The organism is Streptomyces clavuligerus (assembly GCF_005519465.1).
Classification (GTDB): domain Bacteria; phylum Actinomycetota; class Actinomycetes; order Streptomycetales; family Streptomycetaceae; genus Streptomyces; species Streptomyces clavuligerus.
The window spans coordinates 2754246-2811081 of sequence record NZ_CP027858.1 but is presented as its reverse complement, the minus strand read 5'-3'; the positions used below and the strand labels follow the sequence as shown (position 1 = coordinate 2811081).

The window sequence follows — 56836 nt, the reverse complement described above, 5'->3', positions numbered from 1 at the left end:
CGCGTGCAGCCGACGGCGGTGTCGAGCCGGGTGAGGGGGCGGCGCAGGTCCTCGTACACCCACCAGTCGCCGAGCGGGCCCTCGTCGCCGGGGGCGCCCATCACGGGGGCGAAACGGCCGCCGAGGAAGGTCAGGTCCTTGAGGGGGGCGCGGACGATCCGGGGGGCCGTGTCCCGGTACTTCGACGGGAGCCGGTCCCGCCAGACCTGAGGGGGCTCCACCGTGTGATCGTCCACCGAGATGATCCTGGGGAAGGTCTCCATGCGTTCACGGTAGCGCCGATCTGACAGGCCGTCAGCTCGTGCGGGGGCGCATCGGGCCCCGCGTGTGATCCATGTCAATGAACCCGGACCGCCCCCGTCCCCTCTTCCTCCATGGAGTCCGCGGGTGCCCCACGCGCGGACCCCGGGCCGTGACGGGCCCCGCCGGGCCGCCCGAAAGGGCAGGTATACACCCTATGTATAGTGCGGACCCCCGCCCCGGCGCCGGGCGGGACCACCGATCGCCCACCACCCACACAGGGGGAGTCTCCGCATGCCCGCCCACCCCAGGAAGGCCACCACCGCCCGGACGGGTGCCCGTCCCCGCCGGCTGGCCGCCGCCCTCGCGGGCGCCACCGCGCTCACGCTCGCCCTCGGCGCCTGCTCCATGGACACCACCGCGCCCGCCGACGCCCGCGCCGACGCGCTCGCCGAGGGCAGGACCGTCTCGCCGAGCGGCGCCACCGAGCCCGTCGACTGCGAGAAGGAGAAGTGCATCGCCCTCACCTTCGACGCGGGCCCCGGCAGGGACACCCCCGAACTGCTGGACACCCTGAAGCGGGAACGGGTGCCCGCGACCTTCTTCCTGCTCGGCAGGAAGCACATCGACCGCTACCCCAAGGTCGTCAAGCGCCTCCACGACGAGGGCCACGAGGTCGCCAACCACACCTGGACCCACCGGCGGCTCGACCAGCTCAAGCGGGACGGGATACGGGAGGAGCTGGAGCGCACCCAGGTCGCGATAGAGAAGATCACCGGGGAGCGGCCCACCCTGATGCGTCCCCCGCAGGGCCGTATCAACGACGACGTCACCGCCGTCAGCAAGGAACTGGGCCTCGCCCAGATCCTGTGGAGCGCCACCGCGAAGGACTACTCCACCAACGACTCCGCCCTGATCGAGAAACGCATACTCAAGCAGGCGTCGCGCGACGGTGTGATCCTGCTCCACGACATCTACGACGGAACCGTTCCCGCCGTCCCCGGGATCATCGAGAAACTCAAGGGTCGCGGTTATACATTTGTCACCGTCTCCCAGCTGCTGGCACCCGCCAAGGCGCGGCCGGGAACGGTCTACCGGCCGTGACCGTCCCGGTCCGGAATGCTCCGCCCGGAGTTATCACCGGGAAGAATCCCCAGGTCAAAGCGGTTGCGACAGCGCGGAAACCAGCACTGCGGAAGATTGTCCAATTCTCAGAGGTAGAGACGGCGCAGAACCCCGGTGAAAATCGGATGAAGATCCCAAAGAGCGGGTTATCGTGCATCGGGCTCCGGCCACGGAGCGACAGGGGTGTACCTCGCTGCTGACGGAGCCACCTCCTACAAGGCAGACTGTCGGATGCGAATCGGCAGTTCGGGGCAGGGAGCAGCAATGGACCGTGACAGCGGGCCACGCGTACCGGAGCAACGAGTCCCAGCGCCCAGCGACGCTGTTGACCTGCGCTTCAGCGTGCTCGGGCCGGTACGTGCCTGGCGTGGTGGGGAGCCCATGGCCTCCGGCTCCCCTCAGCAGCGTGCCCTGCTCGGCGCGTTGCTGCTGCGGGACGGGCGTACCGCGACGGCGTCGGAGTTGATCGACGCGATCTGGGGGGACGACCCGCCGTCCCAGGCACTGGCCGCGCTGCGCACGTATGCGTCGCGGTTGCGGAAGGTGCTGGGGCCGGGTGCGCTGGTGAGTGAGGCGGGTGGGTACGCGATCCGGGTGGGCCGGGAGTGTGTGGATCTGTTCGAGGCGCAGGAGTTGGCGCTGGAGGCGGAGAAGACGCGTGCGGCGGGTGACCGGGAGCGGGCGCGGGCGCTGATCGGGAAGTCGCTGGGGCTGTGGGACGGTGAGCCGCTGGCGCATGTGCCGGGTCCGTACGCGGAGAATCAGCGGACGCGTCTGGAGGAGTGGCGGCTCCAGTTGCTGGAGACGCGGCTGGATCTGGATCTGGAGGCGGGTGCGCACGCGGAGGCGGTGTCGGAGCTGACGGCGCTGACGGCGGCGCATCCGCTGCGGGAGCGGCTGCGGGAGCTGTTGATGGTGGCGCTGTACCGCAGCGGCCGGCAGGCGGAGGCGCTGGCGGTGTACGCGGACACCCGCCGTCTGCTCGCCGACGAACTCGGTGTCGACCCGCGTCCCGAACTCTCCCGGCTCCAGGAACGCATCCTCCGCGCGGACGTCGAACTCACCCGGCCCGGCGGCCGGGAGGCACCCGCGCCCCGGATCGCCCAGCCCGCCCAACTCCCGGCGACCGTGCCCGACTTCACCGGACGGGCCTCCTTCGTCCAGGACCTGGGCACCCAGCTCGCCGCGCCCGACGGACCGGTCATGGCCGTGTCCGCGCTCGCGGGCATCGGCGGTGTCGGCAAGACCACGCTGGCGGTGCATGTCGCGCACGCCGCGCGGCCCCACTTCCCGGACGGACAGCTCTACATCGACCTCCAGGGCGCCGGGTCGCACGCCGCCCAGCCGGTGGCCGTCCTCGGCGCCTTCCTGCGCGCCCTCGGCACTCCGGACGCCTCCATCCCCGACTCCCTCGACGAGCGGGCCGCGCTCTACCGCTCCACCCTCGCCGGGCGGCGGCTGCTCGTGCTGCTGGACAACGCCCGGGACGCGGCCCAGATCCGGCCCCTGCTGCCCGGCACCGCGGGCTGCGCCGCGCTGGTCACCAGCCGCACCCGCATGGTCGACCTCGCCGGGGCGCAGCTCATCGACCTCGATGTGATGTCCCCGGAGGAGGCGCTCCAGCTCTTCACCCGGATCGTGGGCGCCGAACGGGTCAACGCCGAGCGGGAGGCCGCGCTCGACGTCGTCGCCGCCTGCGGCTTCCTGCCGCTGGCGATCCGCGTCGCCGCCTCCCGGCTGGCCGCCCGCCGCACCTGGACGGTCTCCGTCCTCGCCGCGAAGCTCGCCGACGAGCGCCGCCGCCTCGACGAGCTCCAGGCGGGCGACCTCGCCGTCAAGGCGACGTTCGAACTGGGCTACGGGCAGCTCGACCCCGACCAGGCCCGGGTCTTCCGGCTGCTCGGCCTCGCCGACGGCCCCGACATCTCGACCGCCGCGGCGGCGGCGATGCTCGGACTCGCCCTCCACGAGTCGGAGGACCTCCTCGAAGACCTCGTCGACATCTCCCTCCTGGAGTCCGCCGCGCCGGGCCGCTACCGCTTCCACGACCTCGTGCGCCTCTACGCGCGCTCCTGCGCCGAACGCGACGAGACCCCCCGGGACCGTGCGGCCGCCCTCTCCCGGCTGCTCGACTTCTACCTCGCCACCACCGCGCAGGTGTACGCGATCGAACGCCCGGGGGACACCCTCCCGGCCCATCTCACCCCCACCGAGCTGCCCGGCCTCTCCTTCACCGACCGTCAGACCGCCCTGGACTGGCTATACGCGGAGGCCCACTGCATCCTGACCTGCGCCCAGCAGTCCACCGCGGGTCCGGGGCTGCGGCGGGCCGTGGATCTGCTGTGGGCGGCCAAGGACCTCACCGACTCGGGGGCCAACTCCAAGCAGTACGAGGCCGCCACGCTCGCCGCCTGCCACGCGGCGCGCGCCGCCGGGGACAGCCGGGCGCTGGGCCGCGCGTATGTGGCGCTCACCCAGGTGCACCTGGTCGCCGGGCGGTACAAGGAGGCGTACACGGACTCCGTGGAGGCCGCGCGGCTCGCGGAGGAGAACGGGGACGCGCCCTCGCTCCACTGGTCGTACAACAACCGGGGCATCATCACCGTGCACCTGGGCCGCTACGCGGAGGCGGAGGAGTGCCTCCAGAAGGCGATCGAGGGCCATCACGCGGACGGCAACACGCCCGGTGAGGCGAGCACGCTGTGCAACTACGCGCGGCTCCAGCTCCGGCAGGGCCGGGACGAGCAGGCGGTGGCCGTGGCCCGGCGCGGGGTGGAGCTGCACGCCCGCCAGGGCTTCACGCTGCGGCTCGCGAACGCCCGGTACGAGCTGGGGGTCACCCTCACCAACGCGGGGCGGTACACCGAGGCCCTGGAGCAGCTCCTCGACGCGCAGGACGGGTTCGCGGCCAACCGGCAGCGGCTGTGGGAGGGGACGACCCAGTTCCGTATCGCTCAGGCGCATCTCGCGGCCGGACGCCCGGCGCCCGCCGCCCTCCACGCCGAGCAGGCGCTCGCCCTCGGCTGCATGGGCGGCGACTCCATCCGGGGCCAGGTGCTGATCACGCTGGGCCGGGCGCTGTTCGCGCTGAGCCAGGTGGACCGGGCGCGGGCCTGCTGGCAGGAGGCGCTGGCGCTGCACGAGGCGCTGGCGGCGGTCGAGGTGGACGAGGTGCGGGCGCTGCTCGCGCCGCTGATGGCCGCCTGACGGGCCGTTCCGGGGCCGGGTGCCCCTCCGTGTCCGCCCGCCCGCGCGAGGGCCCTGGGGAGCCCCTGGGGCCGCCCCGGGCGCCCTCCGGGGCCCGGTCCCCGTCCCGGCGGACACACGGTGCCTCAGGGCCCGCTGACCCGCCGTCGGGCGCGGCGCCGCGTACCCCTGTCCGCACGGAAGGCGGACGCGCGGGCGGACGGGCGGCCGGGGGGCGGCGGGCGGAAGGCGGACGGGAGACGCGGTCCCGGGACAGAACGGTGACACGGCCCCGGCGCCGCCCCGCGCGCCGTGCACGCCGTCCGCACAGCTCCCGCCCCCGGAACCAAAGCGTCCAGAAACTCGTCCGTGTCAGAGTGGACCGTTCCGCTCTCCCGGTGTCCGTAACGGCTTTCTGCCAGGACGTTCATCGAATGTTTATGACGGTGCGGAATGCTCATCGCAGTCGATCCGTCGCGTCGGGGGGCAGACGGATCGCACAGGGACTTCGCCACACCGGGGGGCGGGTGGAGTTCCCAGGGCCTTCCGTCCGGCGACCCTCGGGGGAGTCTCCGGGCGGGAGGCCACGTCTGTTTCATCAACACCACAGCACCATCGCACTAACCATGGGGGACACCATGAACACCATCGAGAACAGGAACAGCAGCGCGGTCCAGGACGTCGTCCAGAGCGTCGTCCAGGACGGTGACAACCACATTCCGGGGCCGTCGGTCACTCCGACGCCGCCCGGGGCCACCGCCGACGACGGCACCCTGCTGCCTCAGGACAACCACATCCCGCGTGGTCCGAGGCCGGTCGCCGCCGAGGCGGAGCCGGAGGCGGGCGCCGCGGCCACGCCGCCGGACAACCACATCCCGCCGGCCGCCGCTCAGGACGCCCTCCCGCCGGACAACCACATTCCCGCGCCGCCCACCAAGCCGGTGGCCGCGGCGGACATCCGCACCCTCGACAACCACATTCCGGCGCCTCCCCGCGTCGTCCGGGACCGTGCCGCCCGGCCGCTCGACAACCACATCCCGGCACCCCCGAGGCCCTGAGGCCCCGCACCGGCACACCGGCCGGTGGGACAAGGAACTGATCCGACCATCGGGACGAAAGGTCTGGTCCAGCGCCTGTTCCATCGGCCGGATAGTGACCCTGAGTGAGGGATCCGAAAGCGAAGAACTGAACGGGACTTCACCCGAAGGGGTAAGGCCGTGATGGCTCGAAGGACAGCCGCCACGGCCTTTTTCGCTGCCCTCAGCAGCCCTGTACGGGGGCTCTCACCTTGCCACCTTCTCCTTCGGCGGCCATCTGACGGCCCATCAGCAATGCCCTCGGGAGGTTACCGGGCGAACCCGGTCCCTCACAATCGGTTGCGGAAAACCCTCCCGCGACCACTTGATGACGGTGTGTACTTGGCCGGGTCGTTTTCCTGACGAACCCGACCACCGCCCTCCCCGAGGTCCATTCGATGATCGAGATACCGGATCTGGCCATCGTCGCCGCCGGGGCCGTGACGGCGACGGCGCTGCTCCTGCTGGGCTGCCTCCTGCTGCCGGCCCGCCGTCGGCTGACGCGGCTGCGTACGGACGTCGAGACGCTCCGCACCCGGCTCGCCGAGGCCTGCGCGGAGGGCGACCGCGCCGCACGGGCGCACACCGCCGAGATCGTCCATCTGGCACATGAACGTGTCCCGGCCGCCGCCACCCGTGCCGCCCACCCGCATGTCCCCGTACCCGGACCGCTGGACCCCGCCTTCGCGCACACCGAGTTCGGCGCCGGGATGGAGGCCGCGCTCCAGGGCGTCGCCACCGCGATGCTCCAGGAGCGCAAGCGGGTCGACGCCGCGGCGCGCGCGGGCATGCGCGGCACCACCCGGGAGATCCAGGCCGGGCTCTACCGGCTCCAGGACGTCCTGCGCGGCCTCCAGCAGCGCTACGACGACCCGGACCTCTCGCAGACGCTCTACTCCCTCGACCACGAGAACGAGCAGTCGCTGCGCCGGGCCCAGGTGACCGCGGTGGTCTGCGGCGCCTGGGTGGGCCTCGCCCGCCAGGACTCCCATCTGGTGGACGCCGTCACCGGCGGGCAGTCCCGGCTCATCGGCTATCAGCGGGTGCACATCAGCAACCATCTGGAGCCGGGGACCGCGCTCGTCTCGCACGCCGTGGAACCGGTGGCGATCATCGTCGCGGAACTGCTGGACAACGCGCTGCGGCACTCCTCGTCGGACACCTCCGTCACGGTCAGCCTGGAGCGCGCCCACCACGGGGTCGCCGTCACCATCGACGACGCCGGGGTGGGTATGGCCGTCGACGAACGGGACTACGCCCAGCGGATGGTGGCGGGCAGCGATCCGATCCTCCTGTCCGAGCTGGGCGACCCCCCGCGGATGGGGCTCGCCGCGATCGGCCAGCTCACCCGGCAGTTCGATCTGTCCGTCGACGTCTCCTCGCCCTCCCCCTTCGGCGGGGTCAGGGCGGTCCTGCTGGTCCGCAACCATCTGCTGAGCCATATCGACCCGGCCGAGCGCCCGCCCTCGGCGAGCGCGCCGCACTCCACCCGGCCACCGGCCCAGCCGCCGGAGGCGGCCGTGCCCGTCCCCTACCCCGTTCCACCGCCCCCCGGCCCCTGCCCCCCGCCGCCACCGGTCTCCGGACCGTACGCGCCGCCCGGACCGGCCCGGTACCCCGGGCCGCCCGAGACCCCCCGGCCGACGGCCCGGGAGCCGCGCAGCCTGCCCGCGCCCACCGGCCCTCCGCTCTACCCCGGCCCCCCCGACTACCCCGGCGGGGAACCGGGGTCCGCCCCCCCGGGGGGCATCGGCGTCTTCGCCCCCCGGCACACCGGGCCACCCCCCATCGGCCACCCCCAAGGGAGCCCCGACGCCATCACCCACGACCCCGCCCCCCCACCCGGCGACGACCTCCTGCCCAAGCGCCGCCGCCGGGTCCGCCCGGCCCCCTACACCGCATCGATCCAGCCGCGGCCCCAGCTCCCCACCCGCACCCCCGAAGAGGCGGCAGCCGCACTCGGGGCCCTGCAAGCCGGAACCGCAGCCGCCCGCAACGCCGCCGACCCCGAAGGGAACGACCCCCGATGACCAGCCGCACCTCCCGCGAAACCGGTGACACCGCGTGGGTGCTCGATCCGATCCTGGAAATCCCCCATGTCCGGGCGGCCGTCCTGCTCACCCGGGACGGCCTGGTCTCCGGCTACTCGGACCGGCTCGAACGGGCGTCCGCCGAGCGGGTCGCCGCCATCACCAGCACCGTGCAGGGGGCCTGCCGCACCGCGGCCGCCGCCTTCGCCGACCAGAGCGGCGCCGAGGTGCGCCAGGTGGTCATCGAGTCGGACCACGGCTACATCCTGGTCGCCCCCACCACCCATGGCACCTGTGTGGCCGCCTACGGCGACCCCGAGGTGCGGCTCGACCTCCTCGCCCACCGCGTCCACTCACAAGTGGCCCGGCTCGGCAAGAAGGCGATGGCAGCCGCGCCCCGCGGAGCCAGTGGCCACACCCCGGCATGACCGGCCGCCGGGGCGGTCGGCCCCTGGTTCCGGCCTATGTGTCCACCGGAGGGCGGACCCGGCCGAGCCGTAACAGCCTGGAGCGACTGTCGGTCCTCACCGGGCTGACCACCTGCCCCGAGGACCCCGCCCCCGGCGCCGCTCCCGTCGGCGGCGCCGGACCGCCCTTACCTGCCGGACCGGCGGCCACGGCCACCGCGGCCCCGGCCGCCGCCCCCCCGGCGGCCCCCGACCGGCAGCACACCCCCGAAGTACCGCCCGACCTCCCGGCCGCCCAGCGGTCCCTGCTGACCACGCTGGACGGTGGCTCGCTCACCGTGGTGGAGACGGCGGCCCTGCTCGAACTGCCCGTGTCCGCCGTACGGGTCCTCGCCGGGCATCTCGTCGACCTGGGACTGGTGACCGCCCGCCCGCCGATCCCGTACGCCGTCAAGCCCGACCCAGATCTGTTGGAGAGAGTCGCCGATGGCCTCCGCGCCCTCAAGCTCTAGCGGCCTGCACCTGCCGGACAGCGCCCGCGAACTGGTGAAGATCCTGGTCGCAGGCCCCTTCGGGGTCGGCAAGACCACCCTGATCGACTCCGTGTCCGAGATCCGGCCGCTGCACACCGAGGAGCAGCTGTCGGAAGCCTCCGTCGCGGTGGACAGCCTCGCCGGGGTGCGGGACAAGACCACCACCACCGTCGCCATCGACTTCGGGCGGAGATCCCTCACCGGGGGGATCGTGCTCTATCTCTTCGGCACCCCCGGCCAGGAGAGGTTCCGTCAGCTCTGGACGGACATCGCCTACGGGGCGCTCGGCGCGCTGGTGCTCGTCGACACCCGCAGGATCGATGACTCGTTCGAGGTGCTGAGCCTGGTGGAGGACGCGCAACTGCCGTACGCGGTGGCGCTGAACACCTTCCCGGACTCCCGCCAGTACACCGAGGAGCAGTTGCGCGCCTCGCTGGACCTGGAGGCCGACACCCCGATGATCGTCTGCGACGCGCGCGACCCGAACGCCTCGATCGACGCGCTGATCGCCCTGGTGCAGCATCTGCTCACCCGGGCGGCGCGCGCCCCGGAGCCGGAGGCCGGGTCCGCGCCCGGCGCGGACCCGGCCGCGGATACCGGCTCCCCCGCCCCGGGGGCTGCGGACCCGGTCTCGGACACCGGCTCGGACACCGGGGCGTGGTTCCGGTGAGCGCCCCCGCCGGCTGGGCGCCGCAGCCCACGGGCACCGAGCCGATCCGGCTCTGGGAGGACGGGTTCGCCGCCGACCCGCACCGCTACTACGAGCGGCTGCGGGCCCAGGGCCCGATCGGCTGGGCCGAACTGGCGCCCGGGATTCCCGCGTACATCGTCGTCGACCGGCGGGCCGCCCTGGACCTGCTGCACGACCCGGAGACCTGGTCGCACGACCCGCGCGCCTGGGAAGCGACGATCACCGAGGACTCGCCCATCCTCGGCATGATGCGCTGGCGTCCCAACACCCTCTTCGCGGACGGCGACACCCATGTCCGCTACCGGCGCACGCTGGTCGACGCGTTCAGCCGGATCGAGCCGCACGATCTGCGGGAGCGGGTGCACCGGGCGGTGGACATCCTGGTCTCCCGGTTCGGCCCCCGGGGCAGCGCCGATCTCGTCGTCGAGTTCTGCCGTCCGCTGATGGGGCTGATCTTCAACAACCTCTTCGGGCTGCCCGACAGCGAGAGCGACCGGCTCACCGACTCCATGGCGCAGATCGTGGAGATCGCGGAGAGTTCGGCGCAGGCGGAGGCCGAGTACGGGGCGTATGTCCTGGAGCTGATCGCGACCAAGATGGCGCGGCGGGGCCACGATCTGACGAGCTGGCTGCTCGACCATCCGCTGGGGCTCACCCCCGAGGAGGTGACCTGGCAGGTCTTCTACACCCTGGGCGCGGGCCACGAGCCGACCGCCAACCTGGTGTCGAACGCGCTCTCCCGCATCCTGGGGAACCCGGCGTACTACACCACCCTCACCAGCGGCTCCCGTCCGGTGCTCGACGCGGTCGTGGAGGTGCTGCGCTACGAGACCCCGCTCGCCAACTACGGCATCCACTACGCCCGGCAGCCCGCCGGTCTGCACGGGGTGTGGATTCAGACCGCCGTGCCGGTCGTGATCTCGTACGGGGCTCTCGCGTACTTCGCCGAGAAGGGCTCCGAGGGGGCGGAGCACCCGAGCGACGCCTCCCATCTGTCCTGGTCGGCGGGGCCGCACACGTGCCCTGTCAAACAGCACACCCTGCTGATCGCGACGGAGGCGATCGAGCGGCTGACGCAGTGGCTGCCCGATCTCTCTCCGGTCATTCCGCGGAATCGGCTGACATGGCGGCCCGGTCCGTTCCATCGTTCACTGACCGAGTTCCCCGTGCGCTTCACTCCCCGTACCCCCGATCAGTCAGGAGACCGAGGATGAGCGAGTCCATGTCCGCCGCGCCGGTGCCGCCCGTGCCACCGGTCTTACCCCCGCCGCCCGCAGCGCCCGCCCCGCCGCTTCCGCCCGTCGCGCCCGTCGCGATCGACCCGTTCGGCGCGGACATCCCGGCGGAGTGGGAGCGGCTGCGCGCCCTGGGGCCGATCGTGCCCGTCGAGCTGCCGGGCGGGATACCGGCCTGGGCGCCGACCCGCTACCGCACGCTCCGGGAGCTGATCCTGGACCCCCGGGTCAGCAAGGACCCCCGGAAGCACTGGGCGCGGCTGCCCGAGGTGGAGCACCGCCCCGAGTGGGGCTGGGTCATGAGCTGGCTGGGTGTGATCAATGTGCTGACCGCGTACGGCCCCGACCACACCCGGCTGCGCAAGCTGGTCGCGCCCAGCTTCACGGCCCGGCGGACGGAAGCGCTCCGGCCCCGGGTCGGGGCCATCACGGAGACGCTGCTGACCGCGCTGGGCGAGGCCGCGGCGGAGCCCGGGGCGGACGGGGTGGTGGACCTGAAGGACGGGTTCACCCAGCCGCTGCCGACCCGGGTGATCTGCGAGCTGTTCGGCGTGCCGGACGAGCTGAAGCCCGATCTGGTGCGGCTGATCGCGGCGATCATGAATACGGTGGACCAGTCGGCGGAGCACGCGGCGTCCGTGCAGGAGCAGTTCGGTACCGTGCTGCCCGCGCTGATCGCCCACAAGACGGAGCACCCCGGCGACGACATGACCACCGAGCTGATCCGGGTGCGGGACGAGGACGGGGACCGGCTCAGCGAGGAGGAGCTGCTGTTCACCCTGCTGGTGGTGATCGGCGCGGGGTTCGAGACGACGATCAACCTGATCGGGAACACGGTGGTGACGCTGCTGGACCACCCGGAGCAGCTCGCGGCGGTGCGGGCCGGGGAGATCTCCTGGGACGCGGTGATCAACGAGGTGCTGCGGGTGAATCCGCCGATCGCGAGTCTGCCGCTGCGGTTCGCGGTGTCGGACATCGACATCGAGGGGGTGACGATCAGGGCCGGTGAGGCCATTCTGACGACCTTCGCGGCGGCCGGTCTCGATCCGGAGCGGTACGGGCCGGACGCGGCGGTGTTCGACGCGGCCCGGGACGCGGACGACCATCTCGCCTTCGGTGTCGGGGTGCACCGCTGCATCGGGGCGCCGCTGGCCCGGCTGGAGGCGGGGACGGCGCTGCCCGCGCTGTTCGAGCGGTATCCGGATCTCTCGCTGGCGGTGGACCGGGCGGAGCTGCGGCAGGTGGGCTCGTTCATCGCCTATGGGTGGCAGACGATCCCGCTGCGGCTGAGCTGATCCCGGCCGCCGGCCGCCGTCCACCGGCCTACGGAAACGTTCCGGCGGTGTCCCCGGCCGACGCTCCGGTGGCGGCTCGGGCGGACACCCCGGTGGTGGCGCGGGCGCGCAGCTCCGCCTTGAGGACCTTGCCGCCGGCGTTGCGGGGCAGTTCGGCGACGAAGGAGACCTCGCGCGGGACCTTGTAGTTGGCCATTTCCCGGCGGGCCCAGGCGATCAGGTCGTCGGCGGTGAGGGTGGCGCCGGGGCGGCGGACCGCGTAGGCCCGGCCGACCTCGCCGAGCCGCCTGTCCGGTACGCCGACGACGGCGACATCGGCGATGTCGGGGTGGAGCCCGAGCAGCCGCTCGATCTCGGCGGGGTAGGCGTTGAAGCCGCCGACGACGTACATGTCCGTGACCCGGTCGGTGACGGTGAGCCGCCCGGCCGGGTCGAGGACGCCGATGTCGCCGGTGTGCAGCCAGCCGTCGGCGTCCACGGCGGCGGCGGTCGCCCCGGGGTCCTCGAAGTAGCCGCGTGTCACCTGGGGGCCGCGGACGAGGATCTCGCCCGGCAGCCCGGGTCCGGCGAGAATCCGCAGCTCGGTGCCGGGGACGGCGTGGCCGCTGGTGGCGGCGACGGCCCCGGGCGGGTCGTCCCGGCGGCACATGGTGACGAGGCCGCCCGCCTCGGAGAGTCCGTACGCGGTGAGGACGGTGTCGATCCGCAGCTCGGAGCGGAGCCGTTCGACGAGGCTCAGCGGGACGACGGCCGCGCCGGTGACCACGAGCCGCAGGGTGCTCAGGTCGTGGTGGTCGCGCGCGGGGTGGTCGAGGAGCGTCTGATGGAGGGTGGGCGGTCCGGGCAGCACGGTGACGCGTTCGGCGGCGATCCGGGCGAGGACGGTCGCGGTGTCGAAGACCGGCTGGGGGATCATCGTCGCGCCCCGGGTGAGGCAGGCGATGATCCCGGCCTTGTAGCCGAAGGTGTGGAAGAAGGGGTTCACGATCAGATAGCGGTCGTCCCCGCGCAGTCCGGCGAGTTCGCTCCACAGGTCGTAGCAGCGCAGGGTCTGGGCGTGGGTGAGCACGGCGCCCTTGGGGCGGCCGGTGGTGCCGGAGGTGTAGACGATGTCGGAGGTGTCACCGGGTCCGACGGAGTCGGCACGGGCGCGGACCTCGTCGGCGCCGATGGTCCCGCCGTCGGCGCGGAACGCGTCCCAGGTGCGGTAACGGGGGTCGGCGGGGGCGGGTCCTTCGAGGACGACGACCCGTTCGAGGTGGGGGAGCCCGGCCCCGGCGGTTTCGCGGCGGAGCGCGGCGACATACGAGGTGCCGAGGAAGGCGCCGGTGACGAAGAGCAGCCGGGCCCGGCTGCGGGCGAGGACGTCGGCGGCCTCGGGGCCCTTGAACCGGGTGTTGAGGGGGACGAGCACGGCGCCCGCGGTGACGGCGCCGAGGGCGCAGACGATCCAGTCGAGGGTGTTGGGGGCCCACAGGGCGACGCGGTCGCCGCGCCGGATTCCGGCCGCGATACAGGCCGCCGCGGCGCGCTCGACGCGGGTGCCCAGCTCGGCGTAGGTGACCCGGGTGCGGCCGTCGACGACTGCCTCGTGGTCCGCGTACCGCTCGGCGGCGTCGCGGACGAGCCGGCCGACGGTGCCCCAGCGGAGATCGCCGCGGGGGTCGTGGCCGGTGCCGTCGGCGCGGGTGTCCCGGGGGGCGCGGGGGTCCTGGGCGCCGCTGCTCCGGTCGCCGGGGCGGGCCGGGGCCCCGGGCGGGGCCGGGACGCGGGGGCCGCCGTTCCCGTCCCGTGCGCCCCGCGCGTCCTGGTGGCTCCGGTCGTCGTCCGGCATGACTCCCCCTCTGTCTCCGCGTTCCTCTTCCCGCCCCTTTTACTGACTGCCCGTCAGATTAACGGTAGCCTGACGCACTGTCAGTATTCGGGCGGACGGCGGAGGTGCGTGCCCGTGGCCGGTCTCAAGGACACGGCGGCGATAGCCGGAATAGGGCAGACGGCCTTCGCCAAACGGCTGCCGGAAGCGGAGAAGACCCTCGCCTGCCGGGCCGTCCTCGCCGCGCTCGACGACGCGGGCATCGACGCCTCCGAGGTCGACGCCTTCGCCTCGTACACCATGGAGGAGACCGACGAGGTCGAGCTGGCCAAGGCGATCGGCGCGGGCGACGCCACCTTCTTCGCCAAGGTCGGCTACGGCGGCGGCGGCTCCTGCGCCACGGTCGCGCATCTGGCCGCCGCCATCGCCACCGGACAGGCGAGCGTGGGCGTGGCCTGGCGCTCCCGCAAACGGGGCAGCGGCCCCCGCCCCTGGACGAACACCGCCGCCCAGCTCCCCACGCCCGCCCAGTGGACCCGGCCGTTCGGACTGCTGCGGCCCGCCGACGAGATCGGGATGCTGGCGCGGCGCTACATGCACGAGTACGGGGCCACCCGCGACCACTTCTTCCAGGTGGCGCTCGCCTGCCGCAACCGGGCCAACCAGAACCCGGCCGCGATGATGTACGAACGGCCGCTCACCCGCGAGATGTACATGACCTCGCGCTGGATCAGTGAACCCCTCTGTCTCTTCGACAACTGCCTGGAGACGGACGGCGCGCTCGCGTGCGTCGTGGTCTCCGCCGAACGCGCCCGCGACTGCCGCAACCGGCCCGTCTACGTCCACTCCGTCGCCCAGGGGCTGCCCGCGCAGCACCACGGCATGGTCAATTACTGGACGGACGACCCGCTCACCGGCCCCGCGTGGACCGCCGCGCGCCGACTCTGGAAAGACGCCGACTTCGGCCCCCAGGACGTGGACGTCGCCCAGATCTACGACGCTTTCACGCCACTGATCCCGCTCTCCCTGGAGGGGTACGGCTTCTGCGGACGCGGCGAGGGGGCGGCGTTCACCGAGGGGGGCGCGCTGGAGATCGGCGGACGGCTGCCGCTGAACACCTCCGGCGGGGGCCTGAGCGAGGCGTACGTCCATGGCTTCAACCTGATCACCGAGGGGGTGCGGCAGCTTCGCGGCACCTCCACGGCCCAGGTGACCGGCGCCGCGACCTGCCTGGTCACCGCCGGTGAGGATGTTCCGACGTCGGCACTGCTGCTGAGGAGCTGAGATGGCCGAGCCCGCCGCGGGGTTCCTGGACCCCGTCGTCGACGAGGACGGGGCGCCGTTCTGGGAGTACGCCGCGCGCGGGGAGCTGCGGGTGCAGACGTGCGCGGAGTGCGGCGAACCGCGCTTTCCGCCGCGCCCGTGCTGCCCCCACTGCCGGTCCTTCGCCGACACCTGGCGGCGGATGAGCGGACATGGCCGGATCTGGTCCTTCGTCGTCCCGCATCCGCCGCTGCTGCCCGCGTACGCGGGGGTCGCCCCGTACAACGCGGTCCTGGTCGAGCTGACCGACGCCCCCCGCATCCGCCTCGCCGGGAACGTGGTCGCCGCACCCGGCGCGCCCCTGGACTCCGTCGACCCGGCGCGGCTGCGGATCGGCGCGGGCGTGCGGGTCGTCTTCGCCCCCGCCGCGCCCGGCGGGATGCCGGTGCCGCGCTGGCTGCTGGAGCGCGGGTGACCGGCCTCCGGGTCGAGACCTCCGGCGACGGGGTCGCGACGGTCGTCCTGGACCGCCCCGACCGGCTGAACGCCATCGATCTGGAGACGGCGCGGCTCCTCACGGAGACCTGGCGCCGCTTCCGCTACGACGACACGGTCCGGGCGGTCGTGCTCACCGGGGCGGGGACGAAGGCGTTCTGCACGGGGATCGACCGCGCGGTGGACGTACCGCAGCCGGTGTCCCCGTTCTCCCTGGACGATCCGCTGCTCACGATCGGCCCCAAGGCGAACGACCTGTGGAAGCCGGTGGTGGCGGCGGTGGAGGGCATGGCCTGCGGGGGCGCGTTCTATCTGCTGGGTGAGTGCGAATTCGTGGTCGCCTCGCGCACGGCGACCTTCTTCGACCCGCATACGACCTACGGCATGGTCAGCGCGTACGAGACCGCGTACCTGGCGCAGTGCCTCCCCTACGGCGAGGCGGCCCGGCTCGCCCTCATGGGCACCGCCGAACGCCTGACCGCGGAACGGGCGTACGCTATCGGCCTCGTCTCCGAACTGACCGCCCCCGGCGCCGCGCCGACGGCGGCCCGCGCCTGCGCGACGGTGCTGGCGTCGTACCCCCCGACGGCCGTCGAGGGCACGGTCCGCGCCCTGTGGTCCACCCGCTCCGCCGCCCTGACCGGCGCCCACGCCCTGGCCCCCCACCTGATCGCCCTGGGCAACCTCCCCCCCACCGACCAGACCGCGCTCTTCACCTCCCGCCCCCGCACCCCTCGCCCACGCTGAGCCTCCCCGGGGACGGCCGTCGCTCCGCACACGGAAGGGCACTCGAAACGGCGGCCGCCGCCGCCGACGCTACGCCGACAACCCTGCCCCCGCCATGCGAGCACCGCGCACATCGAGCCCGTGCCTTGCGTCGTCCGTTCGGGTGGACCGGGTGCTGGAGAACCGTTCGCCCGTCGAGCGCACCCAGTACACGTACGGTCATGCCTCTGGGAGACAAGCACCAGAAGAAGGATGTCGAGGCGGCGCTGAAGCGGGCGGAGAAGGCCGGGCTCAAGGTGACGCACGACAAGAACCGCCATCGCTGGGGCTGGCTCATCTGCTGTCCCTGCAACAAGTCCGAGCTGGTGTATTGCACCCCCCGTAATACAGGAGATGCGGCGAACCGAATTGACCAATTCACAGAGAAGCACCGAAGCTGTGCGTAGCTGGTATTTCACCTTGCACCTTCAGGAACCGCTGACACCCGAGCAGGCGGACACCCTTGACGGGCTCGACCGCTTCAACGACGGCAGGATCAGCCGTGTGGAGAGTCCGGGGCACACGGAGTTCAGTTGCCTCTTCACGACGGAGACCCTGACCGACGCCATCGCGGAAGCTCTCGACTTCTTCGAGGACTTCCCCGGTGCCCTGATCCGCAGCGTCGAGATGGACCACTACGACCTCAGGGCGAACAGCATGGCGACCCCCGCCGTCGTCCCCGCGCCCGCCGGGGCCTGACGGCAGCAGACAGCCCTGCTCCCACAGAACCAAGGACGGGAGGCGCGACGTATCGATGTCTTCACCAACAACCACCGTGGCCACGCGTGAATGGGACTTCACCCTGCATCTTCAGCAGCCATTGACCGAGGAACAGTCGGACACCATGGCTCATCTGGACTGCTTCGCTGATGGGTGGGCGAGCCTGGTAACGGGACCTTGCTCGGCAGAACTCTGGTGCACCTACGCATCGGAGACCCTGACGGGGGCGATCGCAGAGGCACTGCGGAGGGTGGAGCACCTTCCCGGCGTCCTCGTCCACAGTGTCGAACTGGATGAAATGGCGCTGGACCAGAACGGCATGGCGGCCCCCGCCGTCGTCCCCCCGCCCTTGGCCCGGGTGGGGACAGGCCCGGGGTCCTGACGGCAGCAGACTGCCCCGCTCCCTTCGCAGCGGAGGGGCGGGGCTGTTCCGTGTTCACTGCCCGTGCCTTGCGTCGTCCGTTCGGGTGGACCGGGTGTTGGAGAACCGTTCGTCCGCCGGGGGTGGCAGTAGACGTACGGCCATGCCTCTGGGAGACAAGCACCAGAAGAAGGATGTCGAGGCGGCGCTGAAGCGGGCGGAGAAAGCCGGGCTCAAGGTGACGCACGACAAGAACCGCCATCGCTGGGGCTGGCTCATCTGCTGCCCCTGCAACGAGCACATCACGGTGTACTGCACCCCCCGGAGCCCTGGCGGAGAGGCGAAGAGAATTGACAGCTTCAGAAGGAATCATGAAAACCATGCGTGACTGGTACTTCACCCTCATTCTGGACACCCAACTCACCGAAGAGCAGAAAGACTTCCTGGACGGGCTCGACCGATTCGCTGACGGTGAGGTCGGCCTGATCGAGGGCCCCGGCTACTCCGGTTTTCTGTGCGTCGTTCCCGCCGAAACTCTCACCGCAGCCATCACCGACGCGCTGAGCCGCTTCGAGGACTTCCCCGGCGTCCTCGTCCGCAGCGTCGAACTGAACCACATCGCACTGGACGAGAACGGCATGGCCACCCCCGCCGTCGTCCCCGCGCCGCCCCCGCTGGAGGACGATCCGGCGGCCTGACGGCAGCAGACAGCCCCGCTCCTTTGCCGTTGAGGGAAGCGGGGCTGCTGTACGTCTGCCTACAGGTCGGCGGCGCGGGCGAGCGCGACGAGTCCGGCGAATGCCTGCGGGGTCACGGCGAGGACGGGGCCGTCGGCCCGCTTGCTGTCCCGGACCGGGACGACACCCGTCGTGGACGCGTACGAGGGGGCCCACTCGACGCAGTCTCCCCCGTTCGGGCCGCTGTAGCTGGACTTTATCCACGTGCCCACACAGGCTGCGGCGTTGGCGGTCATGAGCTGTACCCCTTCATGATCGTTTCAATGCGAGTCAAGGACTCATCCTGCCCGAGTGCTTCCGCGCGTAGGCGTTCGTAGGTCTTGACGGCCGCTGACGTGATCTTGGCTGCTTCCTGCGGCCGGGCGCCGTGCGGCCCCTCTGCATGTAGCACCGTAGGCCCCTTTGTGAAGGTCAGCAAAGTAAAGGGCGAGTCCGTCGCCGGAGCAGCCTCGAAGGGGAGGAACTGCAAAGTCATGAAGGGGCGTTCAGCGTCTTCCAGCAGTCGCTGAAGCTGGCGTGCCATCACTCCTCGGTTCCCCACCGCGACCCGGAGACAGGCTTCGTGGAGCACGGCCCACAGCACGGGAGGTGGAGGGTCCACCCGATCGAAGATCTCGCGCCGCTTGGCCCTGTCGGCGACCTTTGCTTCGATGACGGGCGCGGTGAAGCGAGGTGCCCCCCTGCGGTAGAGCGCGTGGGCGTACTCAGGCGTCTGCAAGAGCCCTGGCACGTAGAGGGTGCTGTAGATGTTGATCTCGGTCGCGCGTCGCTCGTACTGAAGATAGGGGACGAACCAAGTGGGGTGATCCCCTTCGATGGCCTGCACGAGCTGTTCAGCCAGCAGGGTCCCCGTACCGAACACGCGGTCGCATCCCACTGCAAAGCGGGGGCTGGGTACCAGCTTGCCGTTCTCCACGTTGGACACATATGCCCCGGAGAATCCGACCGCTTTGCCCAGTCCTCGGACCGAGAGGTGCCGTGCCGTTCGCATCTCCCGGATGTGTATCCCCCACTGTTCAACAGGATTTAACGCTGCATGGGGACTGTCATCGCTCATCGCTCAGACCTCCGTGTTTGCCGATCGAAGAGCCGTCGAATGATGTTCGAACCGTTCAGTGAAGCCACTGAACAGCGCCAAGTGTAGGGCTAGTTGTGGTCATCTGGTCACGCAGCGAAACCGCCCCTCCCGAGGGGTGCGCAAGGAGGCGCCGCATGACCAACAGCCGACCCGTCCCGAGCGGCGACGGCGGACTGTGCGGAGGTCGCCGACCGGCGCGGAAGCTGCTCCCGAGGGATCTGACCGTCATTCCGCCAGCACGTCCACGGAGGTTGACCATGAGTCGGCCGTATGACCGAGGTCCGGAGTTCAATCCGCTCGACTTCGGGCCCTGTGCCTGTCCCCGCCCCGACTGCAAGCTGAAGAAGAAGGCGCCCGTGCTCACCGCTCTGCGGGAGAAGGCCCCGGTGGCTCCCGCCCAGCCGGAGGGGCCCGATGCGCCGCCGGAGTAAGAACGTCTCCCTGCTGGGGGCCGTCATGATTCTGTCGCTGTGGGCCATATCCGTGGGGATGATCGCCTCCGGAGTCGCCAGCGACCTCGAAACACTCCGCCTCCCCGTCTGACGGAACCCCCGCACCCGGGTGGGCCGTCTCCCCGTGGTGGGGGGTGCAGGGTCGTCCCCGGAAGGGACCGGCGGACAACCGCCCGCACTCTGCGTCGGACGCTCGGTCTGCCGGCCCTGAGGAGTCGAGCCCGGAGGCCCCCACATCCCGCACCCGACGACCGACCCGAGCACACCAAGCCCGTCCGGCGTTTGAGGACGGACCCCGCGTCCAACGCAAAGCCTGACGCGCAAGCCGACCGCCCCCGCGCGGCCCCGTCGTCGGGGGCCAGCCCCCGAACCCCCGCGCCTCAAACGCCGGCGAGGCTGAAATGGGCACCCCCAAGGGGCTGAATTTGCCCCCAGAGGGGCCACGTCACCCACCGGCCAACCACCAAGCAAGCACGCTTGCTTGTTCCACAACACACTGCCATGCTCCCGGCACACACCGTCCGACCCCCGAGGGGAGCGCACCGTGTCCCAAGTCGTCGCCGCCGTGCTCAGAGATCTCCGGGACGAGTACGAAGAACTCGACCGGCTGCTGGCGGATGCCACGGACGAGACCTGGGCGCGCGGCACCTCCGCCCCACGGTGGAGCGTCGCGCACCAGGTCGCGCATCTCGCGTGGACCGACCGCGCCGCACTGCTCGCGGTCACGGACCCCGACACCTTCGCCACCGAGGCGGCCAAGGCCCTCGCCACGCCGGAGACCTTCGTGGACGAGGCCGCGACCGAATGGGCGAGGATGCCGCCCGCCACCCTGCTCGCCTACTGGCGCGAAGGGCGCGAACTCCTGCTCACCGCACTGGAGTCCGCCCCCGTCGACAGTCGTTTCCCCTGGTACGGGCCGCCCATGGGCATCGCGTCCATGGCGAGCGCCCGGCTCATGGAGACCTGGGCGCACGGCCAGGACGTGGCGGACGCGCTCGGGTCGGCCCGGGTCCCCACCGCCCGGCTGCGCCACATCGCGCACATCGGCGTGCGCACCCGGGACCACGCCCACCGGCTGCGCGGGCTCACCCCGCCCGCCGCCCCCTTCCGGATCGAGCTGACCGCACCGGACGGCACCCTCTGGTGCCACGGCCCCGAGGACGCGGCGCAGCGGGTCACCGGCCCGGCGCTCGACTTCTGTCTGCTGGTGACCCGCCGCGCCCGCGCCGCCGATCTCGCGGTGACGGCCGAGGGCCCGGACGCCGCCCACTGGCTCACGATCGCCCAGGCGTTCGCGGGCGCCCCGGGGCCCGAGCCCGTGCCACGACCCCCGCATGAGCGGACGGCGGCGGGGAAGGGCTGAGCCCCGGTGGACACGCTCCGGATCGGAAACGCCTCCGGCTTCTACGGCGACCGCTTCGACGCCCTGCGGGAGATGCTCACCGGCGGCCCGCTGGACGTGCTCACCGGCGACTACCTCGCCGAGCTGACCCTGCTGATCCTCGGCCGCGACCGCCGGAAGGACCCCGCGCTCGGCTACGCCAAGACGTTCCCGCGCCAGTTGGAGGAGTGTCTCGGGCTCGCCGTCGACCGGGGGGTGCGGATCGTCACCAACGCGGGCGGCCTCAACCCGGCGGCCCTCGCCGACGAGGTACGGACGCTCGCCGCACGGCTCGGCGTCCCGGTCCGTGTGGCCCATGTCGAGGGCGGCACACCCGCCGACGGCCCCTGGGGGCGGGGCGCGCTCACCGCCGACGCCTACCTCGGCGGCGCGGGCATCGCCGCCTGTCTGCGGGCGGGCGCGGACATCGTCGTCACCGGCCGGGTCACCGACGCCGCCCTCGTCACCGGCCCCGCCGCCGCCCACTTCGGCTGGGACCCGGACGACCCCGACGACCTCGACGCGCTGGCGGGCGCCGTCGTCGCGGGCCATGTCCTGGAGTGCGGCACCCAGGCCACCGGCGGCAACTACGCCTTCTTCACCGACGCCGCCGCCCGTACCCGCCCCGGCCCCCGCCCCCGTCCCGGCCTCCGCCCCGGCTTCCCCCTCGCGGAGATCCGTTCCGACGGCTCCTCGGTCGTCACCAAGCACCCCGGCACCGGCGGACGCGTCGACATCGGCACGGTCACCGCCCAGCTCCTGTACGAGACCGGCGGCGCCCGCTACGCCGGTCCCGACGTCACCGCGCGGCTCGACTCCGTCCGGCTGGAGCCGGACGGCCCCGACCGTGTGCGGATCTCCGGGGTCCGGGGCGAGCCGCCGCCGCCCTCCCTCAAGGTCGGCGTCACCCGGGTCGGCGGCTGGCGCAACGAGGTCGTCCTCGTGCTGACGGGGCTCGACATCGAGGCCAAGGCCGCACTGGTGAAAGCCCAGATGGAAGAGGCCCTGGACGCCGGGGCGGGCCGTCCCGCCGAGGTCCGCTGGGAGCTGTCCCGCACCGACCGGGCCGACGCGGACACGGAGGAACGGGCGAGCGCCTATCTGCGGCTCGTCGTCCGCGACCGCGACCCCGTGCGGGCCGGACGGGCGATCGGCTCGGCCGCCGTCGAACTCGCCCTGGGCAGCTACCCCGGTTTCCATGCCACCGCGCCGCCCGGGGACGCCGCGCCCTACGGGGTGTTCACGGCGCACTACGTCGACGCGTCGGCGGTGACCCACACCGCCGTCCTCCCCGACGGCACCCGGACCGTGCTCCCGCACCCCGCGCGCACCCGGCCGCTCGCACCCGCCCCACCGCCCCCGCTGCCGCCGCTCCCGCCGCCGGGTCCCACCCGCCGGGCCCCGCTCGGCCTGGTCGCCGGGGCCCGCAGCGGCGACAAGGGCGGCGACGCCAACATCGGCGTCTGGGTGCGCTCGGACGCTGCCTGGCCCTGGCTCGTCCACACCCTCACCACCGACCGGCTCCGCGCGCTGCTGCCCGAGACCGCCCCGCTCGCCGTCGACCGCGCGGTGCTGCCGAATCTGCGCGCGGTGAACTTCACCGTGTACGGGATTCTCGGCGAGGGCGTCGCGGCCCGGGCCCGTTTCGACCCGCAGGCCAAGGCGCTGGGGGAGTGGCTGCGGTCCCGGTGGCTCGACATCCCCGAGGCCCTGCTCCCGGACGGCGCCCCCGACCCCGACCCCGACCCGGACTCCGACCCCGACCCCGACCCGGACTCCGACCCCGACCCTGGCCCGGACTCCGACCCCGACCCCTGAGCCGGGACCGGCACCCCCCGCGCCCGCACTCCGCCCCCCTCCACCCCCCTCCGCACCCCGACCCCGGAGGCATCCGTGACCGACGGCCCCGCACCGCCGCCGCCCGAGCCGGGTGGCCCGGGTGACCGATCCGCCCGCCGCGCCGCCATGCTCGCCCGTGTCGCCGCGCTCGACGCCGAGCACGCCAAGGCGCTCGCGGGCGGCGGCGAGAAGTACACCGCCCGCCACCGCGCCCGGGGCAAACTCCTCGCCCGGGAGCGGATCGAGCTGCTGCTCGACCCGGACACCCCGTTCCTGGAGCTGTCCCCGCTCGCCGCCTGGGGCACCGAGTACCCCGTCGGCGCCTCCCTCGTCACCGGCGTCGGCGTGGTCGAGGGCGTGGAGTGCGTGATCACGGCGAACGACCCGACCGTACGCGGCGGCGCCTCCAACGTCTGGACGCTGAAGAAGTCCCTGCGGGCGAACGAGATCGCGCTCGCCAACCGGCTGCCGCTGATCTCGCTGGTCGAGTCCGGCGGTGCCGACCTCCCCTCCCAGAAGGAGGTGTTCATCCCCGGCGGGGCGCTCTTCCGCGACCTCACCCGGCTCTCCGCAGCCCGTATCCCCACCATCGCGGTCGTGTTCGGCAACTCCACGGCGGGCGGCGCCTATGTCCCCGGGATGTCCGACCACACCGTCATGATCAAGGAGCGTTCCAAGGTCTTCCTCGGCGGTCCGCCCCTGGTGAAGATGGCCACCGGCGAGGAGAGCGACGACGAGTCCCTCGGCGGCGCCGCCATGCACGCCCGTTCCTCCGGGCTCGCCGACCACTTCGCGCTGGACGAGCCCGACGCGCTGCGCACCGCCCGCCGGATCGTCGCCCGGCTCAACCGGCGCAAGGCCCACCCCGACCCGCCGCCCGCGCCGCCGCCCCGGTACCCCGCCGAGGAGCTGCTCGACATCGTCCCGGAGGATCTGAAGATCCCGTTCGACCCGCGCGAGGTGATCGTCCGGATCGTCGACGACTCGGCGTACGACGAGTTCAAGCCGGTCTACGGGCCCAGTCTGGTCACCGCGTGGGCGAGCCTCCACGGCTATCCGGTCGGGGTGCTCGCCAATGCGCAGGGGGTGCTGTTCAGCCAGGAGTCGCAGAAGGCGGCCCACTTCATCCAGCTCGCCAACCAGCGGGACATCCCGCTGCTCTTCCTCCACAACACCACCGGCTACATGGTCGGCAAGGAGTACGAGCAGGGCGGGATCATCAAACACGGCGCCATGATGATCAACGCGGTGGCCAACTCCACCGTCCCGCATCTGTCCGTGCTCATGGGCGCCTCCTACGGCGCGGGCCACTACGGCATGTGCGGGCGCGCCTACGACCCCCGTTTCCTCTTCGCCTGGCCGAGCGCCAAGTCCGCCGTCATGGGGCCGCAGCAGCTCGCCGGGGTGCTCTCGCTGGTGGCCCGCGCCTCCGCCGCCGCGAAGGGAAAGCCGTACGACGAGGAGGCCGACGCCGGGCTGCGCGCGATGGTGGAGGCGCAGATCGAGGCCGAGTCGCTGCCCGCGTTCCTGTCCGGGCGGCTGTACGACGACGGGGTGATCGACCCCCGGGACACCCGTACCGTCCTCGGGATCTGTCTCTCCGCGATCCACACCGCGCCCGTCGAGGGAGCCCGCGGCGGCTTCGGCGTCTTCCGTATGTGAGAAGCAGAGGGGACATGACCGCACTGATCCGAACCCTGCTGGTCGCGAACCGGGGCGAGATCGCCTGCCGGATCTTCCGCACCTGCCGTGAGCTGGGCATCGCCACCGTCGCCGTGCACTCCGACCCCGACGCGGACGCGCTGCACGTCCGGCTGGCCGACCGGTCCGTACGGCTGCCGGGCGCGGCGCCCGCCGACACCTATCTGGACTCCGGGGCGCTGATCCGGGCGGCGCTCGCGGCGGGCGCCGACGCCGTCCACCCCGGCTACGGCTTCCTCTCCGAGAGCGCCGCCTTCGCGCGCGCGGTGACCGGGGCGGGGCTGATCTGGGTGGGGCCGCCGCCGGACGCCATCGCCGCCATGGCCTCCAAGACCCGGGCGAAACGGCTGGCCCGCACGGTACTGGAGCCCACGGAGAGCACCGAGAGCACCGAGAGCGCCGATCGGTCCGCCTCGCCCACCGAGGCGGAGCTGCCCCTCCTGGTGAAGGCGGCGGCGGGCGGCGGCGGCCGGGGCATGCGGATCGTCCGCACCCTCGACGAGCTGCCCGCGGCGCTGGCGGCGGCCCGCGCGGAGGCGGTGTCCGCGTTCGGCGACGGCGAGGTGTTCACGGAGCCCTACATCGAACGGGGACGCCATGTGGAGGTGCAGCTCCTCGCCGACACCGCGGGCACGGTGTGGACGCTCGGCACCCGTGACTGCTCGCTCCAGCGCCGCCATCAGAAGGTCGTCGAGGAGTGCCCGGCCCCCGGTCTGGACGCCGGGACGACGGCGTTCCTCCAGGAGTCGGCGGCGGCCCTCGCCCGTGCCGTCGGCTATACGGGCGCGGGCACCGTGGAGTTCCTGCTTCCGCCCTCGGGACGGCCCCACTTCCTGGAGATGAACACCCGCCTCCAGGTGGAACACCCGGTCACCGAGGAGGTTTTCGGCCTGGATCTCGTGGCCTGGCAACTGCGGATCGCCGAGGGCCGCCCGCTGCCGCCCGAGCCGCCCGCGCCCCGGGGCCACGCCGTCGAGGCCCGGCTGTACGCGGAGGACCCGGCCCGGGACTGGGCCCCGCAGAGCGGCGTCCTGCACCGGCTGTCCGTGCCCGGCGGCCCCGGGCTCCGGGTGGACGGCGGATACGCCGACGGCGACACCGTCCCCGTCCACTACGACGCCCTGCTCGCCAAGGTCGTCGCCTGGGCCCCCACCCGCGAGGAGGCGCTGCGGCGGCTCTCCGGCGCCCTGGAACGGGCCACCGTGCACGGCCCGGCCACCGGACTCGGGCTGCTGGTGCGCTCCCTGCGCCACCCGGAGGTGACGGAGGCCCGCATGGACACCTCGTTCTACGCACGTCATCTGGACGGGCTGACCCGGCGGGCCCCCGACCCGTACGCCCCGCTGGCCGCCGCCCTCGGTGCCGCCGCGGCCTCCCCCTCCCGCTTCGGCGGCTGGCGCAACCTCCCGTACCCGCCGCAGGTCAGGCGCTACCGCACCGAGGCCGACGGCGCCGAGCACGAGGTGCGCTACCGCCACACCCGCGACGGGCTCGCCGCCGCCGACCCCGGCGGCGCGGCGGACGTCCGGGTGGTGCGGGCGCTGCCCGGCACGGTGGTCCTGGAGGTGGACGGCGTACGGCGGAGCTACGAGCTGGCCCGGTACCCGGGGGGACGGGTGTACGCGGGGAACACCGCGCTGACCGCCCTGCCGAGGTTCCCCGACCCCGCCCGGCGCCATGAACCCGGCTCGCTGCTCGCCCCCATGCCCGGCACGGTGGTCCGGGTCGCGGACGGCGTCGTCGCGGGGGCCCGGGTCGCCGCCGGGCAACCCCTGCTCTGGCTGGAGGCCATGAAGATGGAGCACCGCGTCACCGCGCCCGCCGCCGGGGTGCTGACCGCGCTGTACGCGGAGCCGGGCCGCCAGGTGGAGCCGGGCGCGCTGCTCGCCGTCGTCCAGGAGGACGGTGACGGCGGCGGGGACGGCCAGGAGGGCAGCGAGGAGAACGGGAACGAGAACGAGGACAACGAGGACAAGGACGAGGACGGGGACGGAAAGGAGGAGGGGCAGAAGGACGGGCAGGGGGCCGGCCCGCAGGACCACCCCGTACCCGAGGACGTGTCGGCCACACCCGAGGAGACCTCATGAGCACCGAGCACAGCCGCCCCGCACCCTCCTCCGAGACCGCGGACGGCGCCGGGAGCACCGACAGCGCGGAGACCCCCGAGCGCCGGGCGTTGCGCGCCGCCGTCGCCGCGCTCGGCCGCCGCCACGGCCGCGACCACGACCGGGAGCGGCTGTGGGCGGAGGCCGCCGCGCTCGGATATCTCGGGGTCGCCCTCCCCGAGGAGTACGGCGGCGGAGGCGGCGGACTCGTCGAACTGTCCATCGTTCTCGAAGAGTTGGGCGCCGCGGGGTGCCCGCTGCTGATGATGGTGGTCTCGCCCGCCATCTGCGGCACGGTCATCGCCCGCTACGGCACCGCCGAGCAGCGGCGCACCTGGCTCCCCGGCCTGGCCGACGGCTCGCTCACCATGGCGTTCGGGATCACCGAACCCGACGCCGGGTCCAACTCCCACCGCATCACCACCACCGCGCGCCGCGACGGCGACGACTGGGTGCTCACCGGCCGCAAGGTCTTCGTCTCCGGCGTCGACATCGCGGACGCGACCCTGATCGTCGGCCGCACCGAGGACGCCCGCACCGGGCGGCTCAAGCCCTGTCTCTTCGTCGTGCCCCGGGACACCGAAGGGTTCGGCCGCAGGAAGATCGACATGGAGATCCAGGCCCATGAGAAACAGTTCGAGCTGGTGCTCGACGAGGTCCGGCTGCCCGCCGACGCCCTCGTCGGGGACGAGAACGCCGGGCTGCTCCAGCTCTTCGCCGGACTCAACCCCGAACGGGTGATGACGGCCTCGTTCGCGCTCGGCATGGCCCGTTACGCGCTGGGCCGGGCCGTCGAGTACGCGAAGCAGCGCCAGGTCTGGGACACCCCCATCGGCGCCCACCAGGCCATCGCCCACCCCCTCGCCCGTTCCCACATAGAGATCGAACTCGCCCGGCTGATGACGGCGAAGGCGGCCCGGCTCTACGACGAGGGGGACGACGCGGGCGCGGGCGAGGCCGCCAACATGGCCAAGTACGCGGCGGCCGAAGCCTGTGTCGCCGCCGTCGACCACGCCGTGCACACCCTCGGCGGCAATGGACTCACCCGGGAGTTCGGCCTCGCCTCGCTGATCACCGCCGCTCGTGTCACCCGGATCGCGCCCGTCAGCCGGGAGATGATCCTCAACTATGTGTCCCATCAGTCCCTGGGGCTCCCCAAGTCGTACTGAGAGGCCCGATTCCGGCCCTGTCGACCCAGCGAGGAGGCACCGATGGCGTCCACCCCCTCCCCCGGACCGTCCGGCACCCCGTCCGGCACTCCGCCCTCCGGCCCGTCCGGCACCCCGTCCCCCGGCCCGGCCGGTGCCGGGACCGCGCCCGTCTTCCGCAGCCGCTACCCCGACATCGAGCCGGTGAGCGAACCCCTCCACGAGGCGGTGCTCGGCCGGGCCGCCGGGTACGGGTCCGAGCCCGCCCTCGTCGACGGGCTCACCGGCGCCGTCGTCAGCTACGCGCGGCTCGACCGCGACCACCGGCGGATCGCCGCCGCCCTCGCCGCCGCGGGTGTCCGCAAGGGTGACGTCGTCGCCCTGCACAGCCCCAACTCGACCGGCTACCCGGCCGTCCTGTACGGGGCCCTGCGCGCCGGGGCCACCGTGACCACGGCGCATCCGCTGGCGACGGCGGAGGAGCTGGCCCGGCAGCTCCGGGACTCGGCCGCCCGCTGGATCGTGACCGCCGCCCCCTGTCTGGAGACCGCCCGGCGCGCCGCCGAACTCACCCCCGGCATCGGGGAGATCTTCGTCTTCGACCGGGCCGAGGGGCACACCGGCGTGGCCGCGATGCTGGACTCCACCGCGCCCGAGCCCGCCGTCCCCGTCGACCCGGACCAGGACGTCGCGCTGCTCCCGTACTCCTCGGGCACCACCGGCACCCCCAAGGGCGTGATGCTCACGCACCGCTCCCTCGTCACCAACCTCGTCCAGGCCCACCGCCTGATCCCGCTGCGGCCCGGCGACCGCGTCCTCGCCGTGCTCCCGTTCTTCCACATCTACGGCCTCGTCGGACTGATGAGCGCCCCGCTGCGCAACGGGGCGACCGTCGTCGTCCTGCCCCGCTTCGACCTGGAGGGCTTTCTCGCGGCCGTCGAGAAGCACCGCGTCACCACGTTGTACGTGGCCCCGCCGATCGTGCTGGCGCTGGCCAAGCACCCGGCGGTGGCCCGGTACGACCTCTCCTCGGTCCGGCACGTCTTCTCGGCCGCCGCCCCGCTCGACGCGGAGATCGCGGCGGCCTGCGCCGCCCGGGTCGGGGTGCCGCTGGTCCGGCAGGCGTACGGCATGACCGAGCTGTCGCCGGGCTGCTACGCCGTCCCCCTGGACGAGCCCGCCCCGCCGCCGGGCACGGTCGGGCTGCTGTTCCCGTCCACCGAGATGAGGCTGCTCCGTCTGGACGACCCCGGGCGCTGCGTCGGCCCCGGCGAGGACGGCGAGATCGCCATCCGGGGGCCGCAGGTCATGAAGGGGTATCTGGGGCGGCCCGAGGCCACCGCCGAGATGATCGACGCGGACGGGTGGCTGCGCACCGGGGACGTCGGACGGGTCGACGCGGACGGCTGGCTCCATGTCGTCGACCGGGTGAAGGAGCTGATCAAGTACAAGGGCTTCCAGGTCGCGCCGGCCGAGCTGGAGGCGCTGCTGCTCACCCACGGGGGCATCGCGGACGCCGCCGTGATCGGGGTGTACGACGAGGACGAGGGGACGGAGATCCCGCACGCGTTCGTGGTCCGGCGGCCCGGCGGCGCGGGGGACTCCCTCACCGCCGCCGACGTCGCCGCCCACGTCGCCGCGCGGGTCTCCCCGTACAAGAAGGTCCGGCGGGTCTCGTTCGTCTCCGGGGTGCCTCGTGCCGCATCGGGGAAGATCCTCCGCCGGGAGCTGCGCGCCGCGCGGCGGTCCCCTCGGGGCACGGACCCGGGGGACGAGGACCGGGAGGGAGCCACACCATGACCGAACTGGTCGCCACCGCTCGCGAACGCGGTGTCGCCACCCTGACGCTCGACTCGCCCGCCAACCGCAACGCGCTCTCCGCGCGGCTGGTGGACGAGCTGGCCGGGGCGCTGGACGCGTGCGCCGCCGACCCCGGCGTCCGGGCGGTGCTGCTGACCCACACCGGGGAGGTGTTCAGCTCGGGCGCCGATCTGAAGGCCCCGCCGAGCCCGTACACGTTCGTCGACCTGCTGCGCCGGATCGTGGCCCTGCCCAAGCCGGTGGTGGCCCGGGTGACCGGCCGGACCCGGGCGGGCGGGCTCGGGCTGATCGGCGCCTGCGACATCGCGGTCGCGGGCCCCCGGGCGGACTTCGCGTTCACGGAGGTACGGATCGGGGTGGCGCCCGCCGTGATCTCGCTGCCGCTGCTGCCGCGGCTCGACCCCCGGGCCGCCGCGCGCTACTGCCTCACCGGGGAGAGCTTCGGCGCGGCGGAGGCGGCCCGGATCGGACTGCTCACCCTCGCCGCCGGGAAGGCCCCGCAGGGCGAGGAAGGCGAGGAAGGCGGGGACGGCGGGGACGGCGAGGAGGTGGACGCGCTGCTCCGGCCGGTGCTCGACGGGCTGCGCAAGGCGTCCCCGAAGGCGCTCGCCGCCACCAAGGCGCTGGTCACCGCGCGGGTGCTGGAGGCGTTCGACCGGGACGCGGAGGATCTGGTGCAGCGCTCGGCGACCCTGTTCGCCTCCGCCGAGGCCCGCGAGGGCATCGCCGCGTTCCTGGAGCGGCGGGACCCGGCATGGGTGCTGTAGCGCCGGTGGCCCCCGGGCCGGACGGCGGGGACGGCCGCCGCGGCGGGGAGCGCGGCCGGCTCACCCGGGGGCGGCTGCTGGAGGCCGCTGTCGACGCGCTCGCCGAGGTCGGCTGGGCCGGGGCCACGGTCTCCGTGGTCGCGGCCCGCGCCGGGGTCTCCCGGGGCGCGGCGCAGCACCACTTCCCCACCCGCGAGGACCTGTTCACCGCGGCGGTGGAGCATGTGGCGGAACGGCGGCGCTCCGCGCTGCGCGAGCTGACCGGGCGGGACCGGGGCGCCGTGGTGGCCGCCCTGGTCGGGCTGTACACCGGGCCGCTCTTCCGGGCCGCCCTCCACCTCTGGGTCGCCGCCTCGCACGAGCCCGGACTGCGGGCCCGCGTCGCCGAGCTGGAGGAGCGCCTCGGCCGGGAGACCCATCGGATGGCGGTCCGGCTGCTGGGCGTCGACGAGTCCGCGCCCGGCGCCCGGGAGACCGTGCAGGGGGTGCTCGACCTGGCGCGGGGGCTGGGGCTCGCGGATCTGCTGACGGACGACGGGGTGCGCAGGGAGCGGGTGGTGGGGCAGTGGGCCGTCCTGGTGGCCCGGGCCCTGGAGGACCCGGACCCGGGGGCGGACTCTCCAGGGCCCGGGGCACCGGTGGCTGCCGGGGGGCCCGGTGCCGGTGCGTCTTCCGGCGCTGCCGTGCCGTCCGGGGCGTCGGCCTCGCCCGGGGGGCTCGCGTCGTCCGGTGTGCCCGGGGTGCCCGTGCCTTCGAGGGCGCCCGATGCCCTTGGTGCTTCCGGTGCTTCCGGTGCTTCCGGTGCTTCCGGTGTACTGGAGGGCGCGTGCGCGCCGTCGGTGCCCCGGGCCGTCTGTCCGGGGCACCCCCCGGAGTGAGCAGTCGGGCCCGGCTCCCCCGGGCCACCGCCACCGCTCCGGACCGCCCGGTCCCGGACCGGGCTCCGCCCGCCCCGGTCCGGCCCGGGCGCCTTCCCGGCTCAGCCCCGGTAGCCGGGGACGTCACGCGGATCGCGCGCCCCCGGCCCCGTGTAGCGGGCGGAGGGACGCACCAGCCGCCCGGTGCGCTTCTGCTCCAGGATGTGCGCCGACCAGCCCGCCGTACGGGCACAGGTGAACATCGAGGTGAACATGGGCGCGGGCACCTCGGCGAAGTCCAGCATGATCGCTGCCCAGAACTCCACGTTCGTGGCCAGCACCCGGTCCGGACGGCGGCTGTGCAGCTCCTCCAGCGCGGCCTTCTCCAGCGCCTGCGCCACCTCGTACCGGGGCGCGCCCAGCTCCTTCGCGGTGCGCCGCAGCACCCGCGCCCGGGGGTCCTCCGCCCGGTAGACCCGGTGGCCGAAGCCCATCAGCCGCTCGCCCCGGTCGAGGGCGCGCCGGACAAAGCCCACCGCGTCCCCGGTCCGTTCGATCTCCTCGATCATGCCGAGCACCCGGGAGGGCGCGCCCCCGTGCAGCGGGCCCGACATCGCGCCGACCGCGCCCGACAGGGCCGCCGCGACGTCCGCGCCGGTGGAGGCGATCACCCGGGCGGTGAAGGTGGAGGCGTTCATGCCGTGTTCGGCGGCGGAGGTCCAGTAGGCGTCCACGGCCTTCACATGGCGCGGGTCCGGCTCCCCGCGCCAGCGGACCATGAAGCGCTCGACGACGGACTCCGCCTTGTCGATCTCCCGCTGGGGCACCATCGGCACGCCTTGGCCGCGCGCGCTCTGGGCGACGTACGACAGCGCCATCACGGCCGCCCGCGCGAGATCGGCGCGGGCCTGGTCGGCGTCGATGTCGAGCAGCGGTTTCAGCCCCCACACCGGGGCGAGCATCGCCAGCGCGGACTGGACGTCGACCCGGACGTCCCCGGAGTGCACGGGAAGGGGGAAGGGCTCGGCGGGCGGCAGCCCCGGTTCGAAGGCGCCGTCGACCAGCAGCCCCCACACCTGGCCGAACGGGACCCGGCCGACGAGATCCTCGATGTCGACGCCCCGGTAGCGCAGGGCACCGCCCTCCTTGTCCGGCTCGGCGATCTCCGTTTCGAACGCGACGACTCCTTCGAGCCCGGGGACGAAGTCGGACATGGGCGGCTCCTCACGTGAGGGCGGCGTCGGTACGGGGCGCCGCGCGGGGGTGTGCGGGTGCGTCCTGCTCCTGTGCCCGTGCGCGCGGGCCCGGTCCGCCGACCGGGGGTCCTGACCGGGGTACGGCGGGGGCCGGGTGCGGCCGGGTTAAGGATTGTGCCGGTTCACCCGAAGCGGGGAAGCGTGAGAACCGGCACAGTCCGCCTACCCACTCCGGGAGGATTAACCGCACTCGGCACCGGGCAGACTGAGGCCCTGCGGCAGGATGGACGATGTGACCGACGCCGCCGCTCAGAAACCGACACCGGATTCTGTTTCCGTGTCCGATGCCCTGTCCGATGCCCTGTCCGTGTCCGTGCCCGCGTCCCTGGGTGACGCCCCGCCCGACCCGGCGGTGATGCGCCGGCAGTACCGCTCCACCCCGCTGCTGGAGACGGATCTCGCCCCGACGCCCATGGATCAGTTCGCCCGCTGGTTCCTCCAGGCCACGTCCGCCGGGGTGGCCGAGCCGAACGCCATGGTGGTGGCCACCGCGACCCCCGACGGCCGCCCCTCGTCCCGGACGGTGCTGCTGAAGCAGTACGACTCCCGGGGCTTCGTCTTCTTCACCAACTACGCCTCCCGCAAGGGCCGGGAGATCACGGCGAACCCGTTTGTCTCGCTGCTCTTCCCCTGGCATCCGATCGGCCGTCAGATCCTGGTGACGGGGCAGGCCCACCGGGTGGGCCGGGACGAGACGGCGGCGTACTTCCGCAGCCGTCCGCACGGCTCCCAGCTCGGCGCCTGGGCGAGCGACCAGTCCACCGTGATCGGCTCCCGGCAGGAGCTGCTGGGGCGGTACGAGGAGCTGGCCACGCGCTACCCGGAGGGCGAGCAGGTACCCGCTCCGGCGCAGTGGGGCGGCTACCGGGTCGTACCGGACAGCGTGGAGTTCTGGCAGGGGCACGAGAACCGGCTGCACGACCGGCTGCGGTACGCGGCCGACGGCGAGGGCTGGCGGGTGGAGCGGCTCGCTCCCTGACGGCCCGTTCCCCGGCGGTCCGGTTTCCTCAGCGGTCCGTTCCCCGGCGGGCCCGCTCCCCCGGCGGTCCGTTCTCCGGCGGCCGGGGCTTCCCGGCGGTCCGGGGCGGGAGCCTTTCGGCGGTCCGGGTCCGGAAGGCCCGTGCCACCGGGCGCGCGCTGGGCCGGGAACGCGGACGACCCGTGGGCCTGAATCCTCCGCCGTACGTTACGGAGGATGCCGGTCGGATTCCGGCGGCCCACGGGTCGGGTGACTGCTGGGGATTGCGGCAGGAGGCCTGCCGACAGTGGAGAGCGCGACAGCAGGCCTCAGCCCGCAGCCACCTCACGCATCCGAGAAGAAAACACTTCCGGATCACCTCCTTTCATCGTGTGCTCCACACAGTAGGAGGCCCCTCCGGAGCGCTCAAGCGAATTATTCGAGCCGTTTTGCCGCCGTCCCATGGCCAACGAGGGGCCAAAAACCGGTGTGTCGTGCGTCACGCTCCAGTTGAATAGGCTCTGACGTGCAACAACACATCCTTGTCGCGTCCTGGGGGGCCGGAAATGAGTGCTTCGAACGGTGAGCCGGTGCTGGCGGCGCACGCGGGGGCGGAACTGCTGGCGGCGCTGCTCGACGGCATGGACGCGGCGCTCTGCGCCTTCGACGCCGACGGTGTCGTCACCCACTGGAACCGGGAGGCCGAGCGCGTCCTCGGCTGGCAGGCCCGGGACGCCGTCGGGCGGCACGGCTTCACCGGCTGGGCCGCGAGACCCGCCGACGCGGCGGGCACGGTCGAGCGGCTGCTCGCCACCATGGGCGCGCCGGGCCGCACCGTCCACGAGTTCGCGCTGCTGCGCAAGGACGGCGGCCGGGTCCTGGTCCGCGCCCAGTGCGCGCGGGTCCTCGGCGCCGACGGCGAACCGGCCGGGGTGTACTGCGCGTTCACCGAGGTGCACACCCAGATCGACCTGGAGCGCTCCATCGCGCTGAGCGAGGCGCTGTTCGACGACGCGCCCTGGGGGGTGGTCCTCGTCGACGTCGATCTGCGGCCCGCCGTCGTCAACACCTACGCGGCCCGCGCCCTGGGCTGCGGCCCCGTCCCGGAGCTGGGCCGTCCGCTGGGCGAGCTGATCACCGAGGGTGTGGACGAGGTGGAGGGCGCGCTCCACCATGTGCTGTCGGAGGGCGCGCCGCGCGGGGTCACCGACATCTGGGTGACGCTGGCGGGCGGGGTGGGCCGGCCGCTGCGGCGCTGCTGGCGCAGTGGCTTCGTCCGGCTGGGGTCCCCGCTGGCGGAGCGGCCGGTGCCGCTGGGCGTGGGCTGGCTCTTCCACGACGTCACCGAGGCGAAGACGGCCGAACAGGAGGCGGACCGGCTGCGGTTCCGCGCCAGCCAGCTCCACCGGGCGGCGCGGGCCGGGGCCGAGTACGAGGAGCCGATGGAGGCCGCGACGGCGTACGCGGACTTCGTCCTCGCGGGCTTCGCCGACCACGCCCTGATCGATCTGGTGCGGCCGGGGCAGGGGGAGGGGCCGGGGGAGGACGTGCGGCTGGTCCGCGCGGCGTCCACCCCGGTGAGCATGCCCGGCCCCTGTGTCGCCGTGTCCGGCGGCGGCCTCCCGGCCCGCTATCCGCTCGGCCATCCGGCGCTGCACGCCGTGGACCGCGCGGGCCCGGTCCGCTCGGCCGCCCCCGACCCGGCCGAGCCCGGCGACTGGTCCCGGGACCGGCTGTGGCCGCCGGACATGATCTACGCCCTGTGCGTCCCGCTGCGGGCCCGGGGCCGCACCCTCGGCGTGCTCACCCTGCTGCGCGGTCAGCGGCGCCCCGGTTTCGAGCGCGCCGACGCGGTGTACGCGGAGAGCATGGCGGCCCTGATGGCGGCGGCCCTGCACCCGGTGGTGCCGACGGAGGGGTGATCCGCCCGGCGCCGCGCCCGTCCGCCGAGGTTCCGGCGCATGACCGTGTCCGAACGGCGACCGTGTCCGAACGGGGACCGTGCCCGGCTCGCGACCGGGCCCGGCCCGGCGGCGGAACGGCCGGGGCCGCTCCGGCCGCACGGCGGTGCGGAGGCCCGGCGCCGCGTCCGCCCGGCGCCATGCCCCGGCCCGGCGCCGCGCGGCCCGTGACCGTTCCCGGCCCGTGACCGTGACCGTGCCCGGCCCGTGACCGTGCCCGGCTCGCGGCGGCACTCGGCCGACGACGCGTCCGGTCCGTGACCGGGCCCGCCCGGCGACGTGTCCGGCGACGTGTCCGGCCCGGCGGCGGAACGGCCGGGGCCGCTCCCGCCGCACGGCGGTGCGGAGGCCCGGTGGAAACGGTGGGAACGGTGGGGGAGCCGCGGCCGGCCGTGGCGCGGAGGCCGGGGGTCAGCGCTGGTAGAAGATCCGGTCGCCGTACTCGCTCATGACCCGCTGGTTCCACTCGGTGCCGCCGTCCACGTTCCCCGAGCGCAGCAGCGGCGGCTCGATGCCGCGCGCCACCAGCTCCTCGGCCGCCGCCGCCAGCGTCGCCTGCATCAGGGCGCTGGTCACCACGGTGGAGGCGGGGGCGAAGGGGGCCTCGATGCCCTCGTGGGTCAGCTCCGCGTCCCCGACGGCGATCTTGGAGTCGAGGACGATGTCGCAGTGGTCCTTGAGGAAGGTGCCCGAGGGGTTCCGGGCGCTCGTCCGCTCCGCGTACGCCACCGAGGTCAGCCCGATGACGGTGACGCCCAGTTCCCGCGCGTGCGCGGCCATCTCGACGGGGAGCGCGTTCCGCCCGGAGAGCGAGACGATCACCAGAAGATCGCCGCGCCGGAGCGGGCTGGTGTCGAGGACCGTCGTCGCCAGGCCCTCGACCCGCTCCAGGGCCGAGCCGAGCGTCGCGGGCATGACGTCCACACCGACCATGCCGGGCACGGTGAGCAGGTTCATCAGCGCGAGGCCGCCCGCCCGGTAGACGACGTCCTGCGCGGGCAGCGCGGAGTGCCCGGCGCCGAAGGCGAAGAGCCGTCCGCCCGACGCCACCGTGTCCGCGATCGCCGCCCCGGCCGCCGCGACACTTCCGGCCTCCTCGTCCCGTACGCGGTGCAGCAGACCGATCGCGGCGTCCAGGAACTGACCGGCCAGCTTGCTCTCGCTCATCAGTGAGCCCTTTCCAGGTGCGAAAACGCGGAGTACAGCGTGGAGTGCGGGGGTACCGGGAGGTGGTGCGTACGGTGTGGGCACGAGGCGCGCTCGGCGTTTCCTGTGCCGTCGATCACGTTGCGGTCTGGACCATTGCGCTGTCAATACGGTCCGGAAGACCGGCTTCCCTCCGGCGCGGCACGGTAGTCAGCGGGATGCGTAAGAATTGACTCCGGGGCCGCAGCGGCACGATTCCACCGAGGGGCACGAATGTCCGGACTGATCGACACCACGGAGATGTATCTCCGCACCATCCTCGAACTTGAGGAGGAAGGTGTGGTTCCTATGCGAGCCCGCATTGCCGAGCGGCTTGACCAGAGCGGGCCCACGGTCAGTCAGACCGTGGCCCGGATGGAGCGCGACGGCCTGGTGCAGGTCGCGGGGGACCGCCATCTGGAGCTGACCGAGGAGGGCCGCCGACTGGCCACCCGCGTGATGCGCAAGCACCGGCTCGCCGAGTGTCTGCTCGTCGACGTGATCGGCCTTGAGTGGGAGCAGGTGCACGCCGAGGCGTGTCGCTGGGAGCATGTGATGAGCGAGGCGGTCGAGCGACGGGTGCTCGAACTGCTGCGCCACCCCACCGAGTCTCCCTACGGCAACCCCATCCCGGGCCTTGAGGAACTGGGTGAGAAGGCCGAGGCCGACCCCTTCCTGGACGAGAGCATGGTGTCGCTGGCGGACCTGGACCCCGGTTCCGACGGCAAGACCGTGGTGGTCCGGCGGATCGGTGAGCCGATCCAGACCGACGCCCAGCTCATGTACACGCTGCGGCGGGCCGGGGTGCAGCCCGGCTCGGTGGTGAGCGTGACGGAGTCCCCGGGCGGGGTGCTGGTCGGCAGCAGCGGCGAGGCGGCGGAGCTGGGGGCCGACGTGGCCTCGCATGTCTTCGTCGCGAAGCGCTGAATCACGCCGACGGAGGGGTGCGGAGCGAGCGGGGGCGGGCCGGTTTCGGTCCGCCCCCGACGATTTCCACCCGGAATCAAGGCGTCCGTGGGCGGAGCGTGCAAGGCTGTTCCTCAGGCATATGACCGAAGGCCGGGGAGGGATGAGGGTGACGCGCCCGTCGTACGCCCCGTGCCCCCCGGGTTCGCCCGACCCCCGCCCCCCGGGCTCACCGCGCTCTTCCCGGCCCGGGCCGTTCCCGCCGGCTTCTTCCGGCTTTTCCGGGCCCGCCGACTTCCGCCGTTCCCGCCGTTCCCGCGGTTCCTGCCGTTTCTGCGGTTTCTGTCCTCGCCGCCGTTCCCGCCGCTTTTTCCGGACCTTCCGATCCAGCGGTTCTTCCGGCTCTTCCGACTCTTCCGGCACTTTTCGGTCTTTCCGCGCTTCCTGTGCTGCGCGCGCTTCTCGTGCCTGCCGGGCCTGCTGTGCTTCCCGGGTCTGCCGCGCTTCCCGGGCCGTCCGCCGCGCGGGGCCCTCGCGAAAGTGCCCCGGCGCCCGAGGGCGCCGGGGCCTGTCCTCCCCTGTGCCGACCCGGAGCCCCGAGCTCCCAGGGTCGGCCCCCGCGGACCGTCTTCCCCGAGCGGCCCGCCTCCCGCTGAAGGTCTCCCCCCACCGGCGGCGGTCATTCCTGCCCGATGGTCACTCGTACGAGGGGTGTTATGTGCCGGATCGTGGTTTTTGCTGCTCCACGTGGCATCGAATAGTTGTTCGATAGTCTGCTGGTGTCCTCCGGGCCGCCGGTCGACAGGGAGCGACCGACCGGCTGCGGCCGGAGGGGTCGGAACGGGGCAGGGGAAGGGGAGAGAGGTGCCAGGCACATGGTGCGGCGCGTCGATGTGACCGGAGCGGGCGGCATACGGCTGGCCGCCTGGGAGTTCACCGATCCGCTCAAGGGCCCCGGGCCCGGGGGCGGCCCGGTGGCCACGGACGCGATGTCCTCGGGCCCGGCGGTCCCGGGTGGCATGGGCCCGGACGCGGCCGCGGCGTGGGAGCGGGCCGGGGGTACGGAGAAGCCCGAGGAGCCCGAGAGGCCGGAGAAGCCGGAGGGGGAGGCGGGCGGGGCGGGTGCTGTGCCCGGGGTCCTGCTGCTCCACGGACTGATGGGCCGCGCGTCCCACTGGGCCGCCACCGCCCGCTGGCTCTCCGGGGCCCACCGGGTCGTCGCCCTGGACCAGCGCGGCCACGGCCACAGCGACAAACCCGCCGAAGGACCCCGCGCCGGGGAGGTCCTCGCCGCCGACGCGGCGGCGGCGATCGAGGGTCTTGGCCTCGGCCCCGCCGTCGTGATCGGCCACGCCATGGGCGCGCTCACCGCCTGGCGGCTCGCCGCCGCCCGGCCGGAGCTGGTCCGGGCGCTGGTCCTCTGCGAGATGCGGGCCTCGGCCCTGGGGGCGGCGTCCCAGCGGGAGTGGGAGGCGTGGTTCGACTCCTGGCCGCTGCCGTTCACGACCCTCGCGGACGTCCGCCGCTGGTTCGGTGGAGAGGACCCGGTCCTCGAACGTCCCAACCCCGCCCGGGGCGAGTTCTTCGCCGAGGTGATGGCCGAACGGGAGGACGGCTGGCGGCCGGTCTTCTCCCGCCGCCAGATGCTCGCGGCCCGCTCCGGGTGGGCGCACGACGCCCACTGGGAGGAGCTGGCCCAGGTCCGCTGTCCCGCGCTGGTGCTCCGCGGCCTCGACGGCGAACTGGGGCGCGCCGAGGCCACGGAGATGGTGAGGGTGCTTCCGCGCGGGCAGTACGCGGAGGTGGACGGGGCCGGTCATCTCGTCCACCACGATCAGCCGGAGGGCTGGCGCGCGGCCGTGGAGCCCTTTCTCGCCGCGCTGCCCCCGCTGCACCCGGACCGCTGAGGGCCCTCAGGTCCGCGACGGCCGGGCCTCCGGCCCCCAAGGGTCTTCCCCCAAGGGTCTCCCGCCGAGGGCCTTCCCCCAGGGGTTCCCTTACGGGCCTTTGCTCAGGGGCCGTCCGCCGAGACCTTTGCCCCGAGGAACCGAGGCCCTTGCCCCGAGGAGCCGAGGAGCCGAGGGGCGGACGGGCGGACGGGCCGACGGGTCGGGGCCGTGTCCGATGCCCTGTGTCCGGTGCGCGGGGCGCCCGCGGTCCGGGGGCGGGAGTCCCACGGGGGACTCCCGCCGTTGCGGGGCCCGGCCCGCACAGGGCCCCGCCGTGCCGCCGGGCCCTGCCCGGCTCCGGTGGCACGGCCGTGCGCGGTGTCTCCGGGCCGGGGCCCCGGCCCGGAGACACCACCGGTGGAAACCGCCGCCGCCGGGGGAACGGCGGGGGGTCCACCGGGGTTGTCGTCCGGGGAGGCGCCCCGGCCGTCCGGCGCGTGCTCCTCCCGCCCCCGGCCGGCCGGCCGGGGGCGGCGGGCCGGGAGACCCGCCCGTCCACCCCGTTCAGCCTGTTCACAGGGGTGAGCGGGCCCAGCGGGCTCAGAAGGCGTAGAGCGCCCCGCCGCCGAGTGACGCGCCCATCTCGCACGCGTTGTTGAACGAGGCGGTCCAGTCCACGCGCACGCCGCGCCACACGCCGTGGGCGGTGACGGCGACCGGGTCGTACTGCCGCGTGCAGAGGACGCCCGCGAGCGTGGACGGCAGCGCGTTGAAGTCCCCGTTCACGGCGGTCAGCTCCCGGCAGGCGGCCCGGGGCGAGGGGTGGGTGCCCATGGCCCGGGGCTCACAGCTGAGGGTGACGGCGCGCTGGACGGCGGAGGTCTTCGGCTCCTCGCCCTTGCTGATGACGAGCACCAGCGCGGAGGGCGCGAACAGCCCCTTCGGGGCGGTGGTGGACGCCGGGGCCTTGGCTCCGGCGCTGGACCCGGACGCGAGCGGAAGCGCGGCCTGCGCGACGGAGGCGGACGCCTGCTGCGGCGCCGTCGCGGCATGGGCCGTACCCGCCGCCGCTCCACTCAGCACCAGTGCGGCGGAGACGGCGATCGTGCTGCGTACGGAACGCATGGGAGGAACTCCTTCAGTCTGAGGGTCGTTGCGCTGAAAAGTTTTGCGTAAAAGGGGGGTTGAGGCATCTTGATCACCACTTTCCGGCCGTCTGTGTCGCCGGAGGGCTGACCGAATGGTCGTTTGGGCTGATGGTGACGGCTGTCGGAGGGTGCGCCGACCCGTCCCGCGCGAGGGTGTTCTTCGCTGGTCCAGTCCAATTGTCATGGCCGACCTGCGGTGATGCAGGGGCGTTACGTTTCTTCGGTCATGACGCTTCGACGTGAAACAGTCGCCTGTAGGGGGCATCTGTCCCCGGTACGGCCGTTGACCCGGCCCCTCGAACCGCCCCGGCCGACCCGTCTGCCACCCGCGAAGCCGTCCGTTCCGGCCCCGGGAACGCCCGAGGGGGCCGCGTGCGCGCGGCCCCCTCAGTGGGATCGGTGACGTCCGTGACATCTGTGACATCTGTGGCGCTCGTGTCCGTCGTGCGTGCCCGTCGGGTCCGTGGCGGACGGCGGGGCTCAGCCCTTGCTGACCGCCGTCAGGATCTCCGGCAGCCGCCGTGCCGTCAGCGGCGCGGCGACCCGTACCCCGGCCCAGCCCAGCAGCGCCCCGTACACCGCCCCGAACGGCAGCACCAGCCAGAGCCGTTCGTGCCCGTCCGTCAGATGCAGCCAGATCGCGGTGCCGATCACCGGGGCGGACAGCACCGCGGCGGCCAGCATCCCGCCGAAGAACGACAGCCAGGCGATCCCGGCCTGCCCCGGGGCCACGCTCTTGTGGGCCTCCTCCTGCGGGATCGAGTACGGGTAGAGCGCCGAGGCCACCGCGCCGGTCGCCAGCAGCGCGCCCAGCACGGAGAACGAGACACCCGTCGCCGACGGCAGCACCGCCCAGTCGCCGAGCACCGCCGCCACCGCGACCATCACCACCACCGTGTACGGGAGGGTCACCAGCAGCAGCGCGTACGCCCGCGCCGCCAGCTCGGCCCGGGCGTCCCGGGCGGTGGAGAGGGTCTGGGCCACCATCCAGAAGGCCGAACCGTCCTGGCCGAACTGGTTGTACATCTGGATGCCCAGCATCCCCGCCGCGAACGTCGCCATGTAGAGCGAACCCGAGCCCTGCGCCGCGCTCGCGAGCGGCACGATCAGACCGAGCGCCAGCGAGGACACCCACGCCGTCTTCGTCTTCGGATGGCGCCACACATAGCGCAGGGTCCGCAGCATCACCGTGCCGGTGCGCCCCTCGGGCAGCAGCCGGGCCAGCGCGGAACCGCTCTCAGCGCGCTCCGGCCCGCTCTCGGCCGCCGCGAGCGTCGAGCCGTCCGGCGTGGTCATCAGCCGGGTCAGGCTCCGCTGCCACCACACCAGCAGCGCCGCGAGCACCAGCGCCGCCAGCGCGAGCTGGAGCACCGCGACGCCCGCGGCGCCCCGGCTCGCCGAGTCGATCGCGGACACCGCCGACGCGGGCGGCAGCCAGCGGACGACCTCGGCCGCGGGCTCCAGCGACGCGGCGCTCTCCTGCTCGCTGATCCTCACCACGCCGTAGTTGACCACCTGGGCGCCCACCGCGATCAGCAGACCGCCGAGCACCGCGAGGTCACGGCCCCGGCGGGAGACGAGCAGCCGGGTGTTGGCCGCCGTCACCGCCCGCGCCAGCGCGACGCACACCAGCAGCGTCAGCGGCACGGCGACCACCGCCACCAGCGCCGCGAACGCCCCGTGCGCCAGGGCGACGGCGGCGCCGACCGCGAGCACGAGCGTGAACGCGGGTCCGATGCCCACCAGCGAGGACGCCAGCAGCGCGGCGACCAGCGGCCGGGGCCGCAGCGGCAGCATCACCAGCCGGGTCGCGTCCAGCGTGTCGTCCCCGCTGTGGAAGAAGAGCGGCAGCACGGCCCAGCCGAGCGCCAGCAGACCCGTCATGAGGACCACCACGGTGGCGGCGTCGCCATGGCCGCGCAGCATGATCAGCCCAAGGAGCTGGAGGGCGGCGAAGAGCAGCGACAGCACCAGCGAGACGACGAAGACGGCGGTACGGCTGGACGACTGGCGCAGCCCGTTGCGCAGCAGCGAGAGCTTCAGCCGGACGAAGGTCGCGGTGAGCGCCCCTGTGTCCAGAGGTTCCTGCGGAGCGCTCCGCTCCACGGGGGCGTGCGCCGGGGCCTTCGGCACGCTCGACGTGCTCACCGCGCACCGCCGTCGGTGCCGTGCGTCCCGTCGGTGGCGCCGGTACCGGTGCCGCCCAGCCAGTCCAGGGAGGCGTGGTCGGTGCGCCCGCGCGCTCCGACCAGTTCGAGGAACGCCTCCTGGAGCGAGGCGGCGTCGCCCCGCACCTCGGCGAGCGGCCCCCGTGCCCGGATACGGCCGTCCGCCATCACGGCCACCCAGTCGCACAGCGACTCCACCAGCTCCATCACATGGCTGGAGAAGACGACCGTGGCGCCGGACGCCGTGTACCGCTCCAGGACCCCCCGGATCGTCTGTGCCGACACCGGGTCGACGCCTTCGAACGGCTCGTCCAGGAAGAGCACTTCCGGGTTGTGCAGCAGCGCCGCCGCGAGACCGATCTTCTTGCGCATACCGGTGGAGTAGTCGACGACCAGCTTGTGCTGCGCGCCCGCGAGGTCGAGCACGTCGAGGAGCTGGGTGGCCCGCTTGTCGACCTCGTCGCCGGGCAGCCCGCGCAGCCGTCCGCTGTAGGCGAGCAGCTCCCGTCCGGACAGCCGCTCGAAGAGCCGCAGCCCCTCCGGCAGCACACCGATGCGGGACTTGACCGCGACCGGGTCCCGCCAGACGTCGTGCCCGGCTATCTCCACCCGGCCCTGGTCGGGGCGGAGCAGCCCGGTCACCATGGACAGCGTGGTCGTCTTGCCCGCGCCGTTGGGGCCGACGAGGCCGATGAACCTGCCCGCGGGGAGGACGAGGTCGATCCCGGAGACGGCGATCTGATCGCCGAACCGTTTCCACAGCCCCTCCACGCGGACAGCGGGCGTGCCCTGTGCCGCTCCGCCCGCGTCCCGTCCTCCGTCCCCGGTGGCCCGGCCCTGCGCCATGGTGCTCCGCCTTTCGATGTCCCGTATCGCGCTGCCGGTCCCGGTCCTGGGAACGGCAGTACGGTCCACCCTATGCAGGCACCCTCCAGGGGCCCCGGGTACCGCGTGCGGGCCCGTGGCGCGGTGGGGGCCGCGCGGGCCGGGGCACCGTGCTGACCCGGGCCCGGGCGGCGGGTCCCGGGCCGTGCGACCCCGTGTCACGCTCACCGGTCCGGTGCCGCGGTCACCGGTCCGGTGTCACGGGCGTCGGCTCACGCAGTGGGCCCGGCCCCCGGTCTGTCGGCCCCGGTCACAGACCCCGGGCGCGGGCGTCCGCCGCGTCCCGGCCGCAGGCGTAGGCCAGCGGATTGATCAGTTCCTCGGCGTCCGGCAGCCAGCGGTTGGACTCCGTGGGCGGGCGCACCCACTGCACCGCGCCCCAGCCGCCGACCCGGGTCGGCGGGGCGGCGATGTAGTGGCCCTCGCCGCGCGCGATCAGATCGAGGGCGCTGGGGGACCAGCCCAGGCCGCGGATCAGATCGGGCAGCTTCGCCGACGCCCCCGGCAGGACGAAGAAGAACATCCGGCGGTCGGGGGTGCAGCTCACCGGGCCGAGCGGCAGCTCCATCCGCTCCAGCCTGGCCAGCGCGAGGAAGCCCGCCGACTCCGGGAGATCGAGCACGTCGAACGTCCGGCCGGTGGGCAGCAGGATGGACGCCTTGGGGTGCTTGCCCCACAGTCTGCGGGCGGCGGTGGCGCTGCCGGTCGCCTGGTTCGCCCAGTCCGCGCGGGTGGCGTGCGCGCCGGGCCGTTCGCATTCCGCGTCGCCGCAGGAGCAGTGCTCGCGGCCGTCGGCCGCCTCCAGCCAGGTGCCGGGAAAGACGTCCCAGTGCCGTTCTTCCGCGTACCGCACCGCGTGGTCCAGCAGCCCGCCGCCGCGCTGGCGCGGGATCTGCGCGGTTCCCGTGGCTCCGATGGTCTCTTCGACTCCGATGGTCTCTTCCACGTCCCTCTCAACTCTCGCCGTCACCTTGAGTTACGGGCACCCTACGGCCTGGCCCCCGATCATGATCTCGCATATGGGGCGCATCGATGCACGGACGGGGGCGCGTGCCGGGACGGGCCACGGCGGCGGGTAGCTACGTGTACAAGAGGGGCGAGATGTCGCCTGCGCCGGGGAGGGGTTCGTACGGCCGGGGCGGGCGGGTCCATCAGTAAGCACCTTGGAAAAAACAGACCAAGTCCGTCAATTCTGCATTCTCCGCTTATCAGCCGGGCAGTGATTCCCGTGTGGATCACCGCGGCTCAGGGGGTTTCTCATGGCAGCCAGGCCTCTCGTCGCCCGACAACCGAATGAACGGTTGCAGGCGCTCATCCAGGAAGCCGGGTGTTCCAACGCCGGGCTGGCCCGACGCGTCAACATGGTCGGTGCCGAACGGGGGTTGGACCTGCGGTACGACAAGACATCCGTCGCCCGCTGGCTGCGCGGACAGCAGCCGCGCGGCCGGGCCCCCGGCATCATCGCCGAGGCCCTGGGCCGCAAACTCGGCCGTACGGTCACGATCGACGAGATCGGCATGGCCAACGGCAAGAACCTCGCGTCCGGCGTGGGCCTCCAGTTCTCGCCGACCGTCCTCGGCGCGATCGAGCAGGTCTGTGAGTTGTGGCGGAGCGACGTCGGCCGCCGCGACTTCCTCTCCGGCGCCTCGGTCGCCGCGTCCGCGCTCGTCGAACCCAGCCGTGACTGGCTGATCACCGGCGCGGACACCCAGGTCGCGCGGACGGCGGGCGCCCGGGTCGGCGCGTCGGACGTGGAGGCGGTACGGGCGATGACCGCCGCCCTCACCGACCTCGACCACCGCTTCGGCAGCGGGCATGTCCGCCCGGTCGTCGTGCACTACCTCAACTCCGTGGTGTCCGGGCTGCTCTCCGGCTCGTACCGGGAGTCCGTCGGGCGTGAGCTGTTCGCGGCGGTCGCCCGGCTGACCGAGCTGGCGGGCTATATGGCCGTCGACACCGGACAGCCGGGGCTCGCCCAGCGCTACTACATCCAGGCGCTGCGGCTCGCCCAGGCCGCTGGGGACCGCGCGTACGGCGGCTATGTGCTCGCGGCGTCGATGAGCCATCTCGCGGCGCAGCTCGGCAACCCCCGGGAGATCGCCCAGCTCGCGCGGGCCGCGCAGGAGGGGGCGCGGGGGCATGTCACCCCCCGGGCCGAGGCCATGTTCTACGCCGCCGAGGCCCGCGGGCACGCCCTGCTCGGGGACGCCCGCACCTGCCAGACGGTGGCCGGGAAGGCGGGCGCCGCGCTGGAGCGGGCCGAGCCGGACACCGGCGACGACCCGGCGTGGATCGCCCACTTCGACCGCGCGTACCTCGCGGACGAACTCGCCCACTGCTATCGCGACCTGGGCCAGGCGGACGCGGCGGCGCAGCAGGCCGAGGGCGCGCTGGAGGGGCACCCGGAGTCCCGGGCCCGGCGGCGGGCGATCGGGATGGTGCTGCTCGCCTCCGCGCAGGTGCAGCAGCGGGAGGTGGAACAGGCGTGCCACACCGGCACGCGCGCGGTCGAACTGCTGGGCCGGCTGCGGTCGACCCGGGGCGCGGAGTATCTGGAGGACCTTCAGCAACGGCTGGAGCCGTACGCGGACGAACCGGCGGTCCGGGAGTTCGGGGCGAGGGTGGAGCTCCAGGCCGCGTGATCCCCCACGGGTGCCGGTGCGTCGGCGCACCGGCACCCGGGTCTTCCGGTACCCGGCCTCCTGGCCCGGCCCGTCGCCCCGGCCGCCGACTTCGCGTTCGGGCCTTCCGATACCTGGGTCCTCGGGTGCCGGGCCGTCCGAGCACCGTGTGTTCCGGCACGCACACCTCCGGCACCCCTGGCCCTTGTCTCTCCGGTGGGGGTCCGGTCCGCCGGTTCTTCGGTGCCGGTGTCTCCGGTCCGGGGCGTCTGGGGCGCGGGTCCTTCGGCTGTGGCTCCGGGGCCTGTGGCGCTCGCGGTCTCGCGGCACTGGGCGTTCCGGTCTGCTGACCCCGGTATCGGGCCCGCGGCCTGCTGGCCTCCGGCGCCGGTCCTGTCGACCTGCTGTTGCTCCGGTGGGGGTTCGGTCCGCCGGTTCTTCGGTGCCGGTGTCTTCGGCGCGGGGCGTCTGGGGCGCAGGTTCTTCCGGCTCTGGCTCCGGGGCTTGTGGCACCCGGCCTTCCGGCACCGGGGCCTCTGGTTCTGCCGGCGCTCCCGGACCGGGCTCTCCGGCGCCCCGTCCCCCGGTCCTCCGGCCACGGCTCCGGGTCTTCCGGCACCGCTGCCTCCTGTGCTCAGGAGTTCCGGCCCTGTCGGTCCTCCAACCCCCGGCCTTCCGGCACCGTCCGCTGCCTCTCGGCCGGGCACAAGGCCGTCCGGCACCCCGGCCGCCGCTCCGCCGACCACGGCCCCCCTGCACCGGCCCTCCGGCCCTCCGGCGATGGCTTCGGGCCTTCCGGCACCGGCTCTTCCGGCTCCGCCGACGCCGACGCCGACTCCGGCCCCGGTGTCCGGCCTTCCGGGATGCGGGTCCTTCCGGTGGGCACCGGCCACCGCCCCCGGGGGCGCGTGACCACCGTCACAGGGCCTGTCCCAGCAGGGACTTGAGGCATGCGGCGGGGCCCGGTTCCGCCCTGTGGCTACGGCGGCAGCCGGGGCACCCGGTAGCGTGACCCGACGGTTCCGTAGGTTCTGATGGAGGAGTTCCGGTGACGCACAGCGGCCAGGGTGAGGATCGGCGCCCCGCCGCCCGCCCCGCCCATGAGGGCGTGATCATCCCCTCCGACGGCTCCACTCCCTTCACCGCCCCGGAGGCGGAGGGCGACTGGTGGGCCGCGCCCGCCGAGGCCGCCCCGGAGGCACCGGCGCAGCCGTGGGCCCAGGGCCCGGAGTCCGTATCGGCCACCGGCCACGGCGTCCGTGCGCAGCCCCTCCCCCCGGCCCGTCCGCCGTACCCCCCGGGGCCGTACGGCGCGTCGGACGTCTTTGACGAGCCCCAGGCCGTTCCCCCGGTGGGCGCGGGACCCCTGCCGCCGCAGGACCCTGAAGCACCGGGCGGCGGCGCCGGGCATGTCCCCTGGGCCCCTGAGGCGCCGGACGCCGGGTCGGGTGCGTGGCCCGTTCCGCCGGTGCCGGGGACGGGGTCCCGCCGCAGGCGTGGAGCGTCCGGTGGCGGCCGGGAGTTTCCGCCGCTCGGCGCGGGGACGGTGCCCGCGTCGGCGCCGTGGGCGTCCGGCGGGCCGGATGGCGCGGACGCCACCCAGGTGATTCCGCCGGTCGCCGGTGCCGCGGGCGACCCGACGCGGGCGATCCGGCCGCCGGGCCCCGGGCCGGGGCCCGGCACCGGGCGGCGGCGCAGGCCGGGACCGGCCGGGGACCGCGCCCCCGGCGTCCCGGACGACGCGACGCAGGTGATCCCGCCGGTGGGCGCGCAGACCCCCTGGGCATCCGCGTCGGACGCGACCCAGGTCATTCCCCCGGTGGGCGCGGGACCGCTGCCGCCGCAGACGGCCGCCGCCGGGGACCCCACGCAGGTGATTCCGCCGGTGCGGGCCACCGGGGCCGGTGCGCTGCCGCCCGAGCGGCCCGCCCAGGACCCGGCGACCCGGATCATGCCGCCGGTGCCTGCCGGGCCGTCCGTGCCGCCGCCCCCCACGGGCGCCCCCTACGGCATCAGGCCCGGTGCCCCGGGGGACCACTCGGCACCCGCCGACGACCGCGGCACACCCGCCGAGTTCGACAATCTCTTCCGCGGCTCCGCCGCAGCCGCACCGCGCCCGCCGCAGCCGCCCGCCGCCCCGCCGTCCCGGCGCGCCCCCGGTGCCGGAAGCGGCTCACGGCGCCGCGCCCGCCCCGCCCGGGAGCGCAGGCCGGTGGGCGTGCCCGTCATCGCGGCGGTCGTCGTCGGCTGCGCGGTGCTGGGCCTCGGCGTCGGCGCCGCGCTCTTCGGCGGCGGAGGCGGCGGGGACAAGGACAAGAGCCCCGGCGGTGACCGTTCCGCCGTCTCCCCGTCCGCGCCGGGCCCGGACGGACCGGCGGGCGCCGCGCCCGACCGGACCCCCGCCCAGGACTCGGCCCGCCCGCAGGCCCGGGAACTCGACCGGCTGCTCGCCGACAGCAACGACAGCCGCGCCGCCGTGATCCGCTCGGTCGAGAACATCAAACGGTGCACGGCCCTCCCGCAGGCGGCGGCGGACCTCCGGGGCGCGGCCGAACAGCGCCGCGGCCTCGTCACCCGGCTCGACGGGCTGACCGTGGACCGGCTGCCCGGACACCGGGAGCTGACCCGGTCGCTGGCGGCGGCGTGGGAGGCGTCGGCCGAGGCCGACGACCACTACGCGGCCTGGGCGGACCAGGCGGCGCGCCCCAAGGGCTGCAAGAAGGACAAGGCCCGTCCCACCGGCCGGACCGCCCGGGGCAACGCGGCCAGCGGCAGGGCGACCGAGGCCAAGAAGGAGGCTTCGGAGCGGTGGAACCCGATCGCGGCACGGTACGGACTCACCGCGCGCGGCGGCGACCAGCTCTGACGGCTCCGACCCCGCCCCGCCGCGAGCCGCGCGGCACCCGCGTACGTACCGCACCCGACGCACCGCGCCCCCGTACGCACCGCACCCACGTACGCACCCCACCCGTTACCCGTTGCCTCCGCCCCCGTCACATCCGCACGGACTCCGTCAGCGGATCGCGCACATCCACGAATCCCTCCCGCTGCGCCACCAGCCGCCCCTCCCGCACCACCTGGAACGTCACCCGCAGATTGACGATCCGGGGGAAGTCCGGCGCGCCGAACATGTCGTCGAACTCCCAGCGCAGCTCGGGCGTGAGCCCGCCGGTGCTCACGCGCAGCCCGCCGTCGAGGGCGCGGGTGATGTCCCCGGGGCCGATCTCCCCGCCGTCCAGCGACTCGACGACCTCGCGCAGCGCGGTGTACGCGATCCAGGTCGTCTGCACGCCCACGTCCGCCGGGTCGATCCGGTCGTCCCCGAAGGCGTACTCGTCGATGACCCGGCGCATCTCGCCCCACCGGCTGTCGCCCGCGTCCGGGTACCACCCGGTGATGAACGCTCCCTCGAACGGGCCGTTCCGCCCGCCGGTGCGGTTGATGAGCGGCTGCCCCACGCTGCCGATCACCGAGGAGACCCTGACCCGAGGACCCTCGGCGGGCAGCCGCCGGAAGGAGTCGAAGAAGGTCTCGGTCCGGTCGCCGAGCGCGGCGGTGACACAGCCGGGCCGGGAGCCGTCGCCGCTTCTGCCCGCCCCGGCGGTGCGGCGGGCCTCGTCGGCCGCGTCCGTGTACTCGGTGGCGTCGTCGGGCGCGAGGACGTCGGTGGTCTCGTTCCCCGCCTCCGCGAGCCCCGCGTTCAGCAGCGGCGCGAGCTGGTCCCCGGCGAGCGAGTCGGGCCGTACCAGCGCGACCTTCCCGCAGACGTCCGCGAGCTGTACGCCGTGCCCCGCGAGCAGCGTGGCCTGTCCGCCGTTCACCGGGTACGAGAGGAAGCTGCCGAACTCGTCCTTCGAGAGTCCGAAGCCCCCGATGAAGGGGATGCCGGCGACCTCCAGCGGGGACATGAAGGCATGGCCGTGCTGGCTGTACGAGCCGACGACGGCGTCCACCTTCTCCTCGATCGCCTGCCGGGCGCAGGCGCCCGCGCCCCGGGCGGTGTTCCGCTCGTTGCAGGTGATGACGCGCAGCTCCCGGCCGCCCAGGCCGCCCTGGTCGTTCACCCAGCGGGCATAGGCATGGGCCATGGCGGGCATTCCCGGCATATTCGTCGACGAGGTCTTCTCCGGGGCGAAGGTCATCACCGTCACGGGCGCCTCGCCGCCGCCGGAGCCGGGGAGCAGACCGCAGCCGGAGACCAGCAGCGCCCCGGCCGCCGCGGTGACCACGGGCAGCGCGCGCAGGGCCCGCAGCGCGCGGAACGGGGCCGGGACCGGGGCCGGGGGTACAGGGGGTCGGGAGGGGCAGGAGGGGTACGAACGTCGCCTTCCACTCATGGGCCCTCACATTTCCGCTACCCGGGTAACGGGGGAGTGTGCGTTCTCCAACGAGGAGTGTCGGGCAGGTGAATTGCGGGAGCCCGCCCCCCGTTCCGTACGGTCCGCGACGCCGGTTCTGGACCGCCCTGTCCGGAGTGTCGGTGGCGGAACGTACGATCGAGGGCGTGCAGCAGCAGCAAGGACCCGGTCCCTCTTCCCGTCGCGGCCGTCGCTCCTCCACCATGGGCGGTATGCCGCTCAATGACATGCCCTGGTGGCGCTGGCGCGCGCAGGTGCGCTCCGCGCTGCACATGCTCTCGGACCCCGTCTTCCACCAGGAGACCTGGCTCCCCGGGGTGGAGGGGTACGGGGATGTGACCGACGCCGTCTACCGCCTGGTGGAGGACACCTGGCTGGACAACTGGTCCGCCGAGAAGTACGTCGGCACGGTCTTCCGTGACTCGAACGAGGCGGCGCTGGTGGATGTGGCGGTGCTGCGGGTGCTGCGGATCATGCACCAGGTGGGCGCGGACGCCCCCGTGTCGGAGTTCATGGCCCACCACGCCTGGCCGGAGGCGGTGCGCGCCTGCCGGGACGCCCATGCCCGGCTGGCGGCCAACGACGGCGAGGACCCGGAGACCCCGCCCCGCTCCCTCGATGTGCTGCGGATCATGACACGTTCCGGTTGACACCCGTCCCCCGGCCGGTCCGGTGGGCGGACGCGTTCCGCCCCCGGCGCCACCGGTGTGGCACCCTACGGGGATGACCGACCAGTACGTCCTGACGCTCTCCTGCCCCGACAAGCAGGGCATCGTGCACGCGGTGTCCAGCTACCTCTTCATCACGGGATGCAATATCGAGGACAGCAAGCAGTTCGGGGACCAGGACACAGGTCTGTTCTTCATGCGGGTCCAGTTCTCGGCCGAGGAGCCGGTGACCCTGGAGAAGCTGCGGGCCAGCTTCGCCGCCGTCGGCGACGCCTTCCAGATGGACTGGCGGATCAACCGCGCGGACGAGCCGATGCGCATCGTGCTCATGGTCAGCAAGTTCGGTCACTGCCTCAATGACCTGCTCTTCCGCGCCCGGATCGGCGCACTGCCGGTGGAGATCGCCGCCGTGGTCTCCAACCACCGGGAGTTCGAGGAGCTGGCCGGCTCGTACCACATCCCGTTCCACCACATCCCGGTCACCAAGGAGAACAAGCCGGAGGCGGAGGCGCGCCTCCTGGAGCTGGTGCGCGCGGAGAACGTGGAGCTGGTGGTGCTCGCCCGCTATATGCAGGTGCTGTCGGACGACCTCTGCAAGGAGCTGAGCGGGCGGATCATCAATATCCACCACTCCTTCCTGCCGAGCTTCAAGGGCGCGCGGCCCTACCACCAGGCGCACGCCCGGGGTGTGAAACTGATCGGCGCGACCGCGCACTATGTGACGGCCGACCTCGACGAGGGCCCGATCATCGAGCAGGAGGTCGAGCGGGTGGGGCACGGGCTCTCCCCGGAACAGCTCGTGGCGGTGGGCCGCGATGTGGAGTGCCAGGCGCTGGCACGGGCGGTGAAGTGGCACGCCGAGCACCGGATTCTGCTCAACGGACGCCGTACGGTCGTCTTCGACTGACACGGCTCCGCGGGCCGACGGGCGGCCGCCCGGTCCGGCCGACGGGTGGCGGGGGCGTGCGGGCCCCCGCCACCCGTCCCCTCTTCCCGCTCTTCTTCCTCATGGCGCTGCGTGGCGCCTCGTGCCGTCGCGTGTCGTCGCCGCGGGCCGTTCTCCGCGCGTCACATCCGGCTGAGCGACGCGGCGGCGAAGAGCACGTCCCGGATCGCCTGCCGGTCCCCGTCCTGTCCGGCGGCGGCCTCGTCGGGCGGCACATGCCCGGCGACGAGCTGGCAGAACTCGATCCGGTCCAGCGCCACCTGCGCCACGGTGTGGTCGGGGGAGCCCAGCGCCGCCGGTGAGTCGAGCGGGATGTACCAGTTGCCGCCGCCCGCGCCCTCGATCTCCAGATGGAGCGAGCGGCCCGGCGATCCGGCGCTCACCAGGTGTCTCGCCGGTCCCGCCCGCCCGGAACGGCGCCGTCCGGCGAGCGCGGCGGGCAGCAGCCGCATCGCGAGGTCGATCATCCGGTGCAGATGGGAGCCCCGGGGCGGCTCATAGGGATAGTCCACGGCGTCCGCGATGTCGTCGGCGTGTATCCAGCACTCGAAGGCGCGGTCCAGCAGGGAGTCCCGCAGCGGCAGCGAGAAGTCGCTGTAGGAGATGGACAGCTCGGCGACCTCGCGGCCCGCGAAGGACACCGTGCGGATCAGCGTGTGGCTCTGGTCCCGCCAGGGGTCGTGGACCTCGCTCGCGACGGGGAAGCTCTCGCCCCGCCAGAACTTCTCGGTCCGTTCCACCGGTGCGCACGGGGCGTCCCGGCCGAGCGGGTCATCGAGCCCCAGCGCCCCGGCGACCAGCCCGTCCATGGTCATCAGATGGCCGATGGCCCCGGCGACCGTGGTGGTGCGGGAGACCTGCTCGTCCGACTCGAACCAGCGCAGCCGCACCGGGCGGTTCCACTCCGCTTCGCCTATGTCCCGCAGCAGCGCGTCCAGCCGGGCCGTCTCGGCATCGTACGGAGCGGCCCAGTCCGGTACGGGGATGCGGGCGGGGCGGCGGCCGAGGCAGTTCTCCAGGACCCGGAAGCGCAGCAGCGGATCGAGGTCGAGATCCCGTTCGGTGTGCAGCAGCCCGACCGCGTCCCGCAGCCGCAGCGCCTCGTCCGCGCAGGGAGCGCACTCGCCGAGATGGGCCTCGACGGCGGCGCTCTCCTCGGGCGAGCAGGCGGACAGCGCCCACGCGCCCAGGAAGGACTTGAGCACGCTGTGGGTGTCGTCGTCGCCGTCGTGGGGACCGCGGGCGCTGGGGACGGGGGGTACTGCGGGCATATCGGCCTCGGACGGGACGGTCCCGGACTCGGGCCCGCGGTGCGCGGGCGGGGGAGTGGCCGGGGGTGGTTGCGGATCGAGATCGTCGGCGGCGGTGCGGGGCGCCGGTATCCGCGGCCGGGCGCGCCCGGTGCTGTCGGCGCCGCCGGGGCCGGTGGTGCCGGCCCCCGTTCCGGTGTCGGGACGTTCGTCACCGGGCCGCCGCTCCTCGCCCGGCCCGGGGCCGTGGGGCACGCCGTTCACCACGGCCGCCCGTATCCCGGGGGCGAGGAACCCTCCAGCGGCCTGGCGTGCGCGGTGGACAGCAACTGGAGGCCGAGCCGCAGCCTGCGCCGGGCCTCGTCCTCGCTCACCCCGAGGTCCCGGGCGGTCTCGCGGTAGTCCCTGCGCTGGTGGTAGGCGAGTTCCAGCGCGGCCCGCAGCGGGGCGGGCATCGAGGTGACGATGTAGTCGGCGCGGGCCGCCACCGTCGCCCGGCGGACCTTCAGCTCCAGCTCTTCCCGCTCCTCCGGCGAGCCGCTGCCGTCGGCGAGCGCCGCCGCCTCGGTCTGCCGCAGCCGGTGGACGGCCTGGCTGTTGGTGAGCTTGGCGACCCAGGAACGCATCGAGCCCTGCTTGGGGTCGTAGGCGTCGGGGTTCTCCCAGACATAGCCGAACACCTCACGGGTGACCTGGTCGGCGGCTTCCTCGTCGTCGAGCACCCGATGGGCCAGCATGTGCACGAGCGAGGCGAACCTGTCGTACAGCTCACCGAGCGCGGCGGCCTCGCCCCGCGCCAGCCGCTGCTGCATCTTCCGGTCCCAGCGCGGCGCTGCGTCCTTTGCCATCCGGCCCCCAAGCCTCGTGGTGCGTCCTGCCTCTGCCGCGGGACGCGTCCGCGTGTGCCGGCGTGCATCCCGTGGTCTCCGTACTCCTGGTGCTCCCCTGCCGCTTCCTCGTATCCCTCGTGGTCCTCGTATCCCGTGTCCCCTCCCCGGTGAATGTAATGCGCACGGCCGTTCCGCACGCCCCTTTGCATCAAGTGCGCCCCCCGGGGAAGGCCGAGATGGTAAGGGGCTCTGTGTGGCTCAAGGAGACCGCGGCGGGCATGCGATGGGATGCGGGGAAGCGCCGGACGCGGTGGAGACGAATGCGACGAGGAGGTCGGGTGTGACCCTCATGGTGAACGAGTCCCGGCACGGCCCGTGGACCGTACTGCACATCCGGGGCGAGCTGGATCTGCTGTCCTCGCCGGAGGTGCGCCGCCAGGTGCACGCGGCGGTGGCGGCGGGCCGCCGCGATGTGGTGCTCGACCTGACGGATGTCGTCTTCTGCGACTCCAGCGGGGTCGGGGTGCTGATCGCGGCCCGGCGGCTGCTGAACTCCTGCGGGGGCCGGCTCCGTCTCGTCCTGCCCGCGCGGCGCCCGGCGGACGGCTCGCATGTGCGGCGGGTCCTCGGCGCGCTCGGTGTCCGCCGTCTCTTCGAGGTGTACGGGGATGTCACGGCGGCCACCGGGGAGGGGCCGGGGCAGCGGCCGGGGCGGCTGACGGCGTGACGGCCCACCAAGCCGGATACCGGTTTTGACGCCGAGCCCGATACCGGTTCCGACGCTGAGCCCGATACCGGTTCTGACGCTGAGCCGGACGCCGGTCCTGGGGGTGCCCCGGGGAGCGCCCCCAGGGGGATCTATCGGACGATTCCCCCTCGTTCGCTGGTACTTGCACGGGTAAGCGGCAGCTGGCCTTACGCTCCCCGCATGGACAGCGCAGAGTACGAGCGCACGATCGCGTCTCGTTTCGCCGCCTTTGACCAGGACGGCAATGGCTACATCGACCGTGAGGACTTCAGCGGCGCCGCCGCCGCGCTCCTCGCGGAGTTCTCCGTCACCGCCCGCTGCGAGCGGGGCCAGGCCCTGTACAGCGGGGCGGAGGCGTTCTGGCAGGGCATGGCGGGCATCGCCGATGTGGACGGGGACCAGCGGGTGTCCCGGCAGGAGTTCGTCACCGGCGCGGTGAAACGGCTCCGCGACAACCCGGGGCGGTTCGCCGGGATCGCCCGTCCCTTCCTGCACGCGGTCATGGCCGTGGCCGATCCCGACGGCACGGGCCTCACCCCGGCCTCGGCGGCCCGCGCCCTCACGGTTCTCGGCGTCGCCCAGGACCGCGCCGCCGAGGCCGCCCGCGCGCTCGACCGCGACGGCGACGGCCGCATCGGCGAGGAGGACGTACTCGCGGCGCTCGCGTCCTACTACGTGACCCCCGAACACCCCTGACCCCCCTGCCCCGCCCGCCCCGGGCGGGGCCCCGTCCCCGCACACCGGCCCACCCCCTCAGTCTCGTACGCCCCCACCCGCCCCCATGCCCCGAACGGCCCCGGTACGCGCGGTCCACCCGAACGTGTGCCGCGCCCGGCTCCGCTGACCGGCGGGGTCCGCGGTGCGGGGGCGGACCTCACCGGGTCCGGACGCGGACGGGACCCGCCCGTTCGAGCGGTGGGCGGGTCCCGTCGGGTGGGGGCGGAGGGTGCGGCTCAGAACTGGACGTCGGAGCAGGCGTAGAAGGCGTTGCCCGTGTCCGCGATCGTCCAGACGGCGAGGATCAGGTGCTTGCCCGTCTTACGGGGAAGGGTGCCGGAGTGGCTCAGGCTCTCGGGCGGCTGGCCCCGGTAGGGGACGACGAGGAAGGGCTGGGACTCCAGGGCGGCGCGGGTCAGCCGCTGGGAGGGGTTGTAGCCGTCCTTGGTGATGTAGTAGCGGAAGTCGGTCGTGGAGTGGCGTGCGGTGAAGCGCCAGGTGAAGTTCTGCGCGGAGCCACCGCTGACCCGGGTGGCGGGCCAGGCTCCGCCGCGCGGGTCGTCCAGTTCGGAGAAGCGGCTGTTGCCGCCCGCGCAGATGGTGCCGTCGGCGGGGCCCGCGGCCGGGAACCCCTTGAGACCTTCGACGCTCTGCGGTTCCCAGACGATCGAACCGCAGTTCGCCACCGTGCGGTTGGCACACAGCTTCTGGCGGCTGGTCACCGGGGAGTCGGTGTAGCCGTGGCCCTGGGCGCTGCCGGTCATCGCGAAGAGCGAGGTGCCCGTGATGCCGAGGCCGATGAGTAAAGAGGTCAGTTTTCTGCGCATGCTTCGCTCCGTTGTGGGGGGAGCCGTGGGGACGGCTCGAAGGACGGACGAGCTGCGGTCTAGACCAAGTCCGAGAGTAGACCTGCCATGTAGGCGTGTCCACAGCAAGTGCAGAATCGGCCGCGCTCTCTTCCACCCCCGGCTCCCCGGACGGGCGTTGAACGGGCCCGGGCAGGCGCCGGACGAGCCCCGGACAGGCGGCCGGACGAGGGTCTGGGCGAGGACGTGGACGCGGCCCGTGAGCGCGCGGCGTCCCGGCCCGCCGCGCTCAGGCGAAGCGCTCCCGCAGCCGGTACTTCAGCACCTTGCGCAGGGCCTCGTTCCGCGGCAGCTCGTCCAGGACTTCGAGCTGTTCGGGGAGTTTGTGCGGGGCCAGGCCCTGGGACCGCAGATG

At 73.6% G+C, this 56836-nt stretch carries 51 protein-coding genes and 1 pseudogene (2 of these 52 only partly in view); 37 read left to right on the top strand and 15 right to left on the bottom strand.

Annotation, left to right across the window (positions count from 1 at the left end; translation table 11 throughout):
• Window positions 1–263, bottom strand: the 5' end (the start) of a protein-coding gene (locus CRV15_RS11595; protein WP_003953407.1) for an amidohydrolase family protein. It extends 976 nt beyond the left edge of the window; 263 of the gene's 1239 nt are visible here — the first part of the coding sequence; its start codon is at window positions 261–263; the stop codon falls past the left edge of the window.
• Window positions 264–534: 271 nt separating this feature from the next.
• On the opposite strand from CRV15_RS11595, the gene CRV15_RS11590 reads away from it, so the two are divergent.
• The 9 genes from CRV15_RS11590 (at window position 535) to CRV15_RS11550 (ending at window position 11818) form a co-directional block, all read left to right on the top strand.
• On the top strand, window positions 535–1344 hold the full coding sequence (locus CRV15_RS11590) for a polysaccharide deacetylase family protein (RefSeq protein WP_003953406.1): 810 nt from the start codon (window positions 535–537) through the stop codon (window positions 1342–1344).
• 285 nt (window positions 1345–1629) lie between these two features.
• Window positions 1630–4572, top strand: a complete 2943-nt coding sequence (gene afsR / locus CRV15_RS11585; protein WP_029182998.1) for an SARP-family global regulator AfsR — start codon at window positions 1630–1632, stop codon at window positions 4570–4572.
• A 605-nt stretch (window positions 4573–5177) separates the two neighbouring features.
• Complete coding sequence (locus tag CRV15_RS11580; RefSeq protein WP_003961368.1) at window positions 5178–5609, top strand: hypothetical protein; 432 nt, start codon at window positions 5178–5180, stop codon at window positions 5607–5609.
• A 416-nt stretch (window positions 5610–6025) separates the two neighbouring features.
• Window positions 6026–7657: an ATP-binding protein gene (locus CRV15_RS11575; protein WP_003961369.1), complete on the top strand. Its 1632-nt coding sequence runs from the start codon at window positions 6026–6028 to the stop codon at window positions 7655–7657.
• Complete coding sequence (locus tag CRV15_RS11570; protein WP_003953401.1) at window positions 7654–8085, top strand: roadblock/LC7 domain-containing protein; 432 nt, start codon at window positions 7654–7656, stop codon at window positions 8083–8085. The genes CRV15_RS11575 and CRV15_RS11570 overlap by 4 nt, the downstream gene beginning before the upstream one ends.
• Complete coding sequence (locus CRV15_RS11565) at window positions 8082–8576, top strand: DUF742 domain-containing protein (protein WP_003961370.1); 495 nt, start codon at window positions 8082–8084, stop codon at window positions 8574–8576. Before CRV15_RS11570 ends, CRV15_RS11565 begins: the two co-directional genes overlap by 4 nt.
• On the top strand, window positions 8551–9267 hold the full coding sequence (locus tag CRV15_RS11560; RefSeq protein WP_003961371.1) for a GTP-binding protein: 717 nt from the start codon (window positions 8551–8553) through the stop codon (window positions 9265–9267). The genes CRV15_RS11565 and CRV15_RS11560 overlap by 26 nt, the downstream gene beginning before the upstream one ends.
• Window positions 9255–10502, top strand: a complete 1248-nt coding sequence (locus tag CRV15_RS11555; protein ID WP_003953399.1) for a cytochrome P450 family protein — start codon at window positions 9255–9257, stop codon at window positions 10500–10502. The genes CRV15_RS11560 and CRV15_RS11555 overlap by 13 nt, the downstream gene beginning before the upstream one ends.
• A complete protein-coding gene (locus tag CRV15_RS11550) occupies window positions 10499–11818 on the top strand; it encodes a cytochrome P450 family protein (RefSeq protein WP_003961372.1) in 1320 nt (439 codons plus the stop codon). Before CRV15_RS11555 ends, CRV15_RS11550 begins: the two co-directional genes overlap by 4 nt.
• Window positions 11819–11846: 28 nt before the next feature.
• Here the strand turns inward: CRV15_RS11550 and CRV15_RS11545 are convergent, their stop codons facing one another.
• The gene (locus tag CRV15_RS11545; protein WP_003953397.1) at window positions 11847–13652 is read right to left on the bottom strand and encodes a FadD3 family acyl-CoA ligase; all 1806 of its coding nucleotides are present in this window, start codon (window positions 13650–13652) and stop codon (window positions 11847–11849) included.
• A gap of 114 nt (window positions 13653–13766) precedes the next feature.
• Here CRV15_RS11545 and CRV15_RS11540 point away from each other — a divergent pair, with 114 nt between their 5' ends.
• From CRV15_RS11540 to CRV15_RS36295, 8 genes are all read left to right on the top strand, one after another.
• Complete coding sequence (locus CRV15_RS11540) at window positions 13767–14915, top strand: lipid-transfer protein (RefSeq protein WP_003953396.1); 1149 nt, start codon at window positions 13767–13769, stop codon at window positions 14913–14915.
• Between the two features lies 1 nt (window position 14916).
• Complete coding sequence (locus CRV15_RS11535; RefSeq protein WP_003961374.1) at window positions 14917–15369, top strand: Zn-ribbon domain-containing OB-fold protein; 453 nt, start codon at window positions 14917–14919, stop codon at window positions 15367–15369.
• Complete coding sequence (locus CRV15_RS11530; RefSeq protein ID WP_003961375.1) at window positions 15366–16136, top strand: enoyl-CoA hydratase/isomerase family protein; 771 nt, start codon at window positions 15366–15368, stop codon at window positions 16134–16136. Before CRV15_RS11535 ends, CRV15_RS11530 begins: the two co-directional genes overlap by 4 nt.
• A gap of 200 nt (window positions 16137–16336) precedes the next feature.
• Window positions 16337–16561, top strand: coding sequence for a hypothetical protein (locus CRV15_RS11525; RefSeq protein WP_003953393.1), 225 nt, complete (start codon window positions 16337–16339; stop codon window positions 16559–16561).
• Entirely contained in the window at window positions 16554–16853 is a 300-nt protein-coding gene (locus tag CRV15_RS11520) for a hypothetical protein (RefSeq protein WP_003961376.1), read from the top strand. Before CRV15_RS11525 ends, CRV15_RS11520 begins: the two co-directional genes overlap by 8 nt.
• A 55-nt stretch (window positions 16854–16908) precedes the next feature.
• Entirely contained in the window at window positions 16909–17256 is a 348-nt protein-coding gene (locus CRV15_RS11515; protein ID WP_003961377.1) for a hypothetical protein, read from the top strand.
• Between the two features lie 85 nt (window positions 17257–17341).
• The gene (locus CRV15_RS11510; RefSeq protein WP_003961378.1) at window positions 17342–17623 is read left to right on the top strand and encodes a hypothetical protein; all 282 of its coding nucleotides are present in this window, start codon (window positions 17342–17344) and stop codon (window positions 17621–17623) included.
• Window positions 17616–17933, top strand: a complete 318-nt coding sequence (locus CRV15_RS36295; protein ID WP_003961379.1) for a hypothetical protein — start codon at window positions 17616–17618, stop codon at window positions 17931–17933. The genes CRV15_RS11510 and CRV15_RS36295 overlap by 8 nt, the downstream gene beginning before the upstream one ends.
• A gap of 59 nt (window positions 17934–17992) precedes the next feature.
• Here the strand turns inward: CRV15_RS36295 and CRV15_RS11500 are convergent, their stop codons facing one another.
• Together CRV15_RS11500 and CRV15_RS11495 are read right to left on the bottom strand one after the other, a co-directional pair.
• The gene (locus CRV15_RS11500) at window positions 17993–18208 is read right to left on the bottom strand and encodes a DUF397 domain-containing protein (protein ID WP_003953388.1); all 216 of its coding nucleotides are present in this window, start codon (window positions 18206–18208) and stop codon (window positions 17993–17995) included.
• Complete coding sequence (locus CRV15_RS11495; protein WP_003953387.1) at window positions 18205–19029, bottom strand: helix-turn-helix domain-containing protein; 825 nt, start codon at window positions 19027–19029, stop codon at window positions 18205–18207. The genes CRV15_RS11500 and CRV15_RS11495 overlap by 4 nt, the downstream gene beginning before the upstream one ends.
• 278 nt (window positions 19030–19307) lie before the next feature.
• On the opposite strand from CRV15_RS11495, the gene CRV15_RS35900 reads away from it, so the two are divergent.
• The 10 genes and pseudogenes from CRV15_RS35900 to CRV15_RS11455 form a co-directional block, all read left to right on the top strand.
• The gene (locus CRV15_RS35900) at window positions 19308–19481 is read left to right on the top strand and encodes a hypothetical protein (protein WP_009997219.1); all 174 of its coding nucleotides are present in this window, start codon (window positions 19308–19310) and stop codon (window positions 19479–19481) included.
• Window positions 19465–19593, top strand: coding sequence for a hypothetical protein (locus CRV15_RS37395; protein WP_003953385.1), 129 nt, complete (start codon window positions 19465–19467; stop codon window positions 19591–19593). The genes CRV15_RS35900 and CRV15_RS37395 overlap by 17 nt, the downstream gene beginning before the upstream one ends.
• Before the next feature lie 453 nt (window positions 19594–20046).
• The gene (locus CRV15_RS11490; RefSeq protein WP_009997221.1) at window positions 20047–20865 is read left to right on the top strand and encodes a TIGR03084 family metal-binding protein; all 819 of its coding nucleotides are present in this window, start codon (window positions 20047–20049) and stop codon (window positions 20863–20865) included.
• A 6-nt stretch (window positions 20866–20871) separates the two neighbouring features.
• The gene (locus CRV15_RS11485; protein ID WP_009997222.1) at window positions 20872–22701 is read left to right on the top strand and encodes an acyclic terpene utilization AtuA family protein; all 1830 of its coding nucleotides are present in this window, start codon (window positions 20872–20874) and stop codon (window positions 22699–22701) included.
• Window positions 22702–22848: 147 nt separating this feature from the next.
• Complete coding sequence (locus CRV15_RS11480; protein WP_003961382.1) at window positions 22849–24384, top strand: acyl-CoA carboxylase subunit beta; 1536 nt, start codon at window positions 22849–22851, stop codon at window positions 24382–24384.
• A gap of 14 nt (window positions 24385–24398) precedes the next feature.
• On the top strand, window positions 24399–26510 hold the full coding sequence (locus CRV15_RS11475) for an acetyl/propionyl/methylcrotonyl-CoA carboxylase subunit alpha (protein WP_003961383.1): 2112 nt from the start codon (window positions 24399–24401) through the stop codon (window positions 26508–26510).
• On the top strand, window positions 26507–27697 hold the full coding sequence (locus CRV15_RS11470) for an acyl-CoA dehydrogenase family protein (RefSeq protein ID WP_003953380.1): 1191 nt from the start codon (window positions 26507–26509) through the stop codon (window positions 27695–27697). Before CRV15_RS11475 ends, CRV15_RS11470 begins: the two co-directional genes overlap by 4 nt.
• 42 nt (window positions 27698–27739) lie before the next feature.
• Complete coding sequence (locus CRV15_RS11465; RefSeq protein WP_003961384.1) at window positions 27740–29476, top strand: AMP-binding protein; 1737 nt, start codon at window positions 27740–27742, stop codon at window positions 29474–29476.
• Window positions 29473–30264, top strand: a complete 792-nt coding sequence (locus CRV15_RS11460) for an enoyl-CoA hydratase family protein (protein WP_003961385.1) — start codon at window positions 29473–29475, stop codon at window positions 30262–30264. The genes CRV15_RS11465 and CRV15_RS11460 overlap by 4 nt, the downstream gene beginning before the upstream one ends.
• Window positions 30252–30857, top strand: a pseudogene (locus CRV15_RS11455) (TetR/AcrR family transcriptional regulator); the annotation flags it as partial. The gene CRV15_RS11460 and the pseudogene CRV15_RS11455, both read left to right, overlap by 13 nt.
• 386 nt (window positions 30858–31243) lie before the next feature.
• Here the strand turns inward: CRV15_RS11455 and CRV15_RS11450 are convergent.
• Entirely contained in the window at window positions 31244–32335 is a 1092-nt protein-coding gene (locus CRV15_RS11450) for a citrate synthase 2 (protein WP_003961387.1), read from the bottom strand.
• Between the two features lie 265 nt (window positions 32336–32600).
• Here CRV15_RS11450 and pdxH point away from each other — a divergent pair, with 265 nt between their 5' ends.
• Both pdxH and CRV15_RS11440 read left to right on the top strand, forming a co-directional pair.
• A complete protein-coding gene (gene pdxH / locus CRV15_RS11445) occupies window positions 32601–33356 on the top strand; it encodes a pyridoxamine 5'-phosphate oxidase (protein ID WP_003961388.1) in 756 nt (251 codons plus the stop codon).
• Between the two features lie 545 nt (window positions 33357–33901).
• A complete protein-coding gene (locus CRV15_RS11440; RefSeq protein ID WP_003961389.1) occupies window positions 33902–35257 on the top strand; it encodes a PAS domain-containing protein in 1356 nt (451 codons plus the stop codon).
• A gap of 450 nt (window positions 35258–35707) precedes the next feature.
• Here CRV15_RS11440 and CRV15_RS11435 read toward each other — a convergent pair whose 3' ends face one another.
• Entirely contained in the window at window positions 35708–36463 is a 756-nt protein-coding gene (locus tag CRV15_RS11435; RefSeq protein ID WP_003953372.1) for an SIS domain-containing protein, read from the bottom strand.
• Between the two features lie 252 nt (window positions 36464–36715).
• On the opposite strand from CRV15_RS11435, the gene CRV15_RS11430 reads away from it, so the two are divergent.
• Both CRV15_RS11430 and CRV15_RS11425 read left to right on the top strand, forming a co-directional pair.
• Window positions 36716–37408 carry an iron-dependent transcriptional repressor DtxR gene (locus CRV15_RS11430; RefSeq protein ID WP_003953371.1) on the top strand — a complete coding sequence of 231 codons (693 nt, stop codon included), beginning with the start codon at window positions 36716–36718 and terminating at the stop codon, window positions 37406–37408.
• 854 nt (window positions 37409–38262) lie between these two features.
• Complete coding sequence (locus tag CRV15_RS11425) at window positions 38263–39294, top strand: alpha/beta fold hydrolase (RefSeq protein ID WP_003961391.1); 1032 nt, start codon at window positions 38263–38265, stop codon at window positions 39292–39294.
• Window positions 39295–39876: 582 nt separating this feature from the next.
• On the opposite strand, the gene CRV15_RS11420 is transcribed toward CRV15_RS11425, so the two are convergent.
• The 4 genes from CRV15_RS11420 to CRV15_RS11405 all read right to left on the bottom strand — a co-directional run bounded on the left by CRV15_RS11420 (window position 39877) and on the right by CRV15_RS11405 (window position 44423).
• Window positions 39877–40401, bottom strand: a complete 525-nt coding sequence (locus tag CRV15_RS11420) for a subtilase-type protease inhibitor (RefSeq protein WP_003961392.1) — start codon at window positions 40399–40401, stop codon at window positions 39877–39879.
• Window positions 40402–40904: 503 nt separating this feature from the next.
• The gene (locus CRV15_RS11415; RefSeq protein WP_003961393.1) at window positions 40905–42572 is read right to left on the bottom strand and encodes a hypothetical protein; all 1668 of its coding nucleotides are present in this window, start codon (window positions 42570–42572) and stop codon (window positions 40905–40907) included.
• Window positions 42569–43438, bottom strand: coding sequence for an ABC transporter ATP-binding protein (locus CRV15_RS11410; protein WP_003953367.1), 870 nt, complete (start codon window positions 43436–43438; stop codon window positions 42569–42571). Before CRV15_RS11410 ends, CRV15_RS11415 begins: the two co-directional genes overlap by 4 nt.
• Before the next feature lie 289 nt (window positions 43439–43727).
• Complete coding sequence (locus tag CRV15_RS11405; protein ID WP_003953366.1) at window positions 43728–44423, bottom strand: bifunctional DNA primase/polymerase; 696 nt, start codon at window positions 44421–44423, stop codon at window positions 43728–43730.
• A 313-nt stretch (window positions 44424–44736) separates the two neighbouring features.
• Here CRV15_RS11405 and CRV15_RS11400 point away from each other — a divergent pair, with 313 nt between their 5' ends.
• Window positions 44737–46119 carry an NsdA family TPR-like regulatory protein gene (locus tag CRV15_RS11400; RefSeq protein ID WP_003953365.1) on the top strand — a complete coding sequence of 461 codons (1383 nt, stop codon included), beginning with the start codon at window positions 44737–44739 and terminating at the stop codon, window positions 46117–46119.
• 1027 nt (window positions 46120–47146) lie between these two features.
• Complete coding sequence (locus CRV15_RS11395; protein WP_003961395.1) at window positions 47147–48964, top strand: hypothetical protein; 1818 nt, start codon at window positions 47147–47149, stop codon at window positions 48962–48964.
• 127 nt (window positions 48965–49091) lie between these two features.
• Here the strand turns inward: CRV15_RS11395 and CRV15_RS11390 are convergent, their stop codons facing one another.
• Complete coding sequence (locus tag CRV15_RS11390) at window positions 49092–50435, bottom strand: ABC transporter substrate-binding protein (protein WP_003961396.1); 1344 nt, start codon at window positions 50433–50435, stop codon at window positions 49092–49094.
• A gap of 224 nt (window positions 50436–50659) precedes the next feature.
• On the opposite strand from CRV15_RS11390, the gene CRV15_RS11385 reads away from it, so the two are divergent.
• The gene (locus CRV15_RS11385) at window positions 50660–51106 is read left to right on the top strand and encodes an SCO4402 family protein (RefSeq protein WP_003961397.1); all 447 of its coding nucleotides are present in this window, start codon (window positions 50660–50662) and stop codon (window positions 51104–51106) included.
• Window positions 51107–51179: 73 nt separating this feature from the next.
• Window positions 51180–52031 (top strand): formyltetrahydrofolate deformylase, encoded by an 852-nt coding sequence (purU, locus tag CRV15_RS11380; protein WP_003961398.1) that lies wholly within the window; start codon window positions 51180–51182, stop codon window positions 52029–52031.
• A gap of 161 nt (window positions 52032–52192) precedes the next feature.
• Here the strand turns inward: purU and CRV15_RS11375 are convergent, their stop codons facing one another.
• Both CRV15_RS11375 and CRV15_RS11370 read right to left on the bottom strand, forming a co-directional pair.
• Window positions 52193–53584, bottom strand: coding sequence for a zf-HC2 domain-containing protein (locus CRV15_RS11375; RefSeq protein ID WP_003961399.1), 1392 nt, complete (start codon window positions 53582–53584; stop codon window positions 52193–52195).
• On the bottom strand, window positions 53581–54168 hold the full coding sequence (locus CRV15_RS11370) for a sigma-70 family RNA polymerase sigma factor (protein WP_003953356.1): 588 nt from the start codon (window positions 54166–54168) through the stop codon (window positions 53581–53583). The genes CRV15_RS11375 and CRV15_RS11370 overlap by 4 nt, the downstream gene beginning before the upstream one ends.
• A gap of 322 nt (window positions 54169–54490) precedes the next feature.
• On the opposite strand from CRV15_RS11370, the gene CRV15_RS11365 reads away from it, so the two are divergent.
• Together CRV15_RS11365 and CRV15_RS11360 are read left to right on the top strand one after the other, a co-directional pair.
• On the top strand, window positions 54491–54877 hold the full coding sequence (locus tag CRV15_RS11365) for an STAS domain-containing protein (RefSeq protein WP_009997233.1): 387 nt from the start codon (window positions 54491–54493) through the stop codon (window positions 54875–54877).
• Window positions 54878–55078: 201 nt separating this feature from the next.
• Window positions 55079–55594 carry an EF-hand domain-containing protein gene (locus CRV15_RS11360; RefSeq protein WP_003953353.1) on the top strand — a complete coding sequence of 172 codons (516 nt, stop codon included), beginning with the start codon at window positions 55079–55081 and terminating at the stop codon, window positions 55592–55594.
• 257 nt (window positions 55595–55851) lie between these two features.
• On the opposite strand, the gene CRV15_RS11355 is transcribed toward CRV15_RS11360, so the two are convergent.
• Together CRV15_RS11355 and CRV15_RS11350 are read right to left on the bottom strand one after the other, a co-directional pair.
• Window positions 55852–56442, bottom strand: a complete 591-nt coding sequence (locus CRV15_RS11355) for a lytic polysaccharide monooxygenase auxiliary activity family 9 protein (RefSeq protein ID WP_003953352.1) — start codon at window positions 56440–56442, stop codon at window positions 55852–55854.
• A 268-nt stretch (window positions 56443–56710) separates the two neighbouring features.
• Window positions 56711–56836 carry the 3' portion of a class I adenylate-forming enzyme family protein gene (locus CRV15_RS11350; RefSeq protein ID WP_003953351.1) on the bottom strand. The gene runs 1371 nt beyond the window's last position, so 126 of the gene's 1497 nt are visible here — the last part of the coding sequence; the start codon falls outside the window, past its right edge; its stop codon occupies window positions 56711–56713.

Bases quoted from the DNA above. Each gene is read 5' to 3' on its own strand.
- CRV15_RS11550 (WP_003961372.1), top strand. From the start codon at position 10,499: ATGAGCGAGTCCATGTCCGCCGCGCCGGTGCCGCCCGTGCCACCGGTC.
- CRV15_RS37395 (WP_003953385.1), top strand. From the start codon at position 19,465: ATGCGCCGCCGGAGTAAGAACGTCTCCCTGCTGGGGGCCGTCATGATT.
- CRV15_RS11450 (WP_003961387.1), bottom strand. From the start codon at position 32,335: ATGTCCGACTTCGTCCCCGGGCTCGAAGGAGTCGTCGCGTTCGAAACG.
- CRV15_RS11400 (WP_003953365.1), top strand. From the start codon at position 44,737: ATGGCAGCCAGGCCTCTCGTCGCCCGACAACCGAATGAACGGTTGCAG.
- CRV15_RS11460 (WP_003961385.1), top strand. From the start codon at position 29,473: ATGACCGAACTGGTCGCCACCGCTCGCGAACGCGGTGTCGCCACCCTG.
- CRV15_RS11360 (WP_003953353.1), top strand. From the start codon at position 55,079: ATGGACAGCGCAGAGTACGAGCGCACGATCGCGTCTCGTTTCGCCGCC.
- CRV15_RS11535 (WP_003961374.1), top strand. From the start codon at position 14,917: ATGGCCGAGCCCGCCGCGGGGTTCCTGGACCCCGTCGTCGACGAGGAC.
- purU (WP_003961398.1), top strand. From the start codon at position 51,180: ATGACCGACCAGTACGTCCTGACGCTCTCCTGCCCCGACAAGCAGGGC.
- CRV15_RS11475 (WP_003961383.1), top strand. From the start codon at position 24,399: ATGACCGCACTGATCCGAACCCTGCTGGTCGCGAACCGGGGCGAGATC.
- CRV15_RS11570 (WP_003953401.1), top strand. From the start codon at position 7,654: ATGACCAGCCGCACCTCCCGCGAAACCGGTGACACCGCGTGGGTGCTC.
- CRV15_RS11385 (WP_003961397.1), top strand. From the start codon at position 50,660: ATGGGCGGTATGCCGCTCAATGACATGCCCTGGTGGCGCTGGCGCGCG.
- CRV15_RS11470 (WP_003953380.1), top strand. From the start codon at position 26,507: ATGAGCACCGAGCACAGCCGCCCCGCACCCTCCTCCGAGACCGCGGAC.
- CRV15_RS35900 (WP_009997219.1), top strand. From the start codon at position 19,308: ATGAGTCGGCCGTATGACCGAGGTCCGGAGTTCAATCCGCTCGACTTC.
- CRV15_RS11430 (WP_003953371.1), top strand. From the start codon at position 36,716: ATGTCCGGACTGATCGACACCACGGAGATGTATCTCCGCACCATCCTC.
- CRV15_RS11370 (WP_003953356.1), bottom strand. From the start codon at position 54,168: ATGGCAAAGGACGCAGCGCCGCGCTGGGACCGGAAGATGCAGCAGCGG.
- CRV15_RS11590 (WP_003953406.1), top strand. From the start codon at position 535: ATGCCCGCCCACCCCAGGAAGGCCACCACCGCCCGGACGGGTGCCCGT.
- CRV15_RS11545 (WP_003953397.1), bottom strand. From the start codon at position 13,652: ATGCCGGACGACGACCGGAGCCACCAGGACGCGCGGGGCGCACGGGAC.
- afsR (WP_029182998.1), top strand. From the start codon at position 1,630: ATGGACCGTGACAGCGGGCCACGCGTACCGGAGCAACGAGTCCCAGCG.
- CRV15_RS11425 (WP_003961391.1), top strand. From the start codon at position 38,263: ATGGTGCGGCGCGTCGATGTGACCGGAGCGGGCGGCATACGGCTGGCC.
- CRV15_RS11525 (WP_003953393.1), top strand. From the start codon at position 16,337: ATGCCTCTGGGAGACAAGCACCAGAAGAAGGATGTCGAGGCGGCGCTG.
- CRV15_RS11515 (WP_003961377.1), top strand. From the start codon at position 16,909: ATGTCTTCACCAACAACCACCGTGGCCACGCGTGAATGGGACTTCACC.
- pdxH (WP_003961388.1), top strand. From the start codon at position 32,601: ATGGACGATGTGACCGACGCCGCCGCTCAGAAACCGACACCGGATTCT.
- CRV15_RS11560 (WP_003961371.1), top strand. From the start codon at position 8,551: ATGGCCTCCGCGCCCTCAAGCTCTAGCGGCCTGCACCTGCCGGACAGC.
- CRV15_RS11410 (WP_003953367.1), bottom strand. From the start codon at position 43,438: ATGGCGCAGGGCCGGGCCACCGGGGACGGAGGACGGGACGCGGGCGGA.
- CRV15_RS11420 (WP_003961392.1), bottom strand. From the start codon at position 40,401: ATGCGTTCCGTACGCAGCACGATCGCCGTCTCCGCCGCACTGGTGCTG.
- CRV15_RS11465 (WP_003961384.1), top strand. From the start codon at position 27,740: ATGGCGTCCACCCCCTCCCCCGGACCGTCCGGCACCCCGTCCGGCACT.
- CRV15_RS11435 (WP_003953372.1), bottom strand. From the start codon at position 36,463: ATGAGCGAGAGCAAGCTGGCCGGTCAGTTCCTGGACGCCGCGATCGGT.
- CRV15_RS11575 (WP_003961369.1), top strand. From the start codon at position 6,026: ATGATCGAGATACCGGATCTGGCCATCGTCGCCGCCGGGGCCGTGACG.
- CRV15_RS11580 (WP_003961368.1), top strand. From the start codon at position 5,178: ATGGGGGACACCATGAACACCATCGAGAACAGGAACAGCAGCGCGGTC.
- CRV15_RS11565 (WP_003961370.1), top strand. From the start codon at position 8,082: ATGACCGGCCGCCGGGGCGGTCGGCCCCTGGTTCCGGCCTATGTGTCC.
- CRV15_RS11440 (WP_003961389.1), top strand. From the start codon at position 33,902: ATGAGTGCTTCGAACGGTGAGCCGGTGCTGGCGGCGCACGCGGGGGCG.
- CRV15_RS11500 (WP_003953388.1), bottom strand. From the start codon at position 18,208: ATGACCGCCAACGCCGCAGCCTGTGTGGGCACGTGGATAAAGTCCAGC.
- CRV15_RS11390 (WP_003961396.1), bottom strand. From the start codon at position 50,435: ATGAGTGGAAGGCGACGTTCGTACCCCTCCTGCCCCTCCCGACCCCCT.
- CRV15_RS36295 (WP_003961379.1), top strand. From the start codon at position 17,616: ATGCGTGACTGGTACTTCACCCTCATTCTGGACACCCAACTCACCGAA.
- CRV15_RS11495 (WP_003953387.1), bottom strand. From the start codon at position 19,029: ATGAGCGATGACAGTCCCCATGCAGCGTTAAATCCTGTTGAACAGTGG.
- CRV15_RS11355 (WP_003953352.1), bottom strand. From the start codon at position 56,442: ATGCGCAGAAAACTGACCTCTTTACTCATCGGCCTCGGCATCACGGGC.
- CRV15_RS11480 (WP_003961382.1), top strand. From the start codon at position 22,849: ATGCTCGCCCGTGTCGCCGCGCTCGACGCCGAGCACGCCAAGGCGCTC.